This is a genomic window from Mycolicibacterium duvalii (genome assembly GCF_010726645.1).
GTDB lineage: Bacteria > Actinomycetota > Actinomycetes > Mycobacteriales > Mycobacteriaceae > Mycobacterium > Mycobacterium duvalii.
This window is the reverse complement of sequence record NZ_AP022563.1, coordinates 3417811-3473794: the sequence shown is the minus strand read 5'-3', so window position 1 is coordinate 3473794 and position 55984 is coordinate 3417811. Positions and strand designations below refer to the sequence as shown.

The following is a 55984-nucleotide window of genomic DNA, read 5'->3' as shown; positions in this document are numbered from 1 at the left end:
GGCGCTGGAGTGGCTGGCCGAACGCAACGCCCAGCGATCCATCACCGACCGGGTGCTGCCCGCGGTGTTGCAGCTCAAAGCGGTTGCGGTTGCGGCTCAGCGGTTTCCCGAGATAAACGGCTTCTGGCGCGACGATGGCTTGGTACACGCCGATGCGGTGCACGTCGGTGTCGCGATCTCGTTGCGTGGGGGTGGTCTGGTGGCACCGGCCATCCACGATGTCGCCGGCAAGAAGCTCGACGAGGTGATGTCCGACCTCACCGACCTGGTGGCGCGCGCCCGCGCGGGGTCGCTGCGCAGTTCAGAGATGTCCGACCCGACGATCACCGTGACCAACCTCGGGGACCAGGGCGTCGACGCGGTCTTCGGCATCATCTATCCGCCGCAGGTGGCGTTGGTGGGTTTCGGCAAGCCCGCGCAGCGCGTCTGGGCGATGGACGGCGGAATCCGGATCGCGACCACGGTGCACGCGACGCTGGCCGCAGACCACCGAGCCAGTGACGGGCACCGCGGAGCACTGTTTCTCGCCGCCGTCGATCAACTCCTCCAACAGCCCGAACAACTCGAGGAGTGACCGCATGAGAACAAGCCAGGACATCCGCAGCGACATTCTGTCGGTGCTGACGTCGATCGCCCCGGAGGTGGAGCCGGAGGAGATCGACGACCACACGCTGCTTCGCGACCAGGTCGATCTCGATTCGATGGACTGGTTGAACTTCCTTGTCGGCATTCACAAAAGACTCAGTGTCGACATACCCGAGTCTGACTACCAGAAGCTGCGCACCGTCGCCGATCTGGTCGGATATGTCCAGCGCCATACGATGACGCCGTGAGTCGGCAGGCGGGCATCGAGCGCGGACTGGTCCTGGGGCGGGTGCGCGGTCTGACCGTGAGCGTGCACTGGAGTGTGCTGGTCATCGTCTGGCTGTTCGCCTGGAGCCTCGCCGGTACCCTTCCGCAGACCACACCCGGATACTCGCGCGGGGCCTACTGGTTGGCCGGGCTGTGCGGCGCCGTGTTGCTCGCGGTCGCGCTTTTGGCCCACGCACTCGCTCACGCGGTGGTGGCCCGCCGGGCCGGCATCCCGGTGCCGGAAGTGACCCTGTGGCTGTTCGGCGGTATCGCGCGGCTCGCAGGGGAAGCCAGGACCCCCCGCGACGAATTCCGGATGGCCGCCGCCGGTCCCGCGCTGAGTCTGGTGTTGTCCGGTGTGTTCGCCGCGGCCGCGACAGCCCTGGCGACCGGTGGGGCCGGTGCGCTGGCCGCCGCTGTGCTCGCGTGGCTGGCGGTCGCCAATGCGGTGCTTGCGGTGTTCAACCTGCTGCCGGGCGCCCCGCTGGACGGCGGCCGGATTCTGCGCGCCTACCTCTGGCGCCGGCACGGCGATCCGGCGCGCGCGGCGATCGGCGCCGCGCAAGCGGGCTGCGTGCTCGGCTATGTCCTGATCGGGCTGGGCTTGCTGCAGCTGCTGCTGGCGTCGGTCATCGGCGGGGCCATCGCGGCTATCTCGACGGCCGGTCCGGCGGATGTCCCGGGCCGTTGTCGGCGGTTCCGTTGTCGGCGGTGAGGAGATCGTGCAGCGTCTCCGACGTGGAATGGGCCGCGGCGGAGAACGGCTCCAAGACGATGTCGACGCCGGTGGCGCGCAGCCGGTCGGCATCGATGCGGGTGTGGGCCGTCAGCGCGATCGCACCCCCGAAGTGGTGGGTCCGAAGTCCCTGCAGCAAAGCGAGATTGGTTTGCAGCACCGGGATAGCGCTGATGACGTATTTGGCCCGCTCCAGTGGGAGGGCCTCGAGAAGGTCGATGTCCTCGGCACTCCCGAAGGCTGTCGCGACACGGCTGCGGCGGTGCGCGGTGATTCCGTGCGGATCGAAGTCGACACCCAGGACCCGATGGCCGGCGTCGGTGAGGCGCTCGGCCACATGACTGCCGAATCTTCCCAGCCCGAACAGGATCACGTCGTAGTCGTCACCATGGTCGTCGGGTACGGGGGCGTGCTGGCGCTTGCGTTCCAGCTTGACGAGCCACCGCTCCAGCCGGGCGTAGAGCTGATGCGAATACATGATCATGTACGTCGAGCCGCCGATGGTGATGAGTCCGACGACGGTGATGAGGCTGACGGTCGCGTTGGTGATATGGCCCAGGCTCAACCCCAACGCCGCCAGGATAAGAGAGAACTCGGAGATCTGCGCGACGGTGAGTCCGGCGAGGAAACCGATCCGTACTGGGTAGCGCATCGCGGCCATGATCGCGATGACGATGAGCGGATTGCCGATCAGTACGAAGGCCGACAGGATCGACGCGTCGAGAAGCTGGCGTCCGGCATCGGTGAAATCAAGGTGGGCGCCCAGGTTGAGGAAGAAGAACAACAGCAGAAAGTCCCGCAGGCTGGTCAGTCGCGCACCGACGGCGTCCCGGAACCGGGTGCCGGCCAACGAGACTCCGGCCAGGAATGCACCGACCTCGGAGCTGAACCCGAGGCATTCGCTCAACGCGGCGACCGCGACCGCGTAGGACACCCCGAACAGCATCAGCAGTTCTTGTGACTGGGCGATCTGCGGAAGCAGCCGCGGCAGCACGTAGCGCATCATCAGCCAGGTGCCGGCGATCAGTGCCGCGCCCTTCCCGATCACCTCGACGATCCCGAGCCCGAGGGAGTCGCCGGTGTTCTGCCCGAACGCGGTCAGCGCGATCATCACGAGCACGACGACGATGTCCTGGACGATGAGGAAACCGACGGCGATGCGACCGTGCAGTTGGTCGAGTTCACGCTTGTCCGAGAGCAGTTTGACGATGATGATCGTCGACGAGAACGTCAGTGCCACCGCGACATAGATCGCGGTGACGGAGTCCATCCCGAGGCCGAGCGCGAGGAAGTAGCCGACGACCGAGGTGAACAGAACCTGACCCAGCCCGGTCGCCACCGCGACGGGACCGGTGCTGCGGATCATCTGCAGATCCAGGCGCAGTCCGACCAGGAAAAGCAGGATCGCAATGCCCAGTCGGGCCAACAGGTCCACGGTTCCGTCGCTGGAGACCCACCCGAATCCGACGGGGCCCACGCCGATGCCGACGATGATGAACGCGACGATCAGCGGCTGGCGCAGTCGGGTGGCGATCACCCCGCCCACCGTGGCGGTTGCCAGTACTGCCGCGATGGTGGCGAAGGGGTGCAGCTCCATGTATCCGATCCTCGCAGCTAGCGCTGCGGCGCGACCAGGACCGGGATCGGCGAGTGCTCGACGAGGTCGCCCGAGACGCTGCCCAGTACGCGGCGGGACAGCCCGCGGCCGCGCCGGCCGACGACCAGGACGTCGATGTCGTGGTCGGCGGCGTAGCGGCGCAACGCCGAACCCGCAGCGCCCACCAGCACCTCGGTGTGCACCGATCCCGCCACCGCGATGTCGGCCGCTGCCGCGGTCAACCGCTGCGAGGCGGCATTGATCTCGACCTTCGCGTCGTCGTCGGTCGCCTCGTGATGAACCACTTCGGCCAGCACGAGCAACTCGCACGCGGGTCCGAGGATGCGCGACACCGCCGCCAGCGCCTCCTGCGATTCCGCTGACCCGTCCAGCCCCGCGAGCACCCGCAGACCCCTGCTGCCCTCGCCCCGGCCGGGCAGCCTCCGCGGTGAACTCGAAGTGTGCACGTCCTTCGGACGGCGCACCCGTTCAATCGCGATCGGTACGAACAGCAGACCGAGCGGAAGTGCGATCAGGATCCACAACGGGTCGTACCCGCGCCGCGCCATCCAGACGCCGGACAGCACCCCGGCCAGGCACCAGCCGCCGACGAGTACCGCAACGGTCGTCGCGCTCACCGGGGACGCACCACCATGACCGGTACCGTAGCCTCCTGCACGACGGAGCCGCTGACGGAGCCGAGCAGCGTGCCTGTCACGGCGCCGTGTCCCCGGCTGCCCACGACCAGAAGCTGAGCCGCTTCGGATCGCTCGACGAGTCGGCGTGCGGGCTCGTCGGCGACGACTTCGCAGTCGACCTGCACGTCGGGAAAGCGCTCCTGCCACCCGGCCAGCTGCTGGGACGCCTCACGCTCGACCTCGGGGTGGATCTCCTCCCAATGGAATCCGGGCATCTCGAACGCGCCCGGCGACCACCAGGCGTGCAGAGCGACGAGCCGGACCCGGCGCAGGGACGCTTCCCGGAAGGCGGCGTCGACGGCGGCTTCGCAGGCCGACGACCCGTCGAATCCCAGCAGTACCGGAGCGTCCTCGGCGGGGCGGGGGTGGTCACGCACCACGACGACCGGGCAGTGGGCGCGGTGCACCAGTCCCATGCTGGTGCTGCCGAGGAGCGCGCGCGCGAGCCGCCCTCTGCCGCGGGATCCGGCGACCACCATGCCGGCCGTGCGGGAGGCTTCCACCAGGGCCGCAGTCGGGGTGGAGACGGCGAACTCGGTGCTGACCGGGACCGCACCGTCGGTGACCTTCCGTACCGTCTGCGCGGCGGCCGCCAGGATGTCCTCACCGATCTGGCTCTGCCACTCCATGAATCCGACCGGCGCCGCCCCCGCCGGCCACATGCCGACGGGGACCGTGGCGGCGTACAGGATGACCAGCGGGACCTCGTGCAGTGCGGCCTCCGCCGCGGCCCATTCCAGGGCGGGCTGTGCAGCCGGTGAATCATCCACGCCGACAATAATTTTCCCGATCTCGGTGGCCGCGGCCATCCTGACTCCTCAAGTCGATTTCGGCGGTCCCGGCCCGGAACCGGGCCGCACCACCACGGTAGAGGTCGTCGGGGCAGGGACTCAAGAGACCTTCGACCCTGCTCAGCTCAGGAGCGCGCTCACCGCGCCGAAGTAGAGCAGGATCGACAGCAGGTCTTGTAGCACCGTCGCGAGGGGGCCGGCGCCGAAGGCCGGGTCCTTGCCGAGTCGGTGCAACAGCCAAGGCAACCACATCGCCACCAGGGTGGACACCGTGCCGGCGCCGATGATCGTCAGTGAGACGGCCAGCGAGAGCATGTGGTTGCCCGTCAGCACCGTCACCAGCGGCCACATCACCGCGCCCAGCAGGACGCCCACGCACAGGCCGGTGAGCGCCTCGCGCGCGGCGATCCGGCGGATACCCACACCGACCGACAGCCCGCGGATGGCCAGGGTCTCGGTCTGCGTGCCCACGGCGTCGGCGAGGTACACGATTCCCGGAACGAAGTATGCGATGGCCAGGTCGGCGTTGAGTCTGGCGTCGAACGCGGTCATCAGCACGGCCGATGTCATCGCGCCGAGCAGGCCGATGATCAGCCAGGGGACCCTGTGCCACAGCCGTTTCCGCACCGACTCCACGCTCGTCGACCGGGTGGATTCCACGGTGTGCAGGAAGCCGCCGAGGCGGGCGAGGTCCTCGTCGTGTTCGTGCAGCAGCACGCCCAGAAGTCGGTGCGGCGGGATCAGGCCGAGGAAGCGATCGTCGCTGTCGACGACGGCCAGATAGGGCTCGGCACGCTGCACCGCCTGCCACGCGGCGTGCTCCTGGTCGGTGTCGGGGGCGACCGTCGGCGGCGTCGGGTCCATGACATCGCCCAGCCGCGCTCCTGCGGGGGCGGCGAACATCGCCTCCACCGTCGCGATCCCGACCAGCCGGCGTGCCGGGTCGAGCACGGCCACCGCAGCCGCGCTGTCAAAACGTCTGCCGTGCATGGCATCCAGTGCATCGGCGACCGGAATGTCGGGTGCGAAGATCGGGACCGCGAACGTCGCGTGATGCAGCGCCTGGTCGACAGGGCCGAGCAGAGCCGGTTGCGCAGAGGAGACCGCGGGAGCCGGCGTCACTCCCGGGTCCCCCGGCGCGGGTGCCGCGCCGCGGCGGACAGCGAGTCCACCGCCGCGCCGATGCCCGCGGCGAGTTCGTCGACGTCGGGAAAAGTGTCGAAATCGGTGGTGATCCCGAAGACCAGTTCGTCTCCGTAGCTCAGGATCGCCACCGCAGCCCGCAACCCCAGCGCCACCGGAGGGATGGGCAGCATGCGCACGACGTCGCGCCCCATCACCTGCAGACGGTGCTGCGGCCCAGGCACATTGGTCGCCAGGGTCACGACGCCGCGCTGAGGCAGCCCGGTGAGCACGCGGACCGCCCGCGTGGCCACCGCGAACGGCACCAGCTTGAGCACGGCCACGGTGGCGCTGCCGGCTTGTCGCTGCCCGCTGGCCTTGGCCCGCTCCAGGCGCCGATGCACGGTCCGGAGCTGCTCCAGCCGGTCGGGCTCGTCGACCGGCAGATGCGGAAGCATCACCGACACCCGGTTGTCGAGCAGATGAGCGGCATCGTTGGATCGGACCGAGACGGGAACCAGGGTGCGTAACGAGTCCGCGCGAGGCCTTTCGCCACGTCGCTGCAGCGCGGCCCGGAAACTGTCGGTGATCGCCGCCAGCGCAACATCATTGAGCGTGACATCGAAGGCGTGGCACACCGACGCCACGCGCGCCATCGGAACCTCGACGGCGCTGTACCGCCGCATGGTCGTCACCGGGCCGTTGAGGGAGGTGCCCGACGGCCGCACCAGGCTGTCGACGATGTCGACGGCGCCCTCGACGGTCGACAGGGTGGTGGCCACCAGCGCCGCGGCGGCGTTCCAGCCCCCGCGCATCCACCGCAGCGGGTTGAGCGTCGGGGTCGGCAGTGACGGACGGCGATGCGACTCCTCGTGGGCGGCGCGGATCGCGCTGGCATAGGTGTCGCCTTCTCCGCCGTCGGTGAGGCCGGCCAGCAGGTGCATGGCGGCGATTCCGTCCGCCATGCAGTGGTGCACCTTGATCAGCAGCGCCCACCGGCCGTCGGCGAGGCCCTCGATGACCCAGGACTGCCACAGTGGTCGTTCCCGGTCCAGGCGCGGCTCCATCGCCTCGGCGACGAACCGGAACAACTCCTGGTCACCGCCGGGGTGGGGGAGCGCGGCGCGGTGAATGTGGTGCGCGAGGTCGAGGGCAGGATCATCGACCCACTCGGGCGGCGCCGCGTCGAAGCGTTGACGCCGAACCACCTGCCGAAGTCGGGGGATTGCGGCGATCCGCTCCTCGAGCGCCGCCACGATCTCGTCCTGCTCCGGGACGGGACCCTCCACCACCGATACCGCCCCGACCGCGAGGCTGATGTGGCGATCGGCATCCTCGGCGTCGAGGAAGCCGGCATCGAAGGCGCTCAACCGTTCCACATCCTGACTATCGGCTCCGGGATCGGCCCGTGGCAGAGTCCGAGGTCCCTGCCGCCCGAGGACCTGCGGCCCTATCTCAATTGCCGCGCACCGCCGACGATCGAGGCCGGGGGACCGCGAAGGGTGTGTCGGGATGGTGCGGGTTTTCGTTGTCGACGATCACGAGGTGGTCAGGCGCGGCCTGATCGAGCTGCTCGGCTCCGATCCGGAGCTCGACGTCGTCGGTGAAGCGGGCTCGGTCGCCGAGGCGCTGGCGCGCATCCCGGCCGTGACGCCTGATGTCGCCGTGCTCGATGTCCGCCTGCCGGACGGCAACGGTATCGAGCTGTGCCGGGACCTGCTGTCGCGGCTGCCCGAGCTGCGTTGCCTGATGCTGACCTCGTTCACCTCGGATGAGGCGATGCTCGATGCGGTGCTGGCCGGAGCCAGCGGATACGTCGTCAAGGACATCAAGGGCATGGAGCTCGCCCGGGCGATCAAAGAGGTGGGCGCGGGGCGGTCACTGCTCGACAACCGGGCTGCGGCGGCGCTGATGTCGAAGTTGCGCAGCGCCGCCGACGCCGACCCGCTGTCGGGTCTGAGCAATCAGGAGAGGGTGCTGCTGCACCTGCTCGGCGAAGGGCTGACCAACAAGCAGATCGCGGACCGCATGTTCCTGGCCGAGAAGACGGTGAAGAACTACGTCTCCCGGCTGCTGGCCAAACTCGGGATGGAGCGGCGCACGCAGGCGGCGGCCTACGTTTCCCGATTGAGCCAGCGGGGACGGCGCTGAAGCCCGGTGCGGGAAGGCTGTGAGGTGTCTTATGGCACTGCGTCGTGGTGACGAAGGCCTCTCATCGCGGCGCCGCACCCGGCACTACCGTCACAGACGTGGGTTCCAACGAGTCACCTGCCGACCGGCCGCCGCAGCGCTCGGTGGTCGATCGACTGCCCGGAGCAGCGCCACTGCGCAACGCGGTGGCGCCGCTGGCCCGGACCGGCAATTACTACGCCAGATCCTGGCGCGACTACCTCGACGGCGGGCACGACGACATGCCCATCGCCCGGCCGACGATGGCGCTGGCTGCCGAGGCGCTGCGCGACGAGGTCGTGCTGCTCGGCCTGCGGGCCCGGCGTCCGCTGAGCGATCCGACGGCCTTCGGACGGATCCACGACGAAGTCGTCGCCGCGCTCGAGTTCTACGGCAATCGCGGTTGGCTCGACCGTCCCGAAGCGTTCTTCGCCCCGCCCGGTCCGCTGAACGACGTCGCCGTGGTGCCGGTGCGCCGTCGCAACCGCGCGTACGCCCGACTGCGCTGGGAGAGCAGTTTTCACCCGCTGCCCGGGGAACCGGGCGGGGACCGCTGGCTCGGTTACCAGGCCAACACCCGGGGTTACGGGCTGCTGCTGCGCCACGCCGAGCCGCGGCCGTGGCTGGTCTGCATCCACGGGACCGAAATGGGACGCGCGGGCCTCGACCTGGCGATCTTCCGGGCCTGGTACCTGCACGAGAAGCTGGGGCTCAACATCGTATTGCCGGTCCTGCCGATGCACGGTCCGCGCGCCCGCGAGTTGCCGAAGGCTGCGGTGTTCCCCGGCGAGGACATCCTCGACGACATCCACGCGACCGCGCAGTCGGTCTGGGACGTGCGGGGTCTGCTGTCGTGGATCCGCCGGGAACAGCCCGGCGCGGCCATCGGCCTGTACGGGCTGTCGCTGGGCGGGTTCATCGCCGCGCTGGTGGCCAGCCTCGACGTGGACCTGCGCTGCGCGATCCTCGGGGTTCCGGTGGCGGATCTGATCGACCTGCTGGGTCGGCACTCGGGGTTGGCCCGCGACGATCCGCGGTGGCAGACGCTCGACCTCGCGGCGCCGCTGGGACGGATGATCTCCCCGCTGTCGCTGACGCCCCGGGTGCCGCCCGCCGGTCGTTTCATCTACGCCGGACTGGCCGATCAGGTGGTCCACCCGCGCGAGCAGGTCAGCCGGCTCTGGGAGCACTGGGGCCGGCCGGACATCGAGTGGTACCGCGGCGGGCACACCGGGTTCTTCCAGTCCCGCCCGGTACATCGCTTCGTGACCGCGGCGCTGATCCAGTCCGGTCTGGTGGCAGGAGAGGCCGGCTCCGAGCTTCCCGACCGGCGGACGGGGTAAGCGGCCCCCGACCGTTTCAGCTGGACATTCGACGATTTTGGGCTGCCCGACCCAGCGGGTACTATGGATCAACGGTGCGGCTACCGCGCCGACTTCCTGCGTGCCCTGACAGGATTCCCGCCCCACCGGCTCGGGAATTCCTCGGATCCGGCCCACGTTTTCAAGTCGGTCTGAAGGCTGCGCTGACCGAGGCCAGCAAAGCCGATACGAAACGAAAGCTAAGGATCGTTACACAGTATGGCCAAGAAAGACGGTGCCATCGAGGTCGAGGGTCGTGTTGTCGAACCTCTGCCCAATGCGATGTTCCGCATTGAGCTGGAGAACGGACACAAGGTCCTCGCCCACATCAGCGGCAAGATGCGGCAGCACTACATCCGCATCCTGCCCGAGGACCGCGTCGTGGTGGAGCTCTCTCCGTACGACCTGTCCCGGGGCCGCATCGTGTACCGCTACAAGTAAGTCCACCCCGAAAAGCTAGAAAAGGATCGAACCAGCCGTGAAGGTGAACCCGAGCGTCAAGCCCATCTGCGACAAGTGCAGGGTGATCCGTCGGCATGGGCGGGTCATGGTGATCTGCTCCGATCCGCGCCACAAGCAGCGGCAGGGCTAGATCCAACCCACAACTGAATGATGACCTCCCAGTACCAGTGAGGGCATAGGGCCCTTGTGCACGCCTGGACGGAGGCCGGGCCCCGGCAGAACACCGGGAACGGACTGGGAACGACACCTCCGCACGAGAAGAAGGAACACTGCCTGATGGCACGTCTCATGGGCGTCGATCTGCCGCGCGACAAGCGCATGGAGATCGCCCTGACCTACATTTACGGCATCGGCCGTACCCGCTCCCAGGAGATCCTGGAAGCCACCGGCATCAGCCGGGAACTGCGCACCAAGGATCTGACCGACGATCAGGTCACGCAGCTGCGCGACTACATCGAAGGCAATCTCAAGGTGGAGGGTGATCTGCGCCGCGAGGTGCAGGCCGACATCCGCCGCAAGATCGAGATCGGCTGCTACCAGGGCCTGCGGCACCGCCGCGGTCTGCCGGTGCGCGGCCAGCGGACCAAGACCAACGCGCGCACCCGCAAGGGTCCCAAGCGCACCATCGCCGGCAAGAAGAAGGCCAGGTAACCCCGGATGGCACAGGCAAAGAAGGGCGCCCCCAAGAAGGGGCAGAAGACCCGTCGCAGGGAAAAGAAGAACGTCCCGCACGGCGCCGCCCACATCAAGAGCACGTTCAACAACACCATCGTCTCGATCACCGATCCGCAGGGCAATGTGATCGCCTGGGCGTCGTCGGGGCATGTCGGCTTCAAGGGGTCGCGCAAGTCCACGCCGTTCGCCGCGCAGCTGGCCGCCGAGAACGCTGCCCGCAAGGCGCAGGAGCACGGTGTCAAGAAGGTCGACGTCTTCGTCAAGGGTCCGGGTTCGGGCCGCGAGACCGCCATCCGCTCCTTGCAGGCCGCCGGCCTCGAGGTCGGCGCGATCGCCGATGTCACGCCGCAGCCGCACAACGGCTGCCGTCCGCCCAAGCGGCGCCGGGTCTAGGGAGGATTTGAAAGATGGCTCGTTACACCGGACCCGTCACCCGCAAGTCGCGCCGTCTCGGCGTCGACCTCGTCGGTGGTGATCAGTCGTTCGAGAAGCGCCCCTACCCGCCCGGCCAGCACGGTCGCGCGCGGATCAAGGAGAGCGAGTACCGCACCCAGCTGCAGGAGAAGCAGAAGGCCCGCTTCACCTATGGCGTGATGGAGAAGCAGTTCCGCCGCTACTACGAGGAGGCCAACCGCCTGCCCGGTAAGACCGGCGACAACCTGCTGCGCATCCTGGAGAGCCGGCTGGACAACGTCGTGTACCGCGCCGGTCTGGCCCGCACCCGCCGGATGGCGCGCCAGTTGGTCAGCCACGGCCACTTCACCGTCAACGGGGTGAAGGTCGACGTCCCCAGCTACCGGGTCTCGCAGTACGACATCGTCGACGTCAAGGACAAGTCGATCAACACGCTGCCGTTCCAGATCGCCCGCGAGACCGCCGGCGACCGCCCGATCCCGTCGTGGATGCAGGTGGTCGGCGAGCGTCAGCGCATCCTGATCCACCAGTTGCCCGAGCGCGCACAGATCGATGTGCCGCTCACCGAGCAGCTCATCGTCGAGCTCTACTCGAAGTAACAGTTCACCGCCCGTCCGGGCAGTGGATCACCTAACGGCATCAAATAGCGGTTGCCGAGAAGGAGAAAAGAAACACCATGCTGATTTCTCAGCGCCCCACCCTGAGCGAAGAAGTCATCGCCGAGGATCGCTCCCAGTTCGTCATCGAACCGCTGGAGCCCGGTTTCGGCTACACCCTGGGCAATTCGCTGCGTCGCACGCTGCTGTCGTCGATCCCCGGCGCGGCGGTCACCAGCATCCGCATCGACGGTGTGCTGCACGAGTTCACCACCGTGCCCGGCGTGAAGGAAGACGTCACCGACATCATCCTCAACCTCAAGGGTCTGGTCGTCTCGTCCGAGGAGGACGAGCCGGTGACCATGTACCTGCGCAAGCAGGGTCCCGGTGAGGTCACCGCCGGCGACATCGTGCCGCCGGCCGGTGTCACGGTGCACAACCCGGACATGCACATCGCGACGCTGAACGACAAGGGCAAGCTCGAGGTCGAGCTGGTCGTCGAACGGGGCCGCGGGTACGTGCCGGCCGTGCAGAACAAGGCCTCGGGTGCCGAGATCGGCCGTATCCCGGTCGATTCCATCTACTCGCCGGTGCTGAAGGTCACCTACAAGGTGGAGGCCACCCGCGTCGAGCAGCGGACCGACTTCGACAAGCTGATCCTCGATGTCGAGACCAAGAACTCGATCAGCCCGCGGGACGCGCTGGCCTCGGCCGGTAAGACGCTGGTCGAACTGTTCGGTCTGGCACGGGAACTCAACGTCGAGGCCGAGGGCATCGAGATCGGGCCGTCGCCGGCCGAAGCCGATCACATCGCGTCGTTCGCGCTGCCCATCGACGATCTGGATCTCACCGTGCGGTCCTACAACTGCCTCAAGCGCGAGGGAGTGCACACCGTCGGTGAGCTGGTCGCCCGCACCGAGTCGGATCTGCTGGACATCCGCAACTTCGGTCAGAAGTCCATCGACGAGGTGAAGATCAAGCTGCACCAGCTCGGCCTGTCGCTCAAGGACAGCCCGGCAAGCTTCGATCCGTCCGAGGTCGCCGGATACGACGTCGCCACCGGTACCTGGAACAGCGACGCCGGCTACGACTCGGCGTATGAGGCCGACGACAACCAGGACTACGCCGAAACCGAACAGCTCTAAGAGAGTCCGTCCCGGCCCTACCTGATACGGGGGTCGGCCACTTATAGGAGATAGTCGCAATGCCCAAGCCCACCAAGGGTCCTCGCCTCGGCGGATCGTCGTCGCACCAGAAGGCGCTGCTGGCCAACCTGGCTACCGCGCTGTTCGAGCACGGCCGCATCAAGACCACCGAGCCCAAGGCGCGAGCGTTGCGGCCGTACGCGGAGAAGCTGATCACCCATGCCAAGAAGGGCACGCTGCACAACCGGCGTGAGGTGATGAAGAAGATCCGCGACAAGGACGTCGTGCATGTCCTGTTCGCCGAGATCGGGCCGTTCTTCGCCGACCGCAACGGCGGCTACACCCGCATCATCAAAGTCGAGAACCGCAAGGGCGACAACGCTCCGATGGCGGTCATCGAGCTGGTGCGGGAGAAGACCGTGACCTCGGAGGCCGACCGGGCCCGCCGCGCTGCCGGCGCCCAGAAGGTCGCCGCCGCTGCCGCGCCGCAGGCCGCGGTGGAGCCGGAGGCGACCGAGGGGCCCGAGGCCGAGGAAGCGCAGGCGGTGGAGGAGACTCCGATCGCCGACGAGGCCGAGGTCGAGACCCCAGGTACCGTGTCCGAGGACGAGAAGGCTGACGACAAGTAGTCATCCCATGGACATGCCCGCCATCGACTCCGATGGCGGGCATGTTCGTTTACGGCTCGACATCGCCTACGACGGCACCGATTTCGCGGGTTGGGCCACCCAGGCCGGGCAGCGCACCGTCGCCGGCGTCATCGACGACGCGCTGACGACGATCTTCGGCTCGCCGGTGGTGACCCGGGCGGCGGGCCGGACCGACTCCGGCGTGCATGCCACCGGCCAGGTCGCGCATGTCGACGTGCCGGAACAGGCGCTGTCGCGGGCCTATCCGCGTACGGTCCGGCCAGGACAGACCGAGTTCGGGCCGCTGGTGCGGCGGCTGGGCCGGATGCTGGCCGAGGATGTGCGGGTCCTCCGGATCATCCGAGCCGCACCGGGGTTCGACGCCCGCTTCTCCGCGCTGCGCCGCCACTACGTGTACCGGTTGTCCACCGCGCCCTACGGTGTCGAACCGCAGGACGCCCGGTTCGCCACCCCGTGGCCACGCCCCGTGGACGTGGACGCGATGCACGCCGCGGGTCGACAGTTGTTGGGGTTGCGCGACTTCGCCGCGTTCTGCCGGCACCGGGCCGGCGCCACGACGATTCGGGAGCTGCAACGGCTGGACTGTGTGCGCGACGGGGACCGGATCGCGGTGTTCGTCAGCGCCGACGCGTTCTGCTGGAACATGGTGCGGTCCCTGGTGGGGGCGCTGCTGGCGGTCGGTGAACACCGCCGCGACGCCGCATGGCTGCAGCAGCTGCTGACCGCCAGCCGGCGCTCCAGCGACTTCGCCGCCGCACCGGCGCGGGGGCTGACGCTGATCGGTGTCGACTACCCGCCTGACGACCAACTCGGCGCGCGCATCGAGATCACCCGGGATCTGCGCAGCGCCGACGACCTGGGCTGAGGACTACAGTCTGGCCGCGACGAAGTCGGCCGCCTGGTTGACCATGCCGGCGTTGATGTATGCCGGTGCGAGATGGTCGGCCCAGTAGTCCCGCCAGTTGTTCGGGTCGGTGGGGTTACAGATCGGATCGTCGCCGTGGCACAACTCGATGGTGCGCTCGGCATACAGCGGGTTGAAGTTCGAGATCGGTCCGACCCAGGCGATCCCGTTGCCGAACAGCGCAACTGCGGCGATGTGCCGGTCGACCCCGGCGGGCAGCGGTCGCTTGAAGCCGAAGGCGGAGATCGGGACGGCCAGCACGACATCGGTGACGGCGGCGCCGAGGGAGTACCCGCCGAGCACCAGACGCGTATCGGGGCAGGTGTCGGCCATGTACTGGATGCGCCCACTCATGTCGTTGGCGCCCTGGTCGATTTCGGTGTCCGCCGGATAGTTCACCGCATACAGCCGGATGTTCTGGCCGGTTCGGTTGCGCAGCGCGGAGATCAGTGCGTTGCCGATCTGCCCGGCGCCCGGGGACTCGACACGTCCGCGAGCGAAGATCAGTTCGGCGTCCGGGCACGGTTGCGCCGACGCGATCGGCGCCGGCCCGACGAATGCGAGGACAGCCGTCACAAATGCGAGAACCACCGCAAGAGCCCGGCGCCGCTGGTGCTGTGGAAGAGTCACCTCGCCGATCATAGCGACAGCGCGACCGCGGCGTCCTGGTTCCGCGGCACCGGGCACGCCAAACACCGTGTCCGCCAGACGGTCAGACCCGGCCTGCGACGAAACCGGCGGCCTGGTCGACGAAGACCGGACCTTCGTAGTTGCGGTGGGCGAACGGGTTTCGGCCATCCGAGCAAATCGGGTCACCGTCGGCGCACAGGTCGATCGCTTTGCCCGCGAACGTACCGGTGGCCGAGATCGGATTGCCGAACTTCGTCGACGGATTACCGAACGCGGCCACTGCGGCCACGTTGCTGTTCAACCCGGAAGGCAGCGGCGGGGCCGAGGCGATGTTGCCGATGCGGTTGCCCAGCGGCGGCACCCCGGCGAGCATGTCCACCACGGCGGCGCCTTGCGAGTAACCACCCAGCACGATGCGGGTGCCGGGGCACTGTGCGGCCATCATCGAGATGCGCGCGGTGGCGTCGACGGCGCCACTGGCGGTATTGAGAAAGTCGTAGCTGGCGGGATAGTTCACGCCGTAGACACCGACCGTGCGGCCGCCGAGGCGGTTGCGCAGCGAATCCGCGAAGGCCTGACCGACCCGCCCCGGGCCCGGCGGCTCACCGGTGCCGCGGGCAAACACCACCTCGACGTCGGGGCACGGCTGGGCAGACGCAGGCGCGGGCAGGACGAGGGTGAGGGCGAGTGCCACGGGCACCGCCACAGCAGCGGCCGCCGTCGCGATCCGGCGGCGCAGTCGGTCGATGAGCACAAGACACCGTAACGTATAGGCGCGCTAAGCGAGCCCGGTCATGACGGATGCGGTGGCACCGGCGCCTCCGGCCAGGACACCTGGCGGTCGCCGAAGCGGGCCAGCGCCAGGCCGAGCAGGACGATGGCGCCGCCGACCGCCTGCGCCGGCGCGACCGCCTCGCCCAGCAACAGCCAGGCCGCAAGCACCGCGAACATCACCTCCGACAGTCCCACCAGCGACGCGAAGCGCGGCCGCAGGCGGGCCACCCCGACGATGCCGAGCGTGTAGGCGAGCGCGGTGGGGATCACCGCCAGCGCGATCACCGGCACCAGTGGCGACGTCGTCACCCCCGCGATGACGGTGTCCGACCAGGTGAAGGTCAGCGGCATCATCCCGGTCAGCCCCACCGCCGCCACGGCGGCGGCACCCACGATCAGACCGCCGGCCGCCAGCGTGATCGGATGCAGCGGGGTCCGGTCGGGATGGTGTGTTCCGGCGCGGTCGGACATCAGGAAGTAGCACGCCGCGCACACGGCGGCGGCCATTCCCCAGCCCACGCCGACGAGGTTGATCTGCGCTGCCGAGAAGCCGTCGGGCCCGAGCACCCCAAGCACCAGCGTGATGCCCACGATCGCGAGTGCCACCCCGCCCGAGGTCATCGCGGTCGGCCGCTGGCGGGTGGTGGCCCACAGCCAGGCGACGACCAGGATCGGCGCGGTGTATTCCAGCAGCAGCGCGACGCCGACGGAGAGGTGGGACACCGCGTTGAAGTAGAAGAACTGGGCGCCGGCGATCGGCACCAGGCCGTAGAGGGCGACCACGCGCAGGTGCGCGCGGGCCTCCTGCCACCAGGCGGGATACGCCAGCGTCGCGAACAACGCCATCACCAGCGCGCCGCCGGCCAGTCGGGCGGTCACCGCGGCGGTCGGGCTCCACCCCGCCACCATCAGCGCTTTGCCGAACGGGCCCGAACAACCGAATGCGAACGCCGAGCCGATCGCGAAGAGCAGGCCCGACCGAAACCGGTCGGCGCCGGTATGCGGCGTCGACACCGCCGTCCGCAACGCAGACATCATCCACCTCCGGACGCAGCACGCGAGTGTCATGAGTAAAATGCGATTCGGTAGTGACACTACCGCCGAGCATCGTCAGGGGTCAAATGCTTTTCAGTCATGACACCGAGCTCACCCTGCGGGCTGTCAGTGAGCTGGTCAACAGCGACCGGGCAGACGGGGAGCAGCTCGTCGACCTGCCCGCACTGGACGCCTATCTGGACCGCCACGGCTGGACCGGCCGGCGCGACCGCGACGTCGCCGAGTTGGCTGCGGTGCGACGACTGCGGGAGCGGCTGGGCCGGATCTGGGCCGCCGCCGGCGACGAGGTCGACGCGGTCGCTCAGGTCAACGCGCTGCTGTCGGACACCCGCGCGTCGCCCTGGCTGACCCGCCATCCCGAGATGCCGGAATGGCATCTGCACATGGCGTCGGTGGACGACCCGCTGTGGCAACGGATGGGTGCCGAGATGGCGATGGCGCTGGCCGACCTGTCCCGCAACCGGTCGGGGAAATTCTGCGACACCGGAAACTGCGCCAACCGCCAGCACGTCGCCGCCTACCGGGAGCGCCGCGCCAAGAAGTGAAATCCACTGGCCCGGAGGCCGGTTAGGCTGGGACAGGGGGGCGATGGCTGAGCAGAGCACACGCCTGCAGGTCAGCGGGCACCGGTTCCTGGCACGTCGGATGCAGCACGCACTGGTCCGGGCCGATGTCCGGATGATCGACGATCCGCTGCGTGCGCAAGCTCTTTCGCTGACCGGCGGAACGGTGGCGGCACTGATCGCGGTGGCGGTCTGCGCGGTACTGGCGCTGCTCGGGCCCGCAGGTGGCATCGGCGGCGCACCGATCGTCGTGGTGCCCCAGACCGGGGCGCTGTACGTGACGGTCGAGGACACCCTGCACCCGGTGCCCAACCTGGCCTCGGCGCGGTTGGTCACCGGCAGCGCGGGGGATCCGAAGCCTGTTTCGCAACGGGCCGTCGACTCCGCCCCGCGTGGTCCGGCACTGGGCATTCCCGGTGCTCCGGCCCATCTCGCGCCGCCGCTCTCTCCGGAGGAGTCGGACTGGACGGTCTGCGACGACCGACGCGGCGACACCATCGTGGGCGTCGGCACGCCGGAGGGCCCCGACGCTGCGCCGGGCCGGCACGCGCTGGTCGCGGTGCGCGGAAATCCTGCTGCGACCTACCTACTGCACGACGGGTGGCGTTCCCGCGTGGACTTGCGTCATCCGGCGGTGGTTCGCGCTCTCGAACTCGACGGTTTTGTCCCGCAGATGGTTTCGCAGCTGCTGCTGGCTGCGGTGCCGGAGGCGGCGCCGATCGCGCCGCCGCAGATACCTGCCGTCGGCACACCCGGACCACCGGCGCTCGGCGGGCTGCCGGTGGGTGCGGTGTTCGCGGTGGACGTGTCCGTCGGCCGGCAGGATCGGTACGTGGTGCTCACCGACGGGGTGCAGCGCATCGGCCAGGTGGCTGCCGACCTGATCCGCTACACGGACGCCCGTGTCGGGGACCGGATGCCCGTCCTCGCGCCGGATATCGTCGGCCCACTTCCGATCCGGACCAGCCTTGCGGTCGGGACCTTTCCCGACCGCGGCGGCATCGAGCCTGCCCCGGTGCTGTGTGCCCGGTGGCATGCCGACCCCGCCGTCGGCACCTCGCACAGCACCTTGATGTTCGCCGATGCGCTGCCCTCGGCGTGGACCTCGCGCCGGTTGGCGCAGGCCGACGGCGACGGTCCGGCGGTCGACGCCGTGGCGATCCCGTCCGGTCGCAGCGTCGACGTCCGCAGCGTCGGTCTGACCGGCGCCGGTATCGGGTCCCGGTTTCTGGTCACTGACTCGGGCATGGCGTTCGGTATCGGCGACGACGACGCCGCACAGCGGCTGGGGTTGTCTGGGCCGGCAGTGCCGGCGCCGTGGCCGGTGCTCTCGGCGCTGCCCCGCGGGCCCGAATTGAACCGCAGCGCAGCGTCAGTCGCCCGCGACGGGGCCCCGTGACCGGCCCAGCGCCGCGGCGACCACCGCGACCCCGCCGATCAGGCCCAGGCAGATCAACGCGGCCCGCACCGCAGCGCGGCTGCCGCCCGCTCCGGGTGCCGACGGCTGCGGCGGCGCAAGCGTCGGCCTGGCCGTCGGCGGCACCGCCGCGGCAGCGACCGATGGTCCCGATACCGCGGCGAGGACGTCGACCACACCATGGCCGACCGTCGGATTCCACCCCTCCGGCGGGTGCAGCGCGGAGTCCTCGATCCGGGCCATCACCTGGCGTGCCGTCAAGGCCGGAAACCGGGCGCGCACGAGCGCCGCGACTCCGCTGACCACCGGTGCCGCGTAGCTGGTCCCCGACAGGGGGTCGTCGTGGGCCGACCTGTCGACCAGGCCGTCGGCGGCGGCCGCCAGCGACACCACGTGCTCGCCCGGCGCGGCCACGTCGACCCACGGCCCGGCGAGGCTGAACGCCGAAGGCGCGCCGTCGGCGTCGACGGAACCCACGGTCAAGACGTAGTCGTCGTACCAGGCCGGGCTGACGACCACCGCGACGTCGGCCGCGGCGGCGCTGTCTCCAGGGTTGGCCTCCGGGCACTGGCCCGGTCCGCCGACGTTGCCGGCCGCGCTGACCACCACCACGTTTTTCACGTCCACCGCGTAGGCCAGTGCGGCACCCAGTGCCCGGTCGTCGAGGTCGGCGGTGGCCGGGAGACAGGCCACCGAGGAGATGTTGATAACCCCGGCGCCGAAGTCCGCGGCGAAGCGCACAGCCGCCGCGAGGGTGTCGACGTCGCCCACACCCGCCTGGGCGGCATCGGTGGCGACTCGGAACTTGTTGCTGGACTGCCGGATCGCCAGGATCGACGCGTCCGGCGCGATGCCGGTGAACCCGGTCGGCGCGGCCGTGTCGGGCTGGGCGGCGATGATGCCCGCCACCACTGTGCCGTGACCGTCGCAGTCGGCGGTGCCGTCCTGGGTCGAGACGTAGTCGCCGCCCGGTATCAGGTGCGGCAGGCGCCGGTGCCGGGCGACACCGGTGTCGATGACCGCCACCGTCTGCCCGGCGCCGCGAGTCAGCGCCCACACACTGTCGAGGTCTAAGCGCGGCGCGGATTCCGCTGCGCCGAGACCGGCATGGCCGTCGACACAGTCGCCGTGGCGCAGCGTCGGTGCGGGCGGTGCGGGTGGCGCCGCCGGTGGAAGGAGACTGTCGTCGACCGCCGGCGGGGCGGCGGCCACGGTCGGCGCGGTGACCGCGGCCAGGACCGTCAGCGCGGCCAGCGCGCGCACAGCGCTCATGGCAGACCGAGGCCGCGGGCCCAGCCGTACACGCCCGCGGTCCACAACGCGAACGGAACCACCGCGGCGACCGCGGCGTACTCGACCACCTGAAGGGCTTGGCGCGCCACAGGATTGCGCTGACCGCCCCCGCCCCGACGGTACGCCGCGGCCACGCCGGCGGTCGCCGCGACAGCGCACAGCCACGCCGCGGCGGCGGGATAGGTCACGGTGGCACCGATGAACGCGGCGCCGAATCCCACGGCGCCGGCGGTGCGCAGGGCGACGCGCCGGGCCGGATCGGCGTGACCATGCGCTCGCAACAGCAACGCCAGGCCGACCATCGCTGCCAGCGCAAGCGCGGTGCCGCCGGCAGGCGTCCTGCCCACGACGGCGGCGACCGCGCCCAGCGCGGCAGCGGCGGCCCACCCCACCGTCAGCCCGGTCAGCACCCGTTGTGCGGCTGCTGCCCGGTCCGCGGTGACGGTCGGACGCGACGGCGACAGCCCGCCGAGGCCGACGACGATCCTGGCGGCGGCGGTCAGGGCCGCCACGCTGACCGTGGCCAGCGCGGCGCCGCCGGCCTCGACCGGCAGTCGTGCGGCCGCGCTCACCGCGCCGGCCACCACGACGGCTCCCGCCGCGGCGGCGATCGCGGTGTGGGCGATGGCGACGTGCGCGACCGGACCCATCGCGTGCCGCAGCAGCAGCGACATCGCGCACCCTGCTGCGGCGGCGACCGTCGCCCCGAACTGCCATAGCGCCCCGGGAGACGCGAGATACCCGGTCACAGCGGCCAGCAGCGCGGCGCCCACGCTGAACGTGGCCGGCAGCGGGCAGCGGCGGTCGGCCAGCACGACAGTCGCCGCGGCCGCCGACAGTGCCGCCGCGACCCACAGACCGGGTTCCGGGCGGCCGGACCCCACGAGCACCGTGATCAGCACCGCGACGACCAGCAGGCCCACGCCCTCCCGCACCGCCGGGCCCGCCGACGCCGAATGGGTACGGGCGCAGTCGGCGACCACCGACGCGGCGTCGACGGGGACGAGGCGCGGGGCCGGCGCGCCGACCGCGTCCAGCAGCAGGATGTCGCCGTCGCCGACACCGTTGTCCCGCAGCGTTTTCGAGGTGTCCAGCAGGCCTCCGGTCGAGCGGCTCACGTGCCAGCGCCGCGGACTCGCCGTTGCGGCGGCGCCGATCACGACGTCGACCAGGTCGGGCACAACCGTACCGACGGGGCAGTCGGCGGCGACCGTGACGTCGACAACCGGTGAATCCGACCGCGGCGCGACGACGGTCAGCCGCAACTGCGAATCACGCATGAGAGCAACGTAACTGGGCGGCCACCCGCCGGGTGGCGGCAATCTGCCGGGCTGTGGATAAAGCGCGGAGGGAACCACGTGGGCCCTGTGGTGCGTCTACTCAGACGATGAGTTCTGTCAGCGCACCCGCCCGGGTCGTGCTCGACGCGCCGCCCGAGGTGCCCGAGTCCGCCCCCGCCGCGCCGATGGCCCGGTTGATGCCCGTGGTGATGCTCCTCGCGATGCTGGGCATGGGGGCGTGGTACCTGAGCAACGGCGGGCCGCGGCAACCGGCGGGGCTGTTCTTCCCGGCGATGATGCTGTTCTCGGTCATCGGCTCACTGGTCTACGGGACCCGCGCCACGGGCCGCAGCGGGCAGCTCAACCAGCGTCGCGCCGAGTATCTGCGCTATCTGGCCGGGGTCGAGCGCACGCTGTTGGCCGCCGCGGACGCGCACCACCGGTGGCTGCACACCCGGCACCCGGATCCGGCCGCGCTGTGGATGTCGGCCGGCGAGTTCCGCAAAAGCGACGACAGCCAGTTCTGCCGTGTCCGGATCGGGCTCGGACGCGGCGCCTCGGCGACGCAGGTGGTCGCGCCGACGCTGCCGCCCGACGAGGTCGCCGACCCGGTCACGCTGACCGCGGTCCGCCGCCTCGTGCAGTCCTACAGCGTCCTCGACGACGTGCCCGTCACCGTCGATCTCCGCGCCACCCGGGAGATCCGGGTGACCGGGGATCCCGGCCGCTGCCGCGCGCTGGTCCGCGCGATGCTCGGCCAACTCGCGGCACACCACCATCCGGATGAGCTGGGTCTGGCGGTCCGCGCGGGACCCACGGCGCAGCCGTTCTGGGACTGGGTGAAATGGCTGCCCCACCAGCACAGCGCGCCGGCAGTGCACCGCGTGGTGGTGGTCGACGGGACACCCACACCGCCGCCGGACGAACGGGCCACGGTGATCACGCTCGTCGCCGAGGTATCCGGGGCGCCCGTCGGCGTGGTCGCTGACGGCGACCCCGTCGAGGCGCACCACGATGTCATGACCGAGATCGACGCCGCCGCGTGCGCGCGACGGCTGGCGCGCTTCGCCGGCGCCGGGACCGTCGCGACGTCCACACCCGGGGACTGGCTGGGGCTGTCCGGCATCGATGACCTCGACACCGTCGACGCCGCCGAGTACCGGCGCGCCCGCGGCCGGCGGGACCTGCTACGGGTGCCGATCGGCGTGGCCGAGAACGGAGACGTCGTCTGTCTCGACATCAAGGAGGCCGCCGCGGGCGGCATGGGACCCCACGGCCTCTGCGTGGGTGCGACGGGGTCGGGCAAGTCGGAGTTCCTCCGCACCTTGACCCTGGGCATGATCGCCGCGCACGCGCCCGAGGAATTGAACCTGGTGCTTGTCGATTTCAAGGGCGGCGCCACCTTCCTGGGTTTCGAGCACGCGAAACATGTTGCGGCGGTGATCACCAACCTCGCCGACGAGGCCGCGTTGGTCGCGCGGATGCGCGACGCGCTGTCCGGCGAGGTCACCCGCCGCCAGGAACTTCTGCGTGCAGCCGGCAACCTGGCCGATCTGGACGCCTACCGCACCGCCCGAGCTCAGCGCCGTCTGCCGCCGCTGCCGTCGCTGTTCGTCGTCGTCGACGAGTTCTCCGAACTTCTCAGCCAGCACCCCGATTTCGCCGACCTGTTCGTGGTCATCGGTCGGTTGGGCCGGTCCCTGGGCGTCCATCTGCTCTTGGCCAGCCAGCGCCTCGACGAGGGCAGACTCCGCGGGTTGGAGACCCACCTGTCCTACCGGGTCTGCCTGAAGACGTTCTCGGCCGGCGACTCGCGGGCCGTGCTGGGCGTGCCCGACGCCTACCACCTGCCCACCCAGCCCGGCGCGGCGTACCTGAAGACGACGTCGGGGACGATGACCCGCGTGCAGACCGCGTTCGTCTCCGGTGGATACCGCCCGACATCGTCGGTGGTCACCGACGCGTCCCGCGCCGCGGTGCAGCTGTACACCCGGAACTCGGGCACGTCGCCCCCCGGCCCGGCCGGTGCGGCGCGCCAACCGTTGCTGGCGGCGGTGCTGCGGCGGTTCGCCGACACCGGAGCATCCGCGCACCCGGTGTGGTTGCCGCCGTTGTCCGGTTCGCCACGCCTGGGTTCGCTGCTCGACACCGCGGTGCCACTGCGGGTTCCGATCGGCCTGGTCGACCGTCCCTACGAGCAACGGTATGAGCCGCTGATCGTCGACTTCTCCGGCCCGGCAGGTCATCTGGTGGTCGTCGGCGGCCCGCAAGCCGGCAAGTCGACCACGCTGTGCAGCGTGATCAGCGCTCTCGCGGCCACCTCCGATGCGTCGGCGGTGCAGTTCTACTGTCTGGACTTCGGCGGCGGAGCGCTGAGCAGACTGGGCGGACTGCCGCATGTCGGGTCGGTCGCCGGCCGCCGTGACACCGAGTTGTGCCGTCGTACCGTGGCCACTGTCGAGTCATTACTCCGGTTGCGTGAGGCGGCGTTTCGCCGGCTGGGGGTGAGCAGCCTGGCCGACTACCGGGCGGCCGAGACCGATGGCTACGGCGAAGTGTTCCTCGTCGTCGACGGCTGGTCGGCCGCCCGGCAGGAGTTCGACGCTCTCGAGGCGGCGGTCACCGCGCTGGCCGCCCAGGGCCTGGGCTATGGAATACACGTGCTGCTCGCCGCGTCGCGGTGGGCGGACCTTCGGCCGGCGCTGAAGGACCAGATCGGCACCAGAATCGAGCTGCGACTGGGGGATCCGGCCGAATCGGAGATGGATCGACGCCGCGCCCGTGAGGTCGCCGCGATGCCGCCCGGGCGGGGTCTGACCCGAACCGGACACCAGTTCGCGATCGCCACGCCCGACGGCGTCACACCGCGCCATGATCCAGGTGCACCCGTGGCCCCGGCCGTCGAACTGCTCCCGGACCGGATCGACCTGCGGACACTGCCGGAGCCCGGACCTGCCGGTGCGGTGGTGCTGGGGGTGGGGGAGGACGCTCTGCAGCCGGTCTGGCTCGACCTGAATGAACACCCGCATCTCCTGGTGCTCGGCGACGCGGAATGCGGCAAGACCGCGCTGTTGCGGGCCGTGTGCACCCAACTGGCCGGCACCTACGCCGCAACCCAGCTGCAGCTCGACATCGTCGACTACCGCCGGACGCTGCTGGGTGTCGTCGAATCCGCCCATCTGGGCGGCTATTCGGCGTCCGCTGTCGCGCTGAGCGCGCGGATGGTGACACTGCAACAGCAGCTGACCGCCCGCCTGCCCGGTGAGCGCGTCACCCAGCAGCAACTGCGTGACCGGTCGTGGTGGGACGGCCCCGAGATCTACCTGGTGGTCGACGATTACGATCTGGTGGCCGGCGCGACCGGCAATCCGCTGACCGCCCTGGCCGACTTCCTGCCGCACGCCAAGGATCTCGGCCTGCACGTCGTCGTGGCCCGCCGGGCCGGGGGTGCCGCCCGGGCCATGTTCGACCCGGTGCTGGCTCGGTTGCGCGACATGGGCTGCAGCGGTCTGGTGATGAGCGCCGGCTCCGACGAAGGCGCCGTGTTCGGCGGCATCCGGCCCGGCCCGTTGCCGCCCGGGCGGGCGACGCTGGCGGTGCGGGGCCGGCGTGCCGAACTGGTCCAGGTGGGCTGGGTAGACCCCCCATGACGGGGGCGGTGGTGGAGGCCGGTCCGTGCACGGTGCGCGGCCCGCGGCGCCCGCCCGCGGAGTGGGTCGCCGCCGCGCTCGACGGCATCGACGACGCGTTCGTCCTCCGTGACGACGGGCCGGTGCCGACCGGGGACCTGTGGCGCGATGTGCTGGACGCGGCGATCGGCGATCACCCCGGCCCGGTGGCCCTGGTACTGCCCACCTGGTGGTCGGACAGGCGCGTCGCGACCGTCACCCGCGCCATGCACCGCTGCCGCCCCGATGCCACGGTGCATCGACGCTCTGCGCTGCTGTCGGCGGGCACCGATGCGACGGTCCTCGAGGTCGCCGACGACTTCGTGCTGACCGGACCCGACAGCGCGCAACCGCTGGTGCTCGACCGTCATACGCTGGACCTCACTGCTCATCTCGGCGCCGTCGGCGAGGTGCTGATCGATCTCCCCGACGCCGTGTCGCCGCTGCCCGCCGACGTGCTGGGGGAGCTGCGGGCCCTCGGTATACAGGTCAATCATGCGGCGCGACAACGGTTGTCCCGCGCGCTGCCGAAGCCCGACCGGCAGCCGAGCAAACCGTCTCGATCGGTGCGCCGGTACACCGCCATCGCCGCTACGGCCGCGGCCGCACTCGCGGTGGGGTGGCTCGCGCACGGGGTCGCCCCGCCCGCGCCCGACGACGTGCTGGTGGTCGAGGGACGCGTGGGGGTGCGCGTGCCTGCGCACTGGACGACGCAACGCATCACCGCCGGACCCGGCTCGGCCAGGGTGCGGGTGGCCGCTCCGTCGGGTTCCGCCGCGGTGCACTTCACCCAGTCGCGGCTCGCGGCACCGGAATCGCTGTCCGGCCTCGCCGTGAGGCTGCGCGGAGCCGTTGCCGCGGAGACGCCGGGCGTCTTCGTCGACTTCGACCCTGCCGGCCGGGTCGGGACGCGGGCCGCGGTGACCTACCGCGAGGTGCGGCCGGGCAGTCAGACCCGGTGGGCGGTCGTCGTCGACGGCACCACCAGCATCGCCGTCGGTTGCCAGAGCAGCCCTGCGGACGCCGACGCATTCGCGGAGATCTGCACGCGGGCCGTCGAATCGGCACACGAGATCACGTGATGGGAACCGGATGGGCCCACCCGGCGTCCTATCTACAGATCGTCCGCAATGACCAGAGAGGACCTGCCGATGTCGACACCCGCCATGCCCCCACCCACCGGATCGACGGCGCTGACCACCGACCTCGAGCTGATGGTGGCCATCGCCGGCAAGACCGATGCCCGCAACGAGGAGCTGCGTGCCATGCTGGGATCCTTCATCACCGCGATGAGCAGCGTGCCCGCATCGGTGTGGGGAGGTGTCGCCGCGGCCCGGTTCCGTGAGGTCGTCGAGCGTTGGAACGGCGAGTCGGTGAGGCTCCATGCGGCGCTGGCCCGCATCGCCGAAACCATCCGCGACAACGAGCGGATCCTGCGCGAGGTCGCCGAAACCCATTCGCAGCGCATCGGTTCCGTCGCTGCAGCGCTGTAGGAAGGGGAACGTTGATGGATGCCACGCTGTCCTATGACTTCGGCGAGATCGAGTACACGGTCCGTCAGGAAATCCACACGACCGCGGCCCGGTTCAACGCGGCGCTGGACGATCTGCGCGCCCAGATCGCGCCGCTGCAGGCGACCTGGACCCGGGACGCTGCCGAGGCCTACCGGATCGAGCAGTCCCGTTGGGAGCAGGCGGCCGCCGCGCTGAACGACATTCTCGTCAGCCTCGGCAATGCGGTGCGCGAGGGTGCCGACGACGTGGCGGCCACCGACCGCGCGGCCGCCCGAGCCTGGGGTGTCTGACGCACCCCTCCAGGATCTGCGCGGCCCCGGACCGGAGGGGAGCCGGCCGGGGCCGCGCGGTACCTTCGCCGAATGTGAGTAAGGCGGGAATGCGACGCGCTGACCAGCGCCTGCGCATGCGGGAATGCGAGTTGTCAACGCCGGTAACTGGTTCGACGATGAAGGCATGAATTACCGGACCTACGCTGAGTTCCTGCCCGCCGGCTACCTCGACGGTGTGCGAGCGCCGGCGAGCACGTGGTGGCGCTGGCGCGACCATCGCGTCCACGTGGCCCGCGCGGTGGTGCCGACGGCCGCGGTTCGGGTGCTGGTGATTCACGGGGGCGGCGGGTACAGCGGGGCGCTCTGGCCGTTCGCCGCCGTCGCCGCCGGCCAGGCAGTTGATGTGCTGGCACCGGATCTGCCGCTGTACGGCGACACCGAAGTCGCCGACCCGGCCGGTGTCCGCTACGGCGACTGGGTCGACTTGCTGGCGGATCTGGTCCGGGCCGAACGTGCCGCCGACCCGCGGCCCCTGATCGCGTTCGGAGCCAGCATGGGCGGCATGCTCGCCTACGAGATCGCCGCGCGCACCGGCGCGGTGGACGCCGTGGTGGCGACGTGCCTGCTGGATATGGCCGACCCGGCCGCGCGGGCCGCGGCCACCCGGTACGCCTGGCTGGGGCGACCGGCGCCGGCGGTGCTGAACGCGGCCGAACCCCTCTTCGGCCGGGTCCGGATCCCGATCCGGTGGGTGGCCGACATGAACAAGATGAGCCGCGATCGCAGGCTCTCGCGGCTGTGTGCCTCCGATCCGCGCGGCGGCGGCGTCAGCGTTCCGCTGGGATTTCTGTCCAGCTGGATGGCGTTCGTCCACACCCGGCCGGAGCACTACACCGGGGCGCCGGTCACGCTGGTGGCGCCGGCCGCCGACGCGTGGACGCCGCCGGAGCTCAGTATCGGTTTCCTGCAACGGATCACCGCGCGCGCCGAGGTGGTGCTGCTGGAACGCTGCGGACACTTCCCAATCGAGGAACCCGGCCTCACACAGCTCCGCGACGCGATGGCCACGGTGCTCAGCCGGGTGGGGGCGCCAACAGACTGACCGTCCGGGTCAGCGTGTCCACGTCGAACCCGTGCCGGGTCATGACGCGATGCAGCTGCGCGTCGACGGTGTGCACCACCGTGCGTGCCGTCAGCTCCGGGTCCTCGCCGCCGCGGTCACACCGCTTCAGGTGAAACGCCACCTCATCGCAGATGCGATCCTCCAGCGCCTGCAGCTCGGTGAGCTCGGCGGGGTCCGCGGGCATCATCCGGTGCAGCAGCGCGTGCAGTCGGGGCCGGTCGCGGTGCACGTCGACGACTGCGTCGAGCAGGGTGCGCATCGTCTCCTCGAACGGTGCGTCCTGCTCGCGGAGTCGGTCGAATACCTCGGTGAGCCGGCGGTCGGCGTCCCGCACGTGCCGGTGTGCCACCGCACGCAGCAGCGCGACCTTATCCGGAAAGTACTGGTAGAGCGTCCCGATCGACAACCCGGCGCGTGCGGCGATGCGGTTGGTGGTCGCGGTCATCCCCTCCCGCGAGAACACCTGCGCGGCAGCCTCCACCAGAGTGTCCACCGTGTCGCGGGACCGGCGCTGGCGTGGGGTTCGGCGGGGCTCGTTGATGGTCACAGTGTGCGCGTAAGTTGAGTGACGTACAACACACTGGTTCTCGGCACAGAGCAGGAGACTCGTCATGACCGTGTACGCCCGCCCCGGCACCGACGGTTCGTTGATGTCGTTCAAGGATCGCTATGACAATTTCATCGGGGGTCAGTGGGTGCCGCCGGCTGCGGGGCGTTATTTCGACAACCCGACGCCGGTGACGGGGCAGCCGTTCTGTGCGGTGGCCCGCTCGGATGAGACCGATATCGAGAAGGCGCTCGACGCCGCGCATGCGGCCGCGCCGGCGTGGGGGAGGACCACTGCCGCGGAGCGGGCGGTGATTTTGAACAGGATCGCCGATCGTATCGAGGCCAACCTGGAGTCGATCGCGGTGGCCGAGTCGTGGGACAACGGCAAGCCGATCCGCGAGACGCTCAACGCCGACATCCCGTTGGCGGTGGATCATTTCCGGTATTTCGCCGCCGCGATCCGCGCCCAGGAGGGCTCGATCAGTGAGATCGATGCCGACACCGTGGCGTATCACTTCCAGGAGCCGCTCGGGGTGGTCGGGCAGATCATTCCGTGGAATTTCCCGATCCTGATGGCGACGTGGAAGCTGGCGCCGGCGCTGGCGGCGGGCAATGCGGTGGTGCTCAAGCCGGCCGAGCAGACCCCGGCCTCGATCCTGTATCTGATGGAGCTCATCGGGGATCTGCTGCCCGACGGGGTGGTCAATGTGGTCAACGGTTTCGGTGTGGAGGCGGGCAAGCCGCTGGCGTCGAGCAAGCGGATCGCCAAGATCGCGTTCACCGGGGAGACCTCTACGGGCCGGTTGATCATGGGCTACGCGGCGCAGAACCTGATCCCGGTCACCCTGGAGCTCGGCGGCAAGAGCCCCAACATCTTCTTCAACGATGTGCTGGCCGCGCAGGACAGCTTCCAGGACAAGGCGCTGGAGGGGTTCACGATGTTCGCGCTCAATCAGGGGGAGGTGTGTACCTGTCCGTCGCGGTCGTTGATCCAGGCCGACATCTTCGACGAGTTCCTGGCGTTGGCCGCGATCCGCACCAAGGCGGTCCGTCAGGGTGACCCGCTGGATTCGGAGACGATGATCGGCGCGCAGGCCTCCACCGAACAGCTCGACAAGATCCTGTCCTACATCGAGATCGGCAGGAACGAGGGCGCCCAGGTGGTCACCGGTGGGGAGCGGGCGCAACTCGGCGGGGACCTCAACGGCGGCTATTACGTCGCGCCGACGATCTTCACCGGCAACAACGCGATGCGGGTGTTCCAGGAGGAGATCTTCGGCCCGGTGGTGGCGGTGACGTCGTTCGCCGATTACGACGAGGCCATCAGCATCGCCAACGACACCCTCTACGGACTGGGGGCGGGAGTGTGGAGTCGGGACGGTAACACCGCCTATCGCGCCGGGCGCGACATCAAGGCCGGCCGGGTGTGGACCAACTGCTACCACCAGTACCCCGCGCACGCCGCCTTCGGTGGCTACAAGCAGTCCGGCGTGGGCCGGGAGAACCACAAGATGATGCTCGACCACTACCAACAGACCAAGAACCTGTTGGTCAGCTACAGCGACCACGCCCAGGGCTTCTTCTAGAGCCGGTCCGGCCGGGGCCGGGAAGAGCGTTTTGACCTGCGCGGACGGCCGCCTGTAAGCTGCGTCGTTGGCGTGCGTTGCCTGCCGGAACCTCGGGTCCCTGCCGGTCGCCGAGGCACTTTCTTCGAAGCGCACGCCGGACCGGCACCCGGGTCACCGGGATCCACCCCAGAAGATATGAGAGGTATGCGCTGTGCCTACGTACACGCCGAAGGCAGGTGACACCACGCGTTCGTGGTACGTCATCGATGCCACCGACGTGGTGCTCGGCCGGCTCGCCGTAGCAGCTGCCAATCTGCTGCGCGGCAAGCACAAGCCGACATTCACGCCGAACGTCGACGGTGGCGATTTCGTCATCGTCATCAACGCCGACAAGATCGCCATCAGCGGCAACAAGGCGGACCGGACCTTTTTCTACCGCCACTCGGGCTACCCCGGCGGCCTGCGTAGGCGCTCCCTCGGCGAGATGATGGAGAAGCGTCCCGACCGTGTGGTCGAGAAGGCGATCCTCGGCATGCTGCCGAAGAACAAGCTGGGCCGTCAGGTGCAGAAGAAGCTGCGGGTCTACGCCGGTCCCGAGCATCCGCACACCGCTCAGCAGCCGATTCCTTACGAGATCAAGCAGGTGGCCCAGTGACTGAAGCCAACTTCGCCGACACCGACACCGACACCGACGCCGGAGCTGTCGAGACCGACGTCGCCTTTGAGGCCGAGACCCGCGAACCGGTGCTGATCGACCGTCCGATCCAGACGGTCGGCCGCCGCAAGGAAGCCGTCGTCCGTGTCCGGCTGGTGCCGGGCACCGGACAGTTCCACCTCGACGGGCGCACTCTGGAGAACTACTTCCCGAACAAGGTGCACCAGCAGCTGATCAAGGCGCCGCTGGTGACGGTGGATCGGCTCGAGCAGTTCGACATCTACGCCCACCTCGACGGGGGCGGCCCCTCCGGCCAGGCCGGAGCGCTGCGTCTGGCGATCGCCCGCGCCCTCATTCTGGTGCAGCCGGAGGACCGGCCCGCGCTGAAGAAGGCCGGCTTCCTGACCCGTGACCCGCGTGCCATCGAGCGCAAGAAGTACGGCCTGAAGAAGGCCCGCAAGGCGCCGCAGTACAGCAAGCGCTGATCGACTTCCGTCGCACGGCCTGGCGCCCGGCTCTCCGCATCGCGGGGCGCCGGGCGTCAGTCCCTTCGGGATGCGGGCGGTGAGTCGTTTCCGGCGGTCGTGGGTATCCCTGGCCTCGTTACCGAAGGGAGTTGTCGATGCCTGAGTTCGTCACATACGCCAGAATCACCGCCGCCGGTGCGGCGGCCGGCGGAATGCTGCTCACCGCCGGGATGGGGATCGCCCACGGTCAACCTGACGACGCGTCCACCAGTGCCGATGGGCTGGTGACGGTGCTGGTCGGAGGGGAGATCGCCGTCGACAGTGCATCGCCGGAGGCCGCCGCGGCGACGGTCACCGGGGTCTGCGGCGGTGATCCTGCCGAGGTCACCGCGTTGGCCCGGACCGTCGACGCCGACGGCACGCAGCAGACCGTTTGCGCCGGCACCCCGCGGGGCGACGTGCTGATCGTGCAGAACGCCGCGCGGGAAGCCACCTCGGCGCCGGCCCCGCCCGCCGAAGAGGCGCCGTCGGTCTCCGGTCAAGGGGAGAGCGAGGAAGGCGAAGCGCCGGCCGTGCCGGGTGAAGGCGAGGCCGGGGAGTCCTTCAACACGGAGGGCTGACCCCCTGTCACGTGCCCGTATCGATCCGGCCACGGCCTGAGGCGCCGGGCGATCGGTTAGGTATGCCGGCAGAAGGTGTGAGAAGTTGTCAGCATGGCTCGACTCTTCGGCACCGACGGGGTGCGCGGGGTCGCCAACCAGGACCTGACCGCCGAGTTGGCGATGGCGTTGGGGACTGCGGCGGCCCAGCGCCTCAGCAGGATCGGTGGCTCGCACCGCCGCGTGGCGGTGATCGGGCGAGATCCCCGCGCCAGCGGTGAGATGCTGGAGGCGGCGGTCATCGCCGGGATCGCCAGCGAGGGCGTCGACGCGCTGCGGGTCGGGGTGTTGCCCACCCCGGCCGTCGCGTACCTGACCCAGGCCTACGACGCCGACTTCGGCGTCATGATCTCGGCCTCGCACAACCCGATGCCCGACAACGGCATCAAGATCTTCGGTCCGGGCGGACACAAGCTCGACGACGACACCGAGGACCGCATCGAGGAACTGGTGCATCAGGGTCCGGGCCAACGTCCCACAGGCGCCGGGATCGGCCGCGTCGTCACCGCCCCGGACGCGCTGGAACGCTACCTGCGCCACGTCGGGAAGGCCGCCACCAGCCGCCTGGAGGCATTGACGGTGGTCGTCGACTGCGCGCACGGCGCGGCCTCCGATGCGGCGCCCCGGGCCTACCGCGCCGCCGGGGCCAACGTGATCCCGATCCACGCCGAGCCCGACGGGCTGAACATCAACGACGGGTGCGGCTCCACCCACATGGATGCGCTGCGGTCGGCCGTGGTGAGCTACGGCGCCGACCTGGGCCTGGCGCACGACGGCGACGCCGACCGCTGCCTGGCCGTCGACGCACAGGGGCGGGTCATCGACGGGGACGCGATCATGGTGGTGCTCGCGCTCGCGATGCAGGAGTCCGGCGAGCTGGCCTCCGACACGCTCGTCGCGACGGTGATGAGCAACATGGGGCTGCACCTGGCGATGCGGTCGGCGGGTATCGAGGTCCGCACGACCGGGGTCGGCGACCGCTACGTCCTCGAAGAACTGCGCGCCGGCCGATTCGCGCTGGGTGGAGAGCAGTCCGGGCACATCGTGCTGCCCGGCTTCGGTACCACCGGCGACGGCATCGTCACCGGCCTGCGCCTGATGGCGCGGATGGCCGAGACCCGGCGCACCCTCGCCGACCTGGCCGCCCCGATGCAGACCCTGCCGCAGGTGCTGATCAACGTCGCGGTCGCCGACAAGGCCACCGTCGCCGACGCGCCGTCGGTGCGCGATGCGGTGGCCGCGGTCGAAGCCGAACTCGGCGACACCGGGCGGATCCTGTTGCGCCCGTCCGGCACCGAACAGGTGGTCCGGGTCATGGTCGAGGCCGCAGACGAGGACACCGCGCGGCAGATGGCCGTGCGGGTCGCCGAGTCGGTCAGCGCCGAGGGCTGATCCCGCGGGAACCGTGCCCGCCTGCGTGACGTCCAACCAGATATGGGGACTTCGGAGGCGGCACATGTCGATGCCGCGGCGGTGCGGGCGGTCGCGCGCGAGTATGACGTGGCGTCCACGCTGATCGACACAGTGCTGCGCAACCAGCTGAGCACGTTGGGCTTCGGCGGTGCGACGGCTGGGCGCGCCTACCTCGCCCAGGGCGAGCAGTTGCAGGCCGCGGTCGAGACTCTTTCGACGGCGCTGCGGCAATGGTCGCGCGCCGCGGCCGAGATCGCGGCGGTGCTGCGGGCCGGTGCCGACCGCTATCACGACGCCGACCTCCGCGCCGCCCAGCGGGTGCGGTGATGGACGAAAACCCCTCTGTCGCAGCGCGCTTGGCCGACGGCCAGACCGCAGTGCAGCGTCTGCAGGAGTACGTGTGGGCCTGCCGCCAGGTCGGCTATGGCCATGGCGACCTGACCCTGCATGCCGGCCAGCTTCGCGACTGGTACGGCAGCGAGGACGGGATGGACCTCGAGGTGCTGCGGCGCGACGGCGCCGCGTTGGCCGTGGCAGCCTCGGTGTGCCAGGACGCGCTCGGCGTGCAGCAGCGGCAGGTCGACGCGCTGGCGGCAGCCTGGTCGGGGCCAGGGGCCCGGGCGTGCCAAGAGTTCCTGCGCCGGCATGGCGACGCATCGGCGGGCGTCGCGTCGGCCGTCCGCGTCGCCGCCGACGCGGTGACCGAAGCCGCGGACCGGCTGTGGCAGCTCGTCGATGCCAAGGTGGCGGCCGTCGTCGAGATCGAGGACAGAACCGCGCCCGTCCGAGCCGACTGGCTGGCCGCCGCCGCGACGCTGTCGAGCGGCGCGGGGGACCGGGCAGCGGCCAGTGAGCTGGTCGACCGGGACGTGAAGCCGTTCGTGGACGACACTGTTCGGACCGAGTGGCTGACCCTGATGACCGACACGATGGCCGGGGTTGCTGATGTGTATCGCAACGCCGCAGCGGAGGTGGCGGCCGAACCGGCGCCCGTCTTCGCTGTGCCGGGCGAGCTCGGCCCGGTGCATCCGGGAACGGGCGTCTTCGCCGAAGCAGAAGGACGCGAGCCGGCGCCGATCGCGGCTCCGCAGGCCCCCGTGGCACCGACGGTGCCGACGGCGTGGAGCGCCCCTGTGCCTGCGCCTACGCTGTCCGCCGCGCCGCTGTCCGCCGTGCCGCCGGCCGCGCCGGTGCCCGAAGCAGCCCCGCCCCCGGCCCTCTCGGCTCCGGCAGTGCCCTCGTCCCCGGCTATGCCGGGCCCTCCCGCCGACATCGGTGCCGGCGGTCTGAGCGGCTTCGGCGGGCTGGGCGGTCTGGGGCAGCAGTTCACCGACACGTTGCGCGGTCTGCTGGGCGGCGGCGCCGACGGCTTCGAACCGCCCGAACTCGAATCCGTCGCGAAACTCGACGAACCTGACCCGCTTGACGAACCTGACGAGCTCGACGCGCCCGACGAACCTGACGAGCCCGATGAACCTGACGAGCCCGACGAACCTGACGCCGACGACGACACTGCCGGCGAGAACGAGGAAGTGCCCGAGGCCGACACCCTCGTCGCCGACGCGCCCGATGATTGCGCACCCCCGGTGGAGGATCCAGATGCGGCGCCGACCGCGACGCCTGCGCCGGAGCCGGTGATCGAACCGCTGCCCCCGCCTCCGGCGGAGCCGGTGGCCGACGAGCAGACCCCATGTGCGATCGCCGAAGGCGAGGTGCCGCAGGTCGGTGACCCGTCGGGGTGAGGCGCGAAGACTATCCGCGGGCCAGGTGCCGGCTGATCACCAATCGCTGAATCTGGTTGGTGCCCTCGAAGATCTGCATGATCTTGGCTTCGCGCATGTACCGCTCGACTCGGTAGTCGCGGGTGTAACCGGCGCCTCCCAACACCTGCACCGCGTCGGTCGTGACCTTCATCGCGGCGTCGGTCGCGATCAGCTTGGCCACCGACGCATGCCGGGAGTAGTCCATCCCGGCGTCGCGTCGCCGGGCGGCATCCAGGTAGGTGGCGCGCGCGGAGTCGACGGCGGCGGCCATGTCGGCGAGCAGGAACGCCAGCCCCTGGTGGTCGATGATCTTGCGGCCGAACGTGGTTCGCTCGCCGCTGTAGGCCACCGCTTCGTCGAGGGCGGCCTGCGCCAGTCCGACCGCGACCGCGGCGATGCCCAGCCGTCCGGAATCCAGTGCGCTGAAGGCGATCTGGAGACCCTGTCCCTCGGCGCCGATGCGGCGCCCGGCGTCGACGGCCGCATTGTCGTAATGCGCGGCCGTGGTCGGTACGGCGTGCAGGCCCATCTTCTCCTCCGGCTTGCCGAAGCTCAGACCGGGAGTGTCTCGGGGAACCAGGAAGCAGGAGATGCCTTGCGACCCTTCGCCGGTACGCGCGAACAGGTTGTAGAAGTCGGCAATGCCGCCGTGGGTGATCCAGGCCTTGGCGCCGGTGATGCGATAGCCGTCGTCGGTGGGGACTGCCCTGCACGTCAACGCTGCGGCATCGGAGCCCGCCTGCGGCTCCGAGAGGCTGTAGGCGCCGATGGTCGACCCACCGAGCATCTCGGGCAGCCACCGGCTGCGCTGCTCGTCGGTGCCGAACACCATCAGCGGGTGGCAGGACAGGCTGTGCACGCTGACCGCGACCGCGACGGCCGCCCAACGCGCGGCGATCTCCTCGAGCACCTGCAGGTAGACCTCGTAGGGCTGCCCGCCGCCGCCCCATTCCTCGGGGTAGGGCAGGGACAGCAGTCCCGCCTCGCCCAGGGTGGCGAACACGCCGTCGGGGTAGGACTCCTCCTTCTCGTGCCGGTCGACGATCGGCGCGAGCACCTTGTCGGAGATGTCGCGCGCGAGGCCGATGAGCTCACGCGCGTCATCAGTGGGGAGGAGGCGGTCCACGGGCATACTCCGGACAGTACTACAGGACTATTGCCAGTACTATCAGCGGCATGACCAGGACCGCGTTCGCGACCCGTCGCCGCACCGAGCTCTTCGATGCGCTGGTCGCGCTGTTCCTGGCCGAGGGATTCGCGCACCTGACGCTCGACGACATCGCGGCCCGGCTGCGGTGTTCGAAGTCGACGCTCTACACGCTGGCGGCCAGCAAGGAGCAACTCGTGCAGGCGGCCACCGTGCACTTCTTCCGGACCGCCACCGAGGACGTGGAGGCCCGGGTGGCCGAGGCGCAGGCGCCCAGAGCGCGCGTCACGGCCTACCTCACCGCGGTGGGCGTCGCGCTGGACCGCGCGTCGGACCAGTTCATGGCCGACCTCGACGCGTTCGCGCCGGCGCGCCAGATCTACGAGCGCAACACCCGGATCGCGGCGCGGCGGGTCCAGGAGCTGATCGCCGACGGCGTGGCGACCGGAGACTTCCGCGACGTGCACGCGGTCTTCGCGGCCGATCTCGCGGCGACGGCGATGGTGCGCATCCAGCAGCGGGTGGTTCGGGAGCGCACCGGCCTCGACGACGCCGCGGCCTACCGGGAGCTGGCGGCCATCCTGACCGGCGGCATTCAGGCCTGATCGGTCAGGGCAAGAGTTGCTGCAGGCGCTCGACGAACTGCACGGTCTCGCGCCGGTCGGTGGACAGGGGATGCACCAGCAGCGTTGTGACGCCGGCCTCGGCGAACGCGGCGACACGCTCCTTGACGTAGGACTCCGGCCCCACCAACGAGACCCGCCGGACCAGCTCGTCGGGCACCGCGTCGATCGCCTCGGCCTTCTTGCCCGCCAGATACAGATCCTGGATGTGGTCGGCGACCTCGCCGAAGCCGTACCGGGTGGCCAGCGAGTGGTAGAAGTTGCGGCCCCGTGCTCCCATGCCGCCGATGTAGAGCGCCAGTTGCGGTTTGGCCCAGGCCAGTCGGTCGTCGACGTCGTCACCGATGGCCAGCGTGGCGCTGACCATCACGTCCAGCGGGCCCAGCGCCGGGTCCCGCTTGGCCGCACCGGAACTCAGTGCGTCGCCCCAGACCTCGCCGGCCTTCTCGGGGTAGAAGAAGACCGGCTGCCAGCCTTCGGCGATCTCGGCGGTCAGCTCGACATTCTTCGGCCCCAGTGCAGCGATGGTGATCGGAATCCGCTCGCGGACAGGGTGATTGATCAGCTTGAGCGGCTTACCCAGGCCGGTGCCGCGGTCGGCCGGCAGCGGTAGTTGATAGTGCTTGCCCGCATACTCGAGCCGTTCGCGGCGCCATACCTGCCGGCAGATCTCCACCACCTCGCGGGTGCGGCCCAGCGGGGCGTCGAACGGCACCCCGTGGAAACCCTCGACCACCTGGGGCCCGGAGGTCCCGAGGCCCAGCCGGAACCGCCCACCGGAGACATAGTCCAGTCCGGCTGCGGTCATCGCCATCAGTGCCGGGGTCCGGGTGTAGATCGGGACGACGCCGGTGCCCAGCTCGATGCGAGACGTGCGCGCGGCCAGGAAGCCCCAGCTGGCTGATCGCGTCGTAGGAGTACGCCTCGGCCACCAGCGCGATGTCCACGCCGACCTTCTCCAGCTCGACGACTTCGTCGACAGCTTCGAGGAAGCCGCCGGCATACCCGAGGAAGATGCCCGTCCGCATGGGGACACGGTATACCCCCAACCGGTTGGTTGGGAGGTGGGGTCACGGCTTGAGTAGCGCCACGACCTTGTTCTCCAGATCCACCGGGTCGTCGGCGAACGGATCCATCACCGACGCCTTGGGCAGCTCGACGTCGGGGTCGGCGAAGTCCTTGTAGGTCTTGTCGCCGGCGAGCATGTGCAACAGGTAGCCGGCCAGCAGCGCACGCACGGTGCGCTGGGTCTTCCGATCGGCGCCGGGCAAGCCCACCACGGAGGCCAGCCGACGACCCTCGACCAGCCCACCGGCCTCCAACTTGCGGGTGGAGCGCAGCGTCGCGGTCTTCCAGGCCCGCGCCAGCTCCACCGCGTTGGACCGCAGCGACATCGGATCGCCCGGGTCGGCCAGGATGAGGCCTGGCACGCGCAGCGACGAGGCCGGCTGCACCGCGGGCGGGCTGCTGATCGTGGGGTAGGCGGCGAACACCGCCTTGACCCGGCCGGGAATGCCGGCCGCGGCGAACACCGCCGCCGACGCGCCGAAGCCGTGTCCGGCGACGCCGAGCTTGTTGGGGTGCACGCTGATGTCGCCGGTGCCGAGTCGGACACCGGTGATGATGTCGAGGACGGTGCCGAGGTCGTAGGCCAGGTTGAGCACCGACGGGGCCAGGCTGGTCTCGGTGTTCGGGGCGGCGGCCACGATTCCCCAGGACGCCAGGTGATCGAGAGTGTCGTGGTAGCGCTCGGCGGATGTGACCCAATCGTGGGCGAAGGCCACGCCCGGCAGATTCTTGCCCACCGCCGGTGTGTACACCACCCCGGGGACCCCGGCAAAGGCCAGGTCACCGCGCAGAACGCGGTGCGGGCCGCGACGCGTCAACGCGGCGTAGAGCTTCTTCGTGCGGGCCACCCGAAGACCGTAACCCACCGGGCGAAACAGACGTCCTGCCGTACCCTGGGAGGCTATGTGCGGAATCGTCGGCTACGTCGGGCACCGGGGTGCCTGCGACATTGTCGTCGACGCGCTGCGCCGCATGGAGTACCGAGGCTACGACTCGGCCGGTGTTGCGTTGCTCGACGGCCACGGAGGTCTGACCGTGCGGCGCCGGGCGGGGCGGCTGGCCAACCTGGAAGCTGCGCTCACCGAAGGCGAGGCGGACAGTCTGCCCGGCTCGACCGGGCTGGGCCACACCCGATGGGCCACCCACGGTCGGCCTACCGACCGCAACGCCCACCCGCATCGCGACGCCAGCGGCAAGGTCGCGGTGGTGCACAACGGCATCATCGAGAACTACGCCGGCCTGCGGACCGAACTCGAGACCGCCGGGGTGGAGTTCGCCAGTGACACCGACACCGAGGTCGCGGTGCACCTGGTGGCCCGCGAGTACGCCGAGGGTGAGCACGCCGGCGACTTCCCGGCCGCGGTGCTGGCCGTGCTGCGTCGCCTGGAGGGCCACTTCACGCTGGTGTTCGCCCACGCCGACGAACCCGGCACGATCGTGGCCGCGCGGCGCAGCACGCCGCTGGTGCTCGGCGTCGGCGACGGGGAGATGTTCGTCGGCTCCGATGTCGCCGCGTTCATCGAGCACACCCGCGACGCCGTGGAGTTGGGGCAGAACCAGGCGGTGGTCGTGCATGCGGACGGTTACCGGATCAGCGACTTCGAGGGCAACGTCGCGGTTCCGGGGGCGGACTACCGCACCTTCCACATCGACTGGGACACCTCGGCCGCCGAGAAGGGCGGCTACGACTACTTCATGCTCAAGGAGATCGCCGAGCAGCCGGCCGCGGTGTCGGACACGCTGTTGGGGCATTTCACCGACAACCGGATCGTGCTCGACGAGCAGCGCCTCTCCGACCAGGAGCTGCGAGAGATCGACAAGGTCTTCGTGGTGGCCTGCGGCACCGCGTATCACTCCGGGTTGCTGGCCAAGTACGCGATCGAGCACTGGACTCGGCTGCCGGTCGAGGTCGAGCTGGCCAGCGAGTTCCGGTACCGCGACCCGGTTCTGGACAGCCACACGCTGGTGGTGGCCATCTCCCAGTCGGGCGAGACCGCCGACACCCTGGAGGCGGTGCGCCACGCCAAGGAGCAGAAGGCCAAGGTGCTCGCGGTGTGTAACACCAACGGCAGCCAGATCCCGCGCGAATGCGACGCGGTGCTCTACACCCGTGCCGGACCGGAGATCGGGGTCGCCTCGACCAAGACGTTCCTGGCACAGATCGCCGCGAACTACCTCGTCGGACTGGCACTGGCCCAGGCCCGCGGCACCAAGTACCCCGACGAAGTGGCCCGCGAGTACCGCGACCTGGAGGCCATGCCCGACCTGATCGCCCGGGTCATCGCCACCGCGGATCCGGTGGCGGAGCTGGCCCGCAAGTTCGCTCCGTCGCAGACGGTGCTGTTCCTCGGGCGCCACGTCGGCTACCCGGTAGCGCTGGAGGGGGCGCTCAAGCTCAAGGAGCTGGCCTACATGCACGCCGAGGGGTTCGCCGCCGGCGAGCTCAAGCACGGCCCGATCGCGCTGATCGAGGACGACCTGCCGGTGATCGTGGTGATGCCCTCGCCCAAGAACGCCGCGATGCTGCACGCGAAGCTGCTGAGCAACATCCGCGAGATCCAGGCGCGCGGCGCGGTCACCATCGTCATCGCCGAAGAGGGTGACGACACGGTGCGGCCCCACGCCGACCATCTGATCGAGATCCCGGCGGTGTCGACGCTGTTCCAGCCGCTGCTCTCGACCATTCCGCTGCAATTCTTCGCCGCCGGAGTCGCGCAGGCCCGCGGCTACGACGTCGACAAGCCGCGCAATCTGGCGAAATCGGTCACCGTCGAGTAGCGCAGGCCAGAAATCCCGCGCAGCCGGTAACGCTCAAGCTTGAGGATTCGATAAGAAAAGTATGAGCTGTCTGGCAGCAACGGTCGCCGCTGCCCTGTCTCTTACGACGAATCCGGTGCGACCCCAGGGCGTGACCCGCACAAGCTAGGGCGCGTACCTGTGCATACCGCGGTGGGCCGCGCCATCTGTATCTGTGCCCCCACCGCATGAAGGTCGGGAATCAATGACTGAACATGGGCACAAACGCAGCGGTCGCTGCACGGTGAGCCCGCGCCGCGACGGCGACGCCCTGCTGCTGCACGTCGCCGGGGATCTCGACGTCCTGACCGCGCCGACGCTGATGACGCATCTCGACGTCGCGCTGACCAGCGGCGCCGCGTTGGTGATCGTGGACCTGCTCGACGTCGAATTCCTCTCGTCGGCAGGCATCAGCGTGCTGGTCGAGACGCATCGCCTCACCGAACCCGCGGGGGTGTCGCTGCGGGTGGTCGCGGAGGGGCCGGCCACCAGCAGGCCGATGCGGCTGATGTGCGTCGACCAGATCATCGATCTCTACCCGACCTTGGAGGACGCCCGGCAGGGCCGGCCGGCCCCGGCCTGACTCAGCCGCGGGGCGACTGCTGGTACAACGCCAGCAGCCAGCCGTCCCCGGTGCGGTGATAGACCGACGACATCGCCCCGACGAACGGTTCTTCCGTGCCGGCCCGCCACGCGGTGCCGGTATAGACCAGCGCGGCGGTGTCACCGGAGATCGCGATCACTCGGACGTCGCTGATCTCGTAGCGCTGCCATGGCGGCGACTGGCCCAGCGCCGAGGTCACCGCCGCGCGGTCCATCACCATGCCGTTGGCGAGCACCATGACGGCGTCGTCGGTCATCAGCTCGCCGTAGAAGGCGTCGCCGGTGCCGTCGCACAGCGACCGCCAGCCGGCATGTTCGAGTACCAGCAATTCGTCGATCAGTTGCGTCATGACACGCCGGATACCCACCGGGAGTCCGCGTTAGCCTGGGACCGATGCGGTACTACTACAGCGCCGACCAGATCCGGTCGGCCGAAGCCCCGCTGTTGGCGGCGCTGCCGGAAGGCAAGCTGATGCGCCGCGCGGCGTTCGGGCTGGCCACCGCGATCGCCCGCGACCTGACCACGGTGGCGGGAAAGGCCGTGTGCGCGGTCGTCGGATCCGGCGACAACGGCGGAGATGCGTTGTGGGCAGCCACCTTCCTGCGTCGCCGCGGTACCCGGGCCACCGCTGTCCTGCTCAATCCCGAACGCGCCCATGCCCGCGCGCTGGCGGCGTTCCGGCGCAGCGGCGGCCAGGTGGTCGACACCGTCCCGGCGGCAACCGATCTGGTGATCGACGGGGTGGTCGGCATCTCCGGGTCCGGGCCGCTACGCCCCGAAGCCGCGCGGGTCTTCGACGCGGTGCATGCTGCCGGGATCCCGGTGGTCTCGGTCGACCTGCCCAGCGGGGTCGACGTGCACACCGGCGCAACTGACGGCGCCCACGTCCGGCCTGCGATGACGGTCACCTTCGGCGGACTCAAACCGGTGCACGCCCTCGGGCCGTGCGGCCGCGTCGAACTGGTCGACATCGGACTCGACCTTCCGCCCAGCGACACCCGCGGGTTCGAGGACGTCGACGTCGCCGCGCGCTGGCCCGTACCCGGACCGACCGACGACAAGTACACCCAGGGCGTCACCGGGGTGATGGCAGGCTCGGACACCTACCCCGGCGCCGCGGTGCTGTGCACCGGCGCCGCGGTGGCCGCGACCTCGGGCATGGTCCGCTATGCCGGCACGGCTGCCCAGCAGGTGCTCGCGCAGTGGCCCGAGGTCATCGCCACCTCCACCTTCACGACCACCGGCCGGGTGCAGTCCTGGGTCGTCGGGCCGGGGCTGGGTACCGACGAGACCGCGGCGGCCGCACTGTGTTTCGCATTGGAGGCCGATGTGCCGGTGATCGTCGACGCCGACGCGCTGACCATCCTGGCCGCGCACCCCGAACTCGTCGACGGCCGCAGCACCGCCACCGTGCTCACTCCGCACGCCGGGGAGTTCGCCCGCCTGGCCGGCGCCCCGCCCGGACCCGACCGCGTCGCCGACACCCGCCGGCTGGCCGACCGCCTCGGCGTCACCGTGCTGCTGAAGGGCAACGTGACCGTGATCGCCGAGCCGGGTTCGGGAGCCGTCTACCTGAACGCGGCCGGGGCGTCGTGGGCGGCCACGGCAGGATCCGGCGACGTGCTCTCCGGCGTCATCGGCGCGCTGCTCGCCGCCGGTCTGCCCGCCGGGGAGGCCGCGGCCGCGGCGGCGTTCGTGCATTCCCGCGCGGCCCAACTGTCGGCGCTCGACCCCGGGCCGGGCCCGGCGCCGACCTCGGCGTCCCGGATCCTGGCGCATCTGCGCACGGCGGTGGGCTCGATCCTCTAGAAATGAGGCCATGCCCAACGTATCCCGTCACTCGTCGCTGACCCCCGCCTACACCGGGCGGATGTCCAACAACCCGATCCCGGCGCTACGGCTGCCCGACGAGTCGATGGAGCCCGAGCTGACCTACCGCTACATCCACGACGAGCTGATGCTCGACGGCAGTTCGCGGTTGAACCTCGCGACGTTCGTGACCACCTGGATGGACCCCGAAGCCGGCGAGTTGATGTCGGAGACGTTCGACAAGAACATGATCGACAAGGACGAGTATCCGGTCACCGCGGCCATCGAGCAGCGCTGCGTGTGCATGGTGGCCGACCTGTTCCACGCCGAGAACCTGCGCGACGACGATCCGTCCACCGCGATCGGGGTGTCGACCGTGGGCTCCAGCGAGGCCGTCATGCTGGCCGGCCTGGCCATGAAGTGGCGCTGGCGCGACAAGTTCGCCGGCACCGACGGCGACGGATGGAAAAGCCGCACGCCGAACCTGGTGATGGGCTCCAACGTGCAGGTGGTGTGGGAGAAGTTCTGCCGCTACTTCGACGTCGAGGCCCGCTACCTGCCGATGGCCGACGGCCGCTACGTCGTCACCCCCGAACAGGTGGTCGACGCCGTCGACGAGGACACCATCGGGGTGGTGGCGATCCTGGGCACCACGTTCACCGGCGAACTCGAACCGGTCGGGGAGATCTGCGCGGCGCTGGACACGCTGGCGCGCGGCGGTGGTCCGGACGTGCCGGTGCACGTCGACGCCGCCAGCGGCGGGTTCGTCGTGCCGTTCCTGCACCCGGACGTGGTGTGGGACTTCCGGCTGCCGCGGGTGGTGTCGATCAACGTCAGCGGCCACAAGTACGGGCTGACCTATCCCGGCATCGGGTTCGTGGTGTGGCGAAACTCCGACCACTTGCCCGAGGACCTGGTGTTCCGGGTCAACTACCTCGGCGGCGACATGCCGACGTTCACGCTGAACTTCTCCCGGCCCGGCAATCAGGTCGTCGGCCAGTACTACAACTTCCTGCGGCTGGGTCGCGAGGGCTACACCTCGGTGATGCGGACACTGTCGGAGACCGCGCAGTGGCTCTCCCACGAACTGGCCGCGATGACCGGACCCGACAACAGACCGGCGTTCCAGGTGATCTCGGACGGCTCGGCGATCCCCGTGGTGGCGTTCAAGCTGGTCGATGGCACTAAATTCACCGTCTTCGACGTCTCCTCGCTGTTGCGCGGGTACGGCTGGCAGGTGCCGGCGTACACCATGCCCGACAACGCCAGCGACGTGGCCGTGCTGCGCGTGGTGGTACGGGAGGGGTTCTCGGCGAATCTCGCGCGGGCGCTGCGCGACGACCTGGTGGAAGTGCTGGCCAAGCTGGACAAGGTCGGTGTCGGCGGGTTCGCCGACGAGGAGCATTTCGCCCACTGACCGCCGGACTGGGACAATCGTGGGCGGTGACCACGATCATGAACGAACCCGCGGCGGTGTGCACCGCGTCGATCGACCTCGACGCGGTCGCCCACAACGTCGCTGTACTGCGCGAACAGGCCGGTTCGGCGGCCGTGATGGCTGTCGTGAAGGCCGACGGGTACGGCCACGGCGCCTCCCAGGTGGGGCGGGCCGCGCTGGCCGCCGGCGCCGCCGAGCTCGGGGTGGCCACCGTCGCGGAGGCGCTCGCGCTGCGCGCCGACGGCATCACCGCGCCGGTCCTGGCGTGGCTGCATCCGCCGGGCACCGATTTCGGGCCGGCGCTGCTGGCCGACGTGCAGATCGCGGTGTCGTCGCTGCGGCAGGCCGGCGAGGTGCTCGACGCCGTCGCCCGGACCGGGCGTCCCGCGCTGCTCACGGTCAAGGTGGACACCGGCCTGAGCCGTAACGGGGTGGCCCCCGCGCAGTACCCGGCGGTGCTCGACGCCGTGGGCCGAGCCGTCGCCGACGGCGCCGTGCACGCCCGTGGCCTGATGTCGCACCTGGCCCACGGCGACGACCCCGACCACCCCTTCAACGACGTGCAGGCCGGGCGGCTCACCGAGATGGCCGCGCTGGGGCGCGCCCGCGGAGTGAACTTCGACATCGTGCACCTGAGCAACTCACCGGCCGCGTTGACGCGAGCCGATCTGGCATTCGACCTGGTGCGCCCCGGCATCGCCGTCTACGGGCTCACCCCGATCCCCGACCGTGGCAGCATGGGCCTGCGCCCGGCGATGACCGTGAAATGCCCGGTGGCGCAGATCCGTTCGATCCGGGCCGGCGACGGCGTCTCCTACGGGCACACCTGGATCGCATCGCGCGACACCACGCTGGCCCTGATACCGGCCGGCTACGCCGACGGGGTGTTCCGCACGCTGAGCAACCGGCTGGAGGTCCAGATCAACGGCCGGCGCTACCGCAACGTCGGACGTATCTGCATGGACCAGTTCGTCGTCGACCTCGGCCCCGGCCCGGTCGACGTGTCCGAGGGTGACGACGCGATCCTGTTCGGCCCCGGCGATCACGGCGAACCGACGGCGCAGGACTGGGCCGACATGCTGGGCACCATCAATTACGAGGTCGCGACCAGCCCGCGCGGCCGGATCGGGCGCAGCTACCGCGGAGGCGGTACCCGGTGAACGGACGTGCAGGATGGCTGGCGGGGCTGGCCGGCGTGGCCGCCGTCGGTTCGGCGGCCGGGGTCACTGCGGCCCGCTCGCTGCGTCGCCGGGTCACCGAGGACGATCCGCATCGCGACGAGGACTTCGAGCTGCTCGACGCCGACCGCAGCTCGGTGGTCACCACCGCCGACGGCGTGCCGCTGGCGGTGCGCGAGACCGGACCCCCCGACGCGCCGCTGACCGTCGTGTTCGCACACGGCTTCTGTCTGCGGATGGGTTCTTTTCACTTCCAACGCGCCCGCCTGACCGAGCAGTGGGGCGACCAGGTCCGGATGGTGTTCTACGACCAGCGCGGCCATGGACTGTCCGGCAACGCCCCGCCCGACAGCTACACCGTCGAGCAACTCGGCCAGGATCTGGAGAGCGTGCTGGCGGTGACCGCGTCGCGCGGCCCCGTGGTGCTGGTGGGCCACTCGATGGGCGGCATGACGGTGCTGTCCCACGCCCGGCAGTACCCGCAGCGCTACCCGACCCGCGTCGTCGGTGCGGCGATCATTTCCTCGGCAGCCGAAGGGGTTTCGCGATCCCCGCTCGGCGAGATCCTGAACAACCCGGCGCTGGAGGCGGTGCGCTTCGCGGCCCGCTACGCCCCCGGTGCGGTGCACCGCGGCCGCGGCGCGGCGCGGGCGGTGATCGGCCCGATCCTGCGGGCGGCGTCCTACGGTGACGAGGAGATGAGCCCGAGCGTGGTCGCGTTCTCCGAGAAGATGATGCACGACACCACCATCACCACGCTGGTGGAATTCCTGCACGCGCTGGAGGTGCACGACGAGACCGCGGGGCTGGAGACCTTGAGCAAGGTGCCCACCCTGGTGGCCTGCGGTGACCGCGACCTGCTCACCCCGCTGGAGTACTCCCAGGAGATGGCGCGCGCGATGCCGAAGGCCGAACTGCTGATCGTCGGTGGCGCAGGACATCTGGTGCAGCTGGAACGGCCGGAGGTGATCGACGATGCGCTGGTGCGTCTGGTCGAGCGGGCCACCCCGTCGAAGCTGGTGGCACTGACGCGCCGGGTGCGGGAACGGGTGTGGTCCTATGAGTGAGTTGTCGGGCACCGCCGAACTGCCCACCACCGAGGACACGGTCGCGTTGGGCACCGAGCTGGGGGCTTCCCTGCGTGCGGGCGACGTGGTGGTGCTGTCCGGACCGCTCGGTGCTGGGAAAACGGTGCTGGCCAAGGGAATCGCGCAGGCTCTCGACGTGGACGGACCGGTCGTCTCGCCGACGTTCGTGCTGGCCCGGGTGCACCGCGCCCGCCGCCCCGGGGCGCCGGCGATGGTGCACGTCGACCTGTACCGGCTACTGGATCAGGACACGGTGGACCTGCTCGCCGAACTGGATTCGCTGGACCTCGACACCGACCTCGACGACGCCGTCGTGGTGGTGGAGTGGGGCGAGGGGGTGGCCGAACGGCTGTCGGAGCGCCATCTCGACATCCGCCTGGAGCGCGGCTCGGACACCGAGATGCGCACCGCGATGTGGCAGTGGAGCCGACCATGAGTCGTCTGGTGCTGGCCATCGACACCGCCACCCCCGCGGTGACCGCCGGGGTGGTGCGGATGCACAACGGCCCCGATGCCGGTGTCGAGGTGCTCGACGAACAGGTCACCGTCGATCCGCGCGCCCACGCTGAGCGGCTGACCCCGAACATCGTTGCCGCGCTATGGGAAGCGCGCGTCGGCCCCGGCGAGCTCGATGCCGTCGTCGTCGGGTGCGGCCCCGGTCCGTTCACCGGCCTGCGGGTCGGCATGGCCACGGCCGCGGCCTTCGGCCACGCGCTCGCCGTGCCGGTACGCGGGGTGTGCAGCCTGGACGCGATTGCGGCGGGCAGCGTGGGGGAGGTACTCGTCGTCACCGACGCGCGGCGCCGGGAGGTCTACTGGGCGCGCTACCGCGACGGCAAGCGGATCGACGGGCCCGCGGTCAACGTGGCCGCCGACGTGCCCGCCGGCGCCAGGGCGGTGGCCGGGTCCCGCGAGCACGCCGCGTTGTTCGGCCTGCAGATGTTACCTGCGGAGTACCCGACGGCAGCGGGACTGGTTGCCGCGGTGGATGATTGGGTCGGCGAGCCGGAGCCGCTGGTACCCCTGTATCTGCGCCGACCCGACGCCAAGCCGCAGGCGGTGCCGCGATGACCGCGCAGTACGGTCCACTGACCCCCAACGACGCGGCGCGGTGTGCCGAGCTCGAGGCCCAGCTCTTCGACGGCGACGACCCGTGGCCGGAGCGGGCGTTCCTGGCCGAGCTCGCCGCCAAACACAACCACTACGTCGCCGCCCGGGTGGAGGACAAGCTGGTGGGCTACGCGGGCATTGCGCGGCTGGGACGGCTGCGGCCCTACGAATACGAGATCCACACCATCGGTGTCGACCCCGCCTACCAGGGTAAGGGCATTGGCCGTCAGCTACTGAGCCGGCTGCTCGAATATGCCGACGGGGCAACGATCTTCCTCGAGGTCCGGACGGACAACGAGCCGGCGATCGCACTGTACGAGAGCGCCGGATTCACCCGGGTCGGGCTGCGCAAGCGCTACTATCGCGTCAGCGGCGCCGACGCCTACACGATGAAACGGGAACGGCAATGATCATCCTGGCCATCGAAAGCTCCTGCGACGAAACCGGTGTGGGCATCGCCGAGCTCGGCGACGACGGCTCGGTCACCCTGCTGGCCGACGAGGTGGCTTCCAGCGTCGACGAGCACGCGCGGTTCGGCGGGGTGGTACCCGAGATCGCGTCCCGGGCCCATCTGGAGGCGCTCGGACCGACGATGCGCCGCGCGCTTGCTGCCGCCGGTGTCGACAAGCCTGACATCGTGGCGGCCACCATCGGGCCGGGACTGGCCGGTGCTCTGCTGGTGGGAGTGGCTGCGGCCAAAGCCTATTCGGCTGCATGGGGAGTGCCGTTCTACGGTGTGAACCACCTCGGCGGGCATCTGGCCGCCGACGTGTTCGACCACGGACCGCTGCCGGAGAGTGTCGGCCTGCTGGTCTCCGGCGGCCACACCCATCTGCTGCACGTACGGTCACTGGGCGAGCCGATCATCGAGCTGGGCTCGACCGTCGACGACGCCGCCGGCGAGGCCTACGACAAAGTGGCCCGGCTGCTGGGCCTCGGGTATCCCGGCGGCAGGGTGCTCGACGAGCTGGCCCGCGAGGGTGACCGCGACGCGATCGTCTTCCCGCGGGGCATGACCGGGCCGCGCGACGATCCGTATGCGTTCAGCTTCTCCGGGCTCAAGACCGCGGTGGCGCGGTATGTGGAGCGCCATCCCGACGCGTCCAACGCCGACGTGGCTGCAGGCTTCCAGGAGGCCGTGGCCGACGTGCTGACGATGAAGGCGGTGCGCGCCGCCGAGACGCTGGGCGTGTCGACGCTGCTGATCGCCGGTGGCGTCGCGGCGAACTCGCGGCTGCGGGAACTGGCCGCCCAGCGCTGCGAGGCGGCGGGTCTGACGCTGCGCATTCCCCGACCGCGGCTGTGCACCGACAACGGCGCGATGATCGCGTCGTTCGCGGCGCATCTGATCGCGGCCGGGGCAACGCCGTCGCCGCTGGACGCGGCCAGCGATCCCGGCCTGCCGGTGGTGCGGGGGCAGGTGGCGTGAGCGGTCTCGCCGACACGCTGGCGGTCACCGAGTTGCTCTACCGGTACGCCGAGCTGATCGACGCAGGCGACTTCGCCGGCGTCGGGCAGCTACTGGGCCGCGGGCGCTTTATGGGGGTGTCCGGCGCGGATGACATCGCCGGCCTGTTCGCCGCCACCACGCGCCGGTTTCCCGAGCACGGCAACACTCCGCGGACGCGCCATCTGGTGCTCAACCCGATCGTCGAGGTGGACGGCGACGCGGCGCAGGCGCGCTCGACGTTCTGCGTGGTGCAGCAGACCGGCACGGTCGCGCTGCAGCCGATCGTCGTCGGGCGCTATGCGGACTCCTTCGCCCGCGACGGCTCCGGGTGGTTCTTCACCGACCGCCACGTCGACATCGAGATGCTCGGCGACGTCTCCGACCACCTGCTGATCGACCCCCGCCGCTTCGGCTGAGCGCTCAATCGGGGATCGGCCAGGGCGGATCGGCCACGGCCGGGTCCGCCACCGGCCGGCCGGGACCCATGACGACGCAGTGTTTCTGCGGCACCAGATGGGAACTGAAGCCACTCGGCACGTACCGCAGCACGCCCACGCAGCGCTGCCAGGTACCGTCGGGCTGGACAGGGCCGTCGCACTTGCTGAGGAACTGTCCGCCGTACTGGCAACCGGCGCTCGCCGGCGGCGCCGCGGTGATCAACCCCGCGGTCAGCAGTAGGGCACCCAGTGCTCCGACCAAGCAGCGCTTCACGGTTGCCTCCTGTCGCCGGGTCGCTTAGCAGTTGCCCACTGCGCGCGGTGGCAAACCACGGTACCGCTGGGCACCGCTGACCGAATGCGGCTTTCGGCTAGAAAGGCGGAGGATCGTCGTACTCGGGTGGGCGAACCGCGAGGGCCGTGTCAGTCGTCCCCGCCGGTCCGGTGGATTCGGCGGTCGCCGCGATTTTCTCGAGTTGTCGTTCGCGCGCGTTACGGCGCCGCTCGGCAGTGATGCGGTAGCGGCGGGCATCGGTGCGCCGACGGCGCCGTCGGGGCATCTTCAGTGTCCGCTGCGGTGACGACTCTGCCGGGTGACCTGGTGGCGGCCGATTCTGGGATGGCCGGGTGGTCACGTTCCAGCTCGGGAACAGCAGGGTCGACAACGGGGTAGTGGTGTAGGTGTGGCCGGTGGGTGTGGTGAGGGTGACGCTGCCGTCGGGCAGTTGGGCGTCGGACCAGCCGTCCCGGAACGTCTTGAGCAAATGATGAATCCTGCAGTAGCACTTCAGGTTCCAAGGATCAGTAGACCCGTTCGGCCACGGTTGGGTGTGGTCGATATCAGCCGACATCGCCGAGCGCTCACAACCGGGCACGCGGCAGGTCAGGTCACGGTTTCTGATGAACCGTTCGAGCGCGGCTGAAGAGCGGTAACTCGGGCATCCGTCGATCGAACCGGCATCGGGGACGAAGCGGACCTGCGCTCCGTGGGCGATCAGCTGGGCCAGCAGCGGTGCGGGCACGATGCCGTTGCGCATGCCCGGGATCAATCCGGCTGTGCGCCGCTGGACCGGTGGCGTCGCGGGTTTGGTGTCCTCGATGGTCAGCGGGCCGTCGCACTCGGAGTCGGGTTCGGCGTCCAGGCTCTGCTGTTCGGCGATGACGTGCACGACGACGCTGCTCGCACGCCCGTCGTCAGCGGCAGCCGGGCACTCCTTGTTGCCGCAGCGGCAGGCCAGGTGGGTGGATCCGGCGGTCAGCGCGCCAAAAGCGTCGGCGCGACGCTGATCCATGGTGCGCGGGTCGTCGGCGCAGACCCCGCTGATCATCGCCACGAACCGCTGTTTGGCCAGTGCGCCGTCGGTGGTCGACACCCGGCCGTGGATGCTGACGGTGCCCGTTTTGTCTTCCCAGTCACCGATCTCCAGCCAGCGGCCTCGCTGTCGGATCCGGGTGCGCCGTACTGCGTCGGGATCGAACTTCCCGACCCACAGGTCGACGGCCTGCTCGAGCTTCTCCTTGGAGAGGGTGCCCCACTTCGCGGCGTGTTCGGCGATCTTGGTGTCGACGGCGGCGAGCGCCCCGTCGTCGACGATCAAGCCGGTGCGCCAGACGATGGTGGAGACCAGTGCCGCCGAGAGCTCACCGGCCAGGAATCGCGCGCCCGTCTTCGGAAGCCGGTTGCGCAGAGTCAACGCCGTGTCGATTTGCCCCAACGCCTTGCCGTGGCCCACGGTCAGCGCGCAGGAGATCTCGGCGGCTGCGCCGTCCCAGTCGTCACAGACGTCGTCGGGGTGTTCGGGGTCACTGCAGCGGCGCCGCGCCAACTCCGCGATCGCGGCGTACTTGCGCGCCTCGGCCGCGGCCGAGGCGCGGGCCCAGCCGGCGATGGCGTCGATGAGCTCCCTGTCGGTCACGTCGCGCAGCTGCGCGGGACCCGGCAACCCATCATCGAACATGTGTTCTATTCTGCCTGACGCCACCGACAGGTGGACTCACGGAAACGCGCGTAGGCAAGGCTGATTCGCGGCGACAACCACGTTCGCCGAATACCATCGGTCCCACGATGTCCGGCTCCACTCTCAACGGAATTTCCCGCGTCGACCCGCGCTCCGGTCGTCCGGGTTGGAAACGTGCGATCTTGCGGGCCGCCGCCACCAAGCCGGGTACGGCGCTGCACCGCATGGTCGCCGCACGGCTGGACAAGCCGCTCATGAAGGTGACCGGCGGGCGCGTGACTCTGGGGGCCGGCGCGGTGCCGGTGGCGATTCTGACGTCGATCGGCGCACGGACCGGTAAGTGTCGCGAAACGCCCGTCACCTATTTCACCGACGGTGACGACGTGATCCTGATGGCGTCGAACTACGGCGGAGACCATCACCCTGGGTGGTTCTACAACCTTCTCGCCAATCCGGAATGCGAACTGCACATCGGGCCGCGGGGCGGTCGATTCACGGCACGGGAGACCCACGGGGTCGATCGGGATCAGCTGTTCGCGCTCGCCGTCGAGCTCTACTCCGGCTACGGCAGGTACGCGCAGCGGACTGAAGGCGTACGGACGATCCGGGTGCTGCGGCTGACGCCGTCCGGCTGATCGCCGGGTGCTACTTCGGGGCGGCATTTGCAGGTAAAAGGTCACGCTGTCGGCGGCCGCCCTTGAGTGCTAGCACTCTCGTGTATAGAGTGCTAGGTGGCAGTCGGACCTCCCGTGTGTCGACACCCGCGACGACGGCGCGTGGGCGGACACCGGCCGCCGAGAACAACACCTACATCAGCGAAAAAGTGAAGGGGCTCCATCGTGGCGAGCGTGAACATCAAGCCACTCGAGGACAAGATCCTCGTTCAGGCCAATGAGGCCGAGACCACGACCGCTTCCGGTCTGGTCATCCCCGACACCGCCAAGGAGAAGCCGCAGGAAGGCACCGTCGTCGCAGTTGGCCCCGGCCGCTGGGATGAGGACGGCGAGAAGCGGATTCCTCTGGACGTGTCGGAGGGCGACGTCGTCATCTACAGCAAGTACGGCGGTACCGAGATCAAGTACAACGGCGAGGAGTACCTGATCCTGTCGGCCCGCGACGTGCTGGCTGTCGTCTCCAAGTAATCGATCGTGACTCCGCCCCGGACTTCCCGCGACCTGCGATGAAGTCCGGGGCGGTGCGCGTCATACCCCGTAGGGAAAAGACACATCTATGAGCAAACAGATTGAGTTCAACGAGACCGCGCGTCGCGCCATGGAGGCGGGCGTCGACAAGCTCGCTGACGCAGTCAAGGTGACCCTCGGTCCCCGCGGCCGGTTCGTCGTGCTCTCCAAGTCGTGGGGCGGCCCGACGGTCACCAACGACGGCGTGACGATCGCGCGTGACATCGACCTGGAGGATCGGTTCGAGAACCTGGGCGCCCAGCTGGTCAAGTCGGTGGCGACCAAGACCAACGACGTGGCCGGCGACGGCACCACCACCGCCACCGTGCTCGCGCAGGCCATGATCAAGGCCGGCCTGCGCAACGTCGCGGCGGGTGCCAATCCGATCGCGCTGGGCGCCGGCATCGCCAAGGCCGCCGACACCGTGTCGGAGGCTCTGCTGTCGGCCGCCACCCCCGTCGATGACAAGAACGGCATCGCACAGGTCGCGACGGTGTCTTCCCGCGACGCCAAGGTGGGCCAGCTGGTCGGCGAGGCCATGACCACCGTCGGCACCGACGGTGTGGTCACCGTCGAGGAGTCCTCGACGCTCGAGACCGAGTTGGAGATCACCGAGGGCGTTGGCTTCGACAAGGGCTTCCTGTCGGCCTACTTCGTCACCGATTTCGACACCCAGCAAGCGGTTCTCGAGGACGCCCTGGTACTGCTGCATCGCGAGAAGATCAGCTCGCTGCCCGAACTGCTGCCGCTGCTCGAGAAGGTTGCCGAGGCCGGCAAGCCGCTGCTGATCGTGGCCGAGGACGTCGAGGGTGAGCCGCTGTCGACCCTGGTGGTCAACGCGATCCGCAAGACGCTCAAGGCCGTCGCGGTCAAGGCGCCGTTCTTCGGGGACCGCCGCAAGGCGTTCCTCGACGACCTGGCGGTCGTCACCGGCGGACAGGTGGTCAACCCCGACGTCGGCCTGGTGCTGCGCGAGGTCGGCCTGGAGGTGCTGGGCACCGCGCGGCGCGTCGTCGTCGACAAGGACAGCACGGTCATCGTCGACGGTGGCGGCACCCAGGACGCGATCGATGCCCGCAAGGCACAACTGCGGGCCGAGATCGAAGCCTCGGATTCCGACTGGGACCGCGAGAAGCTCGAGGAGCGGCTGGCCAAGCTGGCCGGCGGCGTCGCGGTGATCCGGGTCGGCGCGGCCACCGAGACCGACCTGAAGAAGCGCAAGGAAGCCGTCGAGGATGCGGTCGCCGCGGCCAAGGCCGCCGTGGAAGAGGGCATCGTCGTCGGCGGTGGAGCTGCGCTGGTACAGGCGCGTGGTGCGCTCGACAAGCTGCGCGAGACGGTGTCGGGAGACGAGCGGCTGGGCGTCGATGTGTTCGCGCAGGCGCTGTCGTCCCCGCTGTACTGGATCGCGACCAACGCCGGGCTTGACGGCTCCGTCGTGGTGAACAAGGTCTCCGAGCTGCCGGCCGGCCAGGGCTTCAACGCCGCGACCATGGAGTTCGGTGATCTGGCAGCCGACGGGGTCGTCGACCCCGTGAAGGTGACCCGCTCCGCGGTGGTCAACGCCGCGTCGGTCGCCCGGATGGTGCTGACCACCGAGACCGCGGTCGTCGAGAAGCCGGCCGAGGAAGAGGATCAGGGCCACGGCCACCACCACGGCCACGCGCACTGAGCGCAGGTGTGACGAAGCACCCCCGGCCGTCACGGCCGGGGGTGCTCTTCTTTACGCGGGCGCAGGAATATGTTTGAGCAAGCAAGGAAAGACGAGATCCATGAGTTCCCCCGGCCGGTACCCCGCGCACGACAGCGCCCCGACCGACACCCACTCCGCAGTCGACGAGGCGGCACCTCCACCGGTCGGCCGGCGCCGGAAGGGGATGTCGGCAGGGACGAAGGTTGCTCTCGGGGTGGGAGCCGCAGCGCTGGTCTTGGCCGCCATCGGCGTCGTCGACAGCATCGGACGTGACGAGCCGAGCACCGCGAACGGGTCCAGTTCGACCGCGCCGACGGTGGTGTCAGCCCCGCCGTCGACAGCGGAAGGATCTGAGCCCGATATGCCCGCGCCGGCCGGGTCGGCGGTTCGCGACGGCAAATTCGAGTTCCACGTGCTCGGCACCGAACGATGGACGACGCCGATCGGCGACAGCTTCGGCGTCCAGGCCCCCAAGGGCGAGTTCTTCACCGTCAAACTGCGCGTGACAAACATCGGTGCCAATGCTCGAAGCTTCTCTGCGGCCAATCAGAAGCTGATCATCGACGGCGAGGAGTACAAAGCCACCGGTGCCGGGGACGGCGGCTGGTTGGAGGACATCACGCCCGGAGTCAGCGCGGAGGCGCGGGTGACGTTCGACATCCCGGCGGACGCGCAGCCTCAGGCGATCGAGTTGCACGACTCGATCCTCTCCGGAGGAACGCTGCTCGCGCTGTGACAGCCGGTCGGTCCGTCGTTGTCAGGGCACCACGACGGCGCGGCCGCGCACCTTGCCGGCGGCCAGGTCGCGGTATGCCTGCGCGGCGTCGTCGAGGGAGTAGGTCGTCGACTCGACGTGCACCAGGCCCCGCGCCGCCAGCTCCAACAGCTCCGTGAGCTCCGGTCGGGACCCCCAGTACGTCGTCTGGATGCTCACCTCATAGGGCTGCGAGAAAAACGACAGCGGCACCGAGCCGCCGGCGATGCCGACGATCGTCACGTCGCCGAGCGGGCGGGCGGCCGCCCGGGCGAGTTCGATGGTGGCCTCTGCGCCCACGAAATCGAGCAGCACGTCGGCGCCGCGCCCGCCGGTGAGATCGCGGATCGCGTCGACGGCCGTGTCGTCGGACACGACCACCTCATCGGCGCCCATCTCGGTGGCCAGATCCAGCGCCTCGCGGCGGTTGTCGACGGCGATCACCCGCGTCGACGTGGTCGCCTTGACCAGTTGCAGCCCCAGATGCCCGAGCCCGCCGACGCCGATCACCACCACGGTCGATGTTGGCGTCATCTTCGGCCAGGACCGCCGGATCGCGTGGTAAGGCGTCAGGCCGGCGTCGGTGAGCGCCGCCGCGGTCGCCGGAGCCAGCGACTCGGGGAGCTTGACCAGCAACCGGTCAGCCGGGACCAGAAGATATTCGGCCATGCCGCCGTCCAGGCCGAGTCCGCCGCCGCCGCTGATGACGGGTGCCGCGGCCGGATTCTCGCAGTAGTTCTCCGCGCCGGCCCGGCACCGCTCGCATCGGCCACAGCCCCACGGCCCGTACACCGCGACCGCGTCGCCTTCGGCG

Annotated in this window: 60 protein-coding genes and 1 pseudogene (2 of these 61 running past the window's edge); 43 read left to right on the top strand and 18 right to left on the bottom strand. The window is 70.0% G+C overall.

All coding sequences use genetic code 11. The features are described from left to right. The 3 genes in view from G6N31_RS16405 to G6N31_RS16395 are tightly spaced (at most 4 nt apart) and all read left to right on the top strand, a layout consistent with a single transcriptional unit that may run on beyond the window. A protein-coding gene (locus tag G6N31_RS16405; protein WP_098004208.1) for a dihydrolipoamide acetyltransferase family protein crosses the window boundary here: on the top strand, positions 1-574 show its final stretch. It extends 674 nt beyond the left edge of the window; 574 of the gene's 1248 nt are visible here — the last part of the coding sequence; its start codon lies beyond the left edge, outside the window; the stop codon is at positions 572-574. Positions 575-578: 4 nt separating this feature from the next. Beyond that, entirely contained in the window at positions 579-833 is a 255-nt protein-coding gene (locus tag G6N31_RS16400) for an acyl carrier protein (RefSeq protein WP_098004207.1), read from the top strand. Beyond that, positions 830-1567 carry a site-2 protease family protein gene (locus G6N31_RS16395; RefSeq protein ID WP_234815366.1) on the top strand — a complete coding sequence of 246 codons (738 nt, stop codon included), beginning with the start codon at positions 830-832 and terminating at the stop codon, positions 1565-1567. The genes G6N31_RS16400 and G6N31_RS16395 overlap by 4 nt, the downstream gene beginning before the upstream one ends. Here the strand turns inward: G6N31_RS16395 and G6N31_RS16390 are convergent. The 5 genes from G6N31_RS16390 to G6N31_RS16370 form a co-directional block, all read right to left on the bottom strand. Further along, positions 1503-3185, bottom strand: a complete 1683-nt coding sequence (locus G6N31_RS16390) for a cation:proton antiporter (RefSeq protein ID WP_098004206.1) — start codon at positions 3183-3185, stop codon at positions 1503-1505. The two genes, G6N31_RS16395 and G6N31_RS16390, sit on opposite strands and share 65 nt — an antisense overlap. 17 nt (positions 3186-3202) lie before the next feature. Further along, positions 3203-3823: a universal stress protein gene (locus tag G6N31_RS16385; protein WP_098004205.1), complete on the bottom strand. Its 621-nt coding sequence runs from the start codon at positions 3821-3823 to the stop codon at positions 3203-3205. Beyond that, positions 3820-4692, bottom strand: a complete 873-nt coding sequence (locus G6N31_RS16380) for a universal stress protein (protein WP_098004204.1) — start codon at positions 4690-4692, stop codon at positions 3820-3822. Before G6N31_RS16380 ends, G6N31_RS16385 begins: the two co-directional genes overlap by 4 nt. A gap of 102 nt (positions 4693-4794) precedes the next feature. Further along, positions 4795-5796, bottom strand: a complete 1002-nt coding sequence (locus G6N31_RS16375) for a magnesium transporter (RefSeq protein WP_098004203.1) — start codon at positions 5794-5796, stop codon at positions 4795-4797. Next, complete coding sequence (locus G6N31_RS16370; RefSeq protein WP_098004202.1) at positions 5793-7175, bottom strand: wax ester/triacylglycerol synthase family O-acyltransferase; 1383 nt, start codon at positions 7173-7175, stop codon at positions 5793-5795. Before G6N31_RS16370 ends, G6N31_RS16375 begins: the two co-directional genes overlap by 4 nt. A gap of 133 nt (positions 7176-7308) precedes the next feature. Here G6N31_RS16370 and G6N31_RS16365 point away from each other — a divergent pair, with 133 nt between their 5' ends. From G6N31_RS16365 to truA, 10 genes are all read left to right on the top strand, one after another. Next, positions 7309-7947, top strand: a complete 639-nt coding sequence (locus G6N31_RS16365; protein WP_098004201.1) for a response regulator — start codon at positions 7309-7311, stop codon at positions 7945-7947. 143 nt (positions 7948-8090) lie between these two features. Next, on the top strand, positions 8091-9308 hold the full coding sequence (locus G6N31_RS16360; RefSeq protein WP_098004224.1) for an alpha/beta hydrolase family protein: 1218 nt from the start codon (positions 8091-8093) through the stop codon (positions 9306-9308). 237 nt (positions 9309-9545) lie between these two features. Further along, a complete protein-coding gene (infA, locus tag G6N31_RS16355) occupies positions 9546-9767 on the top strand; it encodes a translation initiation factor IF-1 (protein WP_003418601.1) in 222 nt (73 codons plus the stop codon). 37 nt (positions 9768-9804) lie between these two features. Continuing rightward, positions 9805-9918 carry a 50S ribosomal protein L36 gene (rpmJ, locus tag G6N31_RS16350; protein ID WP_003879483.1) on the top strand — a complete coding sequence of 38 codons (114 nt, stop codon included), beginning with the start codon at positions 9805-9807 and terminating at the stop codon, positions 9916-9918. Positions 9919-10064: 146 nt separating this feature from the next. Further along, the gene (rpsM, locus tag G6N31_RS16345) at positions 10065-10439 is read left to right on the top strand and encodes a 30S ribosomal protein S13 (protein WP_024446246.1); all 375 of its coding nucleotides are present in this window, start codon (positions 10065-10067) and stop codon (positions 10437-10439) included. A 6-nt stretch (positions 10440-10445) separates the two neighbouring features. Next, entirely contained in the window at positions 10446-10856 is a 411-nt protein-coding gene (gene rpsK, locus G6N31_RS16340) for a 30S ribosomal protein S11 (RefSeq protein WP_011895801.1), read from the top strand. Between the two features lie 14 nt (positions 10857-10870). Then, complete coding sequence (gene rpsD / locus G6N31_RS16335; RefSeq protein ID WP_098004200.1) at positions 10871-11476, top strand: 30S ribosomal protein S4; 606 nt, start codon at positions 10871-10873, stop codon at positions 11474-11476. Positions 11477-11553: 77 nt separating this feature from the next. Next, complete coding sequence (locus G6N31_RS16330) at positions 11554-12618, top strand: DNA-directed RNA polymerase subunit alpha (protein ID WP_098004199.1); 1065 nt, start codon at positions 11554-11556, stop codon at positions 12616-12618. A gap of 59 nt (positions 12619-12677) precedes the next feature. After that, on the top strand, positions 12678-13247 hold the full coding sequence (gene rplQ / locus G6N31_RS16325) for a 50S ribosomal protein L17 (protein WP_098004198.1): 570 nt from the start codon (positions 12678-12680) through the stop codon (positions 13245-13247). A gap of 7 nt (positions 13248-13254) precedes the next feature. Beyond that, positions 13255-14133, top strand: a complete 879-nt coding sequence (truA, locus tag G6N31_RS16320; protein WP_098004197.1) for a tRNA pseudouridine(38-40) synthase TruA — start codon at positions 13255-13257, stop codon at positions 14131-14133. 3 nt (positions 14134-14136) lie between these two features. Here truA and G6N31_RS16315 read toward each other — a convergent pair whose 3' ends face one another. The 3 genes from G6N31_RS16315 to G6N31_RS16305 all read right to left on the bottom strand — a co-directional run bounded on the left by G6N31_RS16315 (position 14137) and on the right by G6N31_RS16305 (position 16611). After that, a complete protein-coding gene (locus G6N31_RS16315) occupies positions 14137-14814 on the bottom strand; it encodes a cutinase family protein (protein WP_098004196.1) in 678 nt (225 codons plus the stop codon). Positions 14815-14884: 70 nt separating this feature from the next. Beyond that, positions 14885-15556 (bottom strand): cutinase family protein, encoded by a 672-nt coding sequence (locus G6N31_RS16310; protein WP_098004195.1) that lies wholly within the window; start codon positions 15554-15556, stop codon positions 14885-14887. A 38-nt stretch (positions 15557-15594) separates the two neighbouring features. Then, on the bottom strand, positions 15595-16611 hold the full coding sequence (locus G6N31_RS16305) for an EamA family transporter (protein WP_098004223.1): 1017 nt from the start codon (positions 16609-16611) through the stop codon (positions 15595-15597). An 86-nt stretch (positions 16612-16697) separates the two neighbouring features. Between G6N31_RS16305 and G6N31_RS16300 the strand changes: the two genes are divergently transcribed. Together G6N31_RS16300 and eccB are read left to right on the top strand one after the other, a co-directional pair. Then, complete coding sequence (locus G6N31_RS16300; protein WP_098004194.1) at positions 16698-17177, top strand: CGNR zinc finger domain-containing protein; 480 nt, start codon at positions 16698-16700, stop codon at positions 17175-17177. 43 nt (positions 17178-17220) lie between these two features. Continuing rightward, positions 17221-18594 (top strand): type VII secretion protein EccB, encoded by a 1374-nt coding sequence (gene eccB, locus G6N31_RS16295; protein ID WP_098004193.1) that lies wholly within the window; start codon positions 17221-17223, stop codon positions 18592-18594. On the opposite strand, the gene mycP is transcribed toward eccB, so the two are convergent. Together mycP and eccD are read right to left on the bottom strand one after the other, a co-directional pair. Further along, complete coding sequence (mycP, locus tag G6N31_RS16290) at positions 18568-19884, bottom strand: type VII secretion-associated serine protease mycosin (RefSeq protein WP_098004192.1); 1317 nt, start codon at positions 19882-19884, stop codon at positions 18568-18570. The genes eccB and mycP overlap by 27 nt on opposite strands. Continuing rightward, positions 19881-21185 carry a type VII secretion integral membrane protein EccD gene (gene eccD, locus G6N31_RS16285; RefSeq protein WP_098004191.1) on the bottom strand — a complete coding sequence of 435 codons (1305 nt, stop codon included), beginning with the start codon at positions 21183-21185 and terminating at the stop codon, positions 19881-19883. Before eccD ends, mycP begins: the two co-directional genes overlap by 4 nt. Positions 21186-21292: 107 nt before the next feature. On the opposite strand from eccD, the gene eccCa reads away from it, so the two are divergent. The 5 genes from eccCa (at position 21293) to G6N31_RS16260 (ending at position 27741) form a co-directional block, all read left to right on the top strand. Further along, entirely contained in the window at positions 21293-24835 is a 3543-nt protein-coding gene (eccCa, locus tag G6N31_RS16280; protein WP_098004190.1) for a type VII secretion protein EccCa, read from the top strand. After that, the gene (locus tag G6N31_RS16275; protein WP_098004189.1) at positions 24832-25935 is read left to right on the top strand and encodes a type VII secretion-associated protein; all 1104 of its coding nucleotides are present in this window, start codon (positions 24832-24834) and stop codon (positions 25933-25935) included. Before eccCa ends, G6N31_RS16275 begins: the two co-directional genes overlap by 4 nt. A gap of 84 nt (positions 25936-26019) precedes the next feature. Continuing rightward, positions 26020-26346: a WXG100 family type VII secretion target gene (locus G6N31_RS16270; protein ID WP_098004222.1), complete on the top strand. Its 327-nt coding sequence runs from the start codon at positions 26020-26022 to the stop codon at positions 26344-26346. A 14-nt stretch (positions 26347-26360) separates the two neighbouring features. Further along, positions 26361-26657, top strand: coding sequence for a WXG100 family type VII secretion target (locus G6N31_RS16265; RefSeq protein ID WP_098004188.1), 297 nt, complete (start codon positions 26361-26363; stop codon positions 26655-26657). Positions 26658-26823: 166 nt separating this feature from the next. Beyond that, on the top strand, positions 26824-27741 hold the full coding sequence (locus G6N31_RS16260; protein ID WP_098004220.1) for an alpha/beta hydrolase: 918 nt from the start codon (positions 26824-26826) through the stop codon (positions 27739-27741). On the opposite strand, the gene G6N31_RS16255 is transcribed toward G6N31_RS16260, so the two are convergent. Then, positions 27713-28255 carry a TetR/AcrR family transcriptional regulator gene (locus tag G6N31_RS16255; RefSeq protein ID WP_234815370.1) on the bottom strand — a complete coding sequence of 181 codons (543 nt, stop codon included), beginning with the start codon at positions 28253-28255 and terminating at the stop codon, positions 27713-27715. The two genes, G6N31_RS16260 and G6N31_RS16255, sit on opposite strands and share 29 nt — an antisense overlap. 118 nt (positions 28256-28373) lie before the next feature. On the opposite strand from G6N31_RS16255, the gene exaC reads away from it, so the two are divergent. From exaC to G6N31_RS16220, 7 genes are all read left to right on the top strand, one after another. After that, entirely contained in the window at positions 28374-29897 is a 1524-nt protein-coding gene (exaC, locus tag G6N31_RS16250) for an acetaldehyde dehydrogenase ExaC (RefSeq protein ID WP_098004187.1), read from the top strand. Between the two features lie 193 nt (positions 29898-30090). Then, entirely contained in the window at positions 30091-30534 is a 444-nt protein-coding gene (gene rplM, locus G6N31_RS16245) for a 50S ribosomal protein L13 (RefSeq protein WP_098004186.1), read from the top strand. A gap of 89 nt (positions 30535-30623) precedes the next feature. Then, positions 30624-31019, top strand: a complete 396-nt coding sequence (gene rpsI / locus G6N31_RS16240) for a 30S ribosomal protein S9 (protein WP_234815369.1) — start codon at positions 30624-30626, stop codon at positions 31017-31019. A 137-nt stretch (positions 31020-31156) separates the two neighbouring features. After that, on the top strand, positions 31157-31621 hold the full coding sequence (locus tag G6N31_RS16235; RefSeq protein ID WP_098004184.1) for a hypothetical protein: 465 nt from the start codon (positions 31157-31159) through the stop codon (positions 31619-31621). A 93-nt stretch (positions 31622-31714) separates the two neighbouring features. Next, complete coding sequence (gene glmM, locus G6N31_RS16230) at positions 31715-33052, top strand: phosphoglucosamine mutase (protein WP_098004183.1); 1338 nt, start codon at positions 31715-31717, stop codon at positions 33050-33052. Positions 33053-33094: 42 nt separating this feature from the next. Then, positions 33095-33400 carry a type VII secretion target gene (locus tag G6N31_RS16225; RefSeq protein WP_098004182.1) on the top strand — a complete coding sequence of 102 codons (306 nt, stop codon included), beginning with the start codon at positions 33095-33097 and terminating at the stop codon, positions 33398-33400. Beyond that, on the top strand, positions 33400-34815 hold the full coding sequence (locus G6N31_RS16220) for a hypothetical protein (RefSeq protein WP_098004181.1): 1416 nt from the start codon (positions 33400-33402) through the stop codon (positions 34813-34815). The genes G6N31_RS16225 and G6N31_RS16220 overlap by 1 nt, the downstream gene beginning before the upstream one ends. A 10-nt stretch (positions 34816-34825) precedes the next feature. On the opposite strand, the gene G6N31_RS16215 is transcribed toward G6N31_RS16220, so the two are convergent. Next, entirely contained in the window at positions 34826-35968 is a 1143-nt protein-coding gene (locus tag G6N31_RS16215) for an acyl-CoA dehydrogenase family protein (protein ID WP_098004180.1), read from the bottom strand. 44 nt (positions 35969-36012) lie between these two features. Between G6N31_RS16215 and G6N31_RS16210 the strand changes: the two genes are divergently transcribed. After that, the gene (locus G6N31_RS16210; protein WP_098004179.1) at positions 36013-36588 is read left to right on the top strand and encodes a TetR/AcrR family transcriptional regulator; all 576 of its coding nucleotides are present in this window, start codon (positions 36013-36015) and stop codon (positions 36586-36588) included. A gap of 4 nt (positions 36589-36592) precedes the next feature. On the opposite strand, the pseudogene G6N31_RS16205 reads toward G6N31_RS16210, so the two are convergent. Together G6N31_RS16205 and G6N31_RS16200 are read right to left on the bottom strand one after the other, a co-directional pair. Then, positions 36593-37634, bottom strand: a pseudogene (locus G6N31_RS16205) (LLM class F420-dependent oxidoreductase). 42 nt (positions 37635-37676) lie between these two features. Beyond that, positions 37677-38522, bottom strand: coding sequence for a dienelactone hydrolase family protein (locus G6N31_RS16200; RefSeq protein ID WP_098004178.1), 846 nt, complete (start codon positions 38520-38522; stop codon positions 37677-37679). Between the two features lie 55 nt (positions 38523-38577). On the opposite strand from G6N31_RS16200, the gene glmS reads away from it, so the two are divergent. Continuing rightward, the gene (gene glmS / locus G6N31_RS16195; protein WP_098004177.1) at positions 38578-40452 is read left to right on the top strand and encodes a glutamine--fructose-6-phosphate transaminase (isomerizing); all 1875 of its coding nucleotides are present in this window, start codon (positions 38578-38580) and stop codon (positions 40450-40452) included. 223 nt (positions 40453-40675) lie between these two features. Then, positions 40676-41053, top strand: coding sequence for an STAS domain-containing protein (locus G6N31_RS16190; RefSeq protein WP_098004176.1), 378 nt, complete (start codon positions 40676-40678; stop codon positions 41051-41053). 1 nt (position 41054) lies between these two features. Here the strand turns inward: G6N31_RS16190 and G6N31_RS16185 are convergent, their stop codons facing one another. Further along, positions 41055-41423 (bottom strand): nuclear transport factor 2 family protein, encoded by a 369-nt coding sequence (locus G6N31_RS16185; RefSeq protein ID WP_098004219.1) that lies wholly within the window; start codon positions 41421-41423, stop codon positions 41055-41057. Between the two features lie 44 nt (positions 41424-41467). On the opposite strand from G6N31_RS16185, the gene G6N31_RS16180 reads away from it, so the two are divergent. The 9 genes from G6N31_RS16180 to G6N31_RS16140 are packed head-to-tail and all read left to right on the top strand — an operon-like array spanning position 41468 to position 49563. After that, positions 41468-42883, top strand: coding sequence for an NAD(P)H-hydrate dehydratase (locus G6N31_RS16180; protein ID WP_098004175.1), 1416 nt, complete (start codon positions 41468-41470; stop codon positions 42881-42883). Between the two features lie 10 nt (positions 42884-42893). Beyond that, entirely contained in the window at positions 42894-44300 is a 1407-nt protein-coding gene (gene gad / locus G6N31_RS16175) for a glutamate decarboxylase (RefSeq protein ID WP_098004174.1), read from the top strand. Between the two features lie 38 nt (positions 44301-44338). Beyond that, positions 44339-45481: an alanine racemase gene (gene alr / locus G6N31_RS16170; RefSeq protein WP_098004218.1), complete on the top strand. Its 1143-nt coding sequence runs from the start codon at positions 44339-44341 to the stop codon at positions 45479-45481. Continuing rightward, on the top strand, positions 45478-46566 hold the full coding sequence (locus G6N31_RS16165) for an alpha/beta fold hydrolase (RefSeq protein WP_098004173.1): 1089 nt from the start codon (positions 45478-45480) through the stop codon (positions 46564-46566). The genes alr and G6N31_RS16165 overlap by 4 nt, the downstream gene beginning before the upstream one ends. Further along, positions 46559-47023 carry a tRNA (adenosine(37)-N6)-threonylcarbamoyltransferase complex ATPase subunit type 1 TsaE gene (gene tsaE, locus G6N31_RS16160; RefSeq protein WP_098004172.1) on the top strand — a complete coding sequence of 155 codons (465 nt, stop codon included), beginning with the start codon at positions 46559-46561 and terminating at the stop codon, positions 47021-47023. The genes G6N31_RS16165 and tsaE overlap by 8 nt, the downstream gene beginning before the upstream one ends. Beyond that, positions 47020-47658: a tRNA (adenosine(37)-N6)-threonylcarbamoyltransferase complex dimerization subunit type 1 TsaB gene (tsaB, locus tag G6N31_RS16155; protein ID WP_098004171.1), complete on the top strand. Its 639-nt coding sequence runs from the start codon at positions 47020-47022 to the stop codon at positions 47656-47658. Before tsaE ends, tsaB begins: the two co-directional genes overlap by 4 nt. Further along, entirely contained in the window at positions 47655-48107 is a 453-nt protein-coding gene (rimI, locus tag G6N31_RS16150; protein ID WP_098004170.1) for a ribosomal protein S18-alanine N-acetyltransferase, read from the top strand. The genes tsaB and rimI overlap by 4 nt, the downstream gene beginning before the upstream one ends. Then, positions 48104-49126: a tRNA (adenosine(37)-N6)-threonylcarbamoyltransferase complex transferase subunit TsaD gene (gene tsaD / locus G6N31_RS16145; protein WP_098004169.1), complete on the top strand. Its 1023-nt coding sequence runs from the start codon at positions 48104-48106 to the stop codon at positions 49124-49126. Before rimI ends, tsaD begins: the two co-directional genes overlap by 4 nt. Beyond that, positions 49123-49563 carry a nuclear transport factor 2 family protein gene (locus G6N31_RS16140; RefSeq protein ID WP_098004168.1) on the top strand — a complete coding sequence of 147 codons (441 nt, stop codon included), beginning with the start codon at positions 49123-49125 and terminating at the stop codon, positions 49561-49563. The genes tsaD and G6N31_RS16140 overlap by 4 nt, the downstream gene beginning before the upstream one ends. 4 nt (positions 49564-49567) lie before the next feature. On the opposite strand, the gene G6N31_RS16135 is transcribed toward G6N31_RS16140, so the two are convergent. Both G6N31_RS16135 and G6N31_RS16130 read right to left on the bottom strand, forming a co-directional pair. Beyond that, positions 49568-49858 carry a CDGP domain-containing protein gene (locus tag G6N31_RS16135; RefSeq protein WP_098004167.1) on the bottom strand — a complete coding sequence of 97 codons (291 nt, stop codon included), beginning with the start codon at positions 49856-49858 and terminating at the stop codon, positions 49568-49570. 97 nt (positions 49859-49955) lie between these two features. Continuing rightward, positions 49956-51542, bottom strand: a complete 1587-nt coding sequence (locus G6N31_RS16130; protein ID WP_098004166.1) for an HNH endonuclease signature motif containing protein — start codon at positions 51540-51542, stop codon at positions 49956-49958. A 107-nt stretch (positions 51543-51649) separates the two neighbouring features. On the opposite strand from G6N31_RS16130, the gene G6N31_RS16125 reads away from it, so the two are divergent. From G6N31_RS16125 to G6N31_RS16110, 4 genes are all read left to right on the top strand, one after another. Further along, positions 51650-52177, top strand: a complete 528-nt coding sequence (locus tag G6N31_RS16125; protein ID WP_098004165.1) for a nitroreductase family deazaflavin-dependent oxidoreductase — start codon at positions 51650-51652, stop codon at positions 52175-52177. Between the two features lie 204 nt (positions 52178-52381). Next, on the top strand, positions 52382-52684 hold the full coding sequence (gene groES / locus G6N31_RS16120; protein WP_003929249.1) for a co-chaperone GroES: 303 nt from the start codon (positions 52382-52384) through the stop codon (positions 52682-52684). 88 nt (positions 52685-52772) lie between these two features. Next, complete coding sequence (groL, locus tag G6N31_RS16115) at positions 52773-54395, top strand: chaperonin GroEL (protein WP_098004164.1); 1623 nt, start codon at positions 52773-52775, stop codon at positions 54393-54395. Between the two features lie 100 nt (positions 54396-54495). Beyond that, positions 54496-55152: a DUF4352 domain-containing protein gene (locus G6N31_RS16110; protein WP_234815365.1), complete on the top strand. Its 657-nt coding sequence runs from the start codon at positions 54496-54498 to the stop codon at positions 55150-55152. Positions 55153-55173: 21 nt separating this feature from the next. Here G6N31_RS16110 and G6N31_RS16105 read toward each other — a convergent pair whose 3' ends face one another. Then, positions 55174-55984, bottom strand: the 3' portion of a protein-coding gene (locus G6N31_RS16105) for an NAD(P)-dependent alcohol dehydrogenase (RefSeq protein WP_098004163.1). The gene runs 236 nt beyond the window's last position; only the last 811 of its 1047 coding nucleotides appear in the window; the start codon falls outside the window, past its right edge; it ends in the stop codon at positions 55174-55176.

Coding starts and splice junctions, on each gene's coding strand:
- tsaE (WP_098004172.1), top strand. CDS start 46,559: ATGAGTGAGTTGTCGGGCACCGCCGAACTGCCCACCACCGAGGACACG.
- G6N31_RS16215 (WP_098004180.1), bottom strand. CDS start 35,968: ATGCCCGTGGACCGCCTCCTCCCCACTGATGACGCGCGTGAGCTCATC.
- G6N31_RS16225 (WP_098004182.1), top strand. CDS start 33,095: ATGGGGACTTCGGAGGCGGCACATGTCGATGCCGCGGCGGTGCGGGCG.
- G6N31_RS16315 (WP_098004196.1), bottom strand. CDS start 14,814: ATGATCGGCGAGGTGACTCTTCCACAGCACCAGCGGCGCCGGGCTCTT.
- G6N31_RS16260 (WP_098004220.1), top strand. CDS start 26,824: ATGAATTACCGGACCTACGCTGAGTTCCTGCCCGCCGGCTACCTCGAC.
- G6N31_RS16300 (WP_098004194.1), top strand. CDS start 16,698: ATGCTTTTCAGTCATGACACCGAGCTCACCCTGCGGGCTGTCAGTGAG.
- G6N31_RS16275 (WP_098004189.1), top strand. CDS start 24,832: ATGACGGGGGCGGTGGTGGAGGCCGGTCCGTGCACGGTGCGCGGCCCG.
- infA (WP_003418601.1), top strand. CDS start 9,546: ATGGCCAAGAAAGACGGTGCCATCGAGGTCGAGGGTCGTGTTGTCGAA.
- mycP (WP_098004192.1), bottom strand. CDS start 19,884: ATGAGCGCTGTGCGCGCGCTGGCCGCGCTGACGGTCCTGGCCGCGGTC.
- G6N31_RS16130 (WP_098004166.1), bottom strand. CDS start 51,542: ATGTTCGATGATGGGTTGCCGGGTCCCGCGCAGCTGCGCGACGTGACC.
- rplQ (WP_098004198.1), top strand. CDS start 12,678: ATGCCCAAGCCCACCAAGGGTCCTCGCCTCGGCGGATCGTCGTCGCAC.
- rimI (WP_098004170.1), top strand. CDS start 47,655: ATGACCGCGCAGTACGGTCCACTGACCCCCAACGACGCGGCGCGGTGT.
- G6N31_RS16390 (WP_098004206.1), bottom strand. CDS start 3,185: ATGGAGCTGCACCCCTTCGCCACCATCGCGGCAGTACTGGCAACCGCC.
- G6N31_RS16190 (WP_098004176.1), top strand. CDS start 40,676: ATGACTGAACATGGGCACAAACGCAGCGGTCGCTGCACGGTGAGCCCG.
- G6N31_RS16265 (WP_098004188.1), top strand. CDS start 26,361: ATGGATGCCACGCTGTCCTATGACTTCGGCGAGATCGAGTACACGGTC.
- G6N31_RS16125 (WP_098004165.1), top strand. CDS start 51,650: ATGTCCGGCTCCACTCTCAACGGAATTTCCCGCGTCGACCCGCGCTCC.
- G6N31_RS16235 (WP_098004184.1), top strand. CDS start 31,157: ATGCCTGAGTTCGTCACATACGCCAGAATCACCGCCGCCGGTGCGGCG.
- exaC (WP_098004187.1), top strand. CDS start 28,374: ATGACCGTGTACGCCCGCCCCGGCACCGACGGTTCGTTGATGTCGTTC.
- tsaB (WP_098004171.1), top strand. CDS start 47,020: ATGAGTCGTCTGGTGCTGGCCATCGACACCGCCACCCCCGCGGTGACC.
- G6N31_RS16110 (WP_234815365.1), top strand. CDS start 54,496: ATGAGTTCCCCCGGCCGGTACCCCGCGCACGACAGCGCCCCGACCGAC.
- glmM (WP_098004183.1), top strand. CDS start 31,715: ATGGCTCGACTCTTCGGCACCGACGGGGTGCGCGGGGTCGCCAACCAG.
- G6N31_RS16210 (WP_098004179.1), top strand. CDS start 36,013: ATGACCAGGACCGCGTTCGCGACCCGTCGCCGCACCGAGCTCTTCGAT.
- G6N31_RS16185 (WP_098004219.1), bottom strand. CDS start 41,423: ATGACGCAACTGATCGACGAATTGCTGGTACTCGAACATGCCGGCTGG.
- truA (WP_098004197.1), top strand. CDS start 13,255: ATGGACATGCCCGCCATCGACTCCGATGGCGGGCATGTTCGTTTACGG.
- rpsD (WP_098004200.1), top strand. CDS start 10,871: ATGGCTCGTTACACCGGACCCGTCACCCGCAAGTCGCGCCGTCTCGGC.
- eccD (WP_098004191.1), bottom strand. CDS start 21,185: ATGCGTGATTCGCAGTTGCGGCTGACCGTCGTCGCGCCGCGGTCGGAT.
- G6N31_RS16380 (WP_098004204.1), bottom strand. CDS start 4,692: ATGGCCGCGGCCACCGAGATCGGGAAAATTATTGTCGGCGTGGATGAT.
- rpsK (WP_011895801.1), top strand. CDS start 10,446: ATGGCACAGGCAAAGAAGGGCGCCCCCAAGAAGGGGCAGAAGACCCGT.
- G6N31_RS16220 (WP_098004181.1), top strand. CDS start 33,400: ATGGACGAAAACCCCTCTGTCGCAGCGCGCTTGGCCGACGGCCAGACC.
- G6N31_RS16305 (WP_098004223.1), bottom strand. CDS start 16,611: ATGTCTGCGTTGCGGACGGCGGTGTCGACGCCGCATACCGGCGCCGAC.
- rpsM (WP_024446246.1), top strand. CDS start 10,065: ATGGCACGTCTCATGGGCGTCGATCTGCCGCGCGACAAGCGCATGGAG.
- G6N31_RS16400 (WP_098004207.1), top strand. CDS start 579: ATGAGAACAAGCCAGGACATCCGCAGCGACATTCTGTCGGTGCTGACG.
- G6N31_RS16365 (WP_098004201.1), top strand. CDS start 7,309: ATGGTGCGGGTTTTCGTTGTCGACGATCACGAGGTGGTCAGGCGCGGC.
- G6N31_RS16180 (WP_098004175.1), top strand. CDS start 41,468: ATGCGGTACTACTACAGCGCCGACCAGATCCGGTCGGCCGAAGCCCCG.
- alr (WP_098004218.1), top strand. CDS start 44,339: ATGAACGAACCCGCGGCGGTGTGCACCGCGTCGATCGACCTCGACGCG.
- tsaD (WP_098004169.1), top strand. CDS start 48,104: ATGATCATCCTGGCCATCGAAAGCTCCTGCGACGAAACCGGTGTGGGC.
- G6N31_RS16330 (WP_098004199.1), top strand. CDS start 11,554: ATGCTGATTTCTCAGCGCCCCACCCTGAGCGAAGAAGTCATCGCCGAG.
- glmS (WP_098004177.1), top strand. CDS start 38,578: ATGTGCGGAATCGTCGGCTACGTCGGGCACCGGGGTGCCTGCGACATT.
- groL (WP_098004164.1), top strand. CDS start 52,773: ATGAGCAAACAGATTGAGTTCAACGAGACCGCGCGTCGCGCCATGGAG.
- eccCa (WP_098004190.1), top strand. CDS start 21,293: ATGAGTTCTGTCAGCGCACCCGCCCGGGTCGTGCTCGACGCGCCGCCC.
- G6N31_RS16270 (WP_098004222.1), top strand. CDS start 26,020: ATGCCCCCACCCACCGGATCGACGGCGCTGACCACCGACCTCGAGCTG.
- eccB (WP_098004193.1), top strand. CDS start 17,221: ATGGCTGAGCAGAGCACACGCCTGCAGGTCAGCGGGCACCGGTTCCTG.
- gad (WP_098004174.1), top strand. CDS start 42,894: ATGCCCAACGTATCCCGTCACTCGTCGCTGACCCCCGCCTACACCGGG.